The sequence below is a fragment of the Pseudomonas sp. FME51 genome (assembly GCF_014897305.1).
The window spans coordinates 1-54,410 of sequence record NZ_JABUYN010000014.1; the positions used below are offsets into that span (position 1 = coordinate 1).

A 54,410-nucleotide genomic window follows, 5' to 3' on the forward strand; every position below is an offset into this window, starting at 1 on the left:
CGCTGCCTTCGGCAGCTGGGACGCCGCTACGCGGCGCCCATGCACATCCACGTTAGGCTAAAAAGAGAACAAAAGTGGATATAAGCATTTACTTAATATTTCTTGTCACTACGGTGATGCTAATTTTAGTGCCCGGTCCGGCTGCAATCACAGTCGCAGCCCAGGGGGCTTCGCATAACTCTCAGCGAGCATTCTTTGGTGTGTTTGGTGTGGCAAGCGCCGATGTCTTATTTTTCGCTTTGTCGGCTACAGGTATCGCCTCGCTAATACTTGCTTCCAACCTAATGTTCTCAGTGATTAAATGGTTCGGTGTGGCCTACTTGCTCTATCTTGGCATCTCGGCCCTATTCAGCAAATCGGGAGTAATTAAGCTTTCGGCAGAAAGAAAAGAAAGCACTCGAAAAAAACTCTTCTCACAAGGATTAGTAGTCCAGCTAGCTAACCCGAAAGCGCTTATGTATTTTACAGCGCTACTTCCACAGTTCATTGATCCGTCGAAGCCTGTGCTGTTTCAAATGCTACTTATGGGCGCGTCTTGCTTATTAGCTGATATTGTTGTGTACAGCGTATTCAGTCGGTTAGGCGATCGCATAGCAAAGCAACAACTTCAATCGTGGGTCACAACACTTATCAATAAGGCAGCAGGTATCACGCTGATATCAACTGGCATCAAAATGGCTTCATTGGAATATGGAAAATAGCCTAACAAATAGCTCCACCGGACAAAATACTCGCTGCGCTCGCATTTTTCCTGTGAGCTAGGCGTTAGGCATACAGAAATAGGGGCTTTCATGAAAATAAAAATATTAAATATATTAATTATTTTTTTGATAATAAGTGGTTGTGGTTATCAAAGTTTTGATGAATGTGTGTTATCTGAAATGAAGGGCCAACAGGTATCGATGAAAAGTACTGCAGAGAAAGTATGCGAACGAAAATTTCCGTATGAAAAGGAGATTTATTCATTTCGCGATGGTGGGTTTAATTTGGTGTGGAGTAAAACATTATTTAACTCAATTGTAATAGAAGCAAAAGAAAATGAGACAGACTACAGGATTACCAAAGCAAAGATGAGGTTTTCGGAAAAATCTTGTGATGAATCAAGGGTGCAAGATTATAACAATATTTTAGTTTTTGAATTTGGTTCAAATGGAAGATCAGAAGCCTATACAGCAAAGGCTCGTCAATTTAAATGCATGCGAACTGATTCAGTTTACGGAGTTATTGATTAATTCCTAACAAACTGCAAAAAATATAGGCCCGGCAAAAAAACTGCCGCGATTGGAATCGCTGCGCTCGCCGTTTAGCAGGGAGTTAGAACCACAGAAATGACACCAACGAAATCCTGTCCCGTGGTTCTTCGCAATCGTGAAGAGATAGAAATTCTTGCATTTCAGCATCCGATTGCTGGCCTTCAATTAGTAAAAGGCACAATTGAGCCGGGCGAAAATCCAAGGGAAGCCGCAGTGCGCGAACTCGCGGAAGAAGCCGGCATCCTGGCAGTAGAAATTACATCTGATCTAGGTCTTTGGAAATCTGACTACCAAGACCAAATCTGGTCATTTCATCTATGCAAGGTTGCGCACGAAACTCCTGATAAATGGGTTTATCACACTGCCGATGATGGTGGACATGATTTCAATTTTTTCTGGAACCCTCTTGCCAAGCCAGTAAGCTCAGAGTGGCATGAGGTTTTTCAGGGGGCGTTGGCGTTCATTCGCACAGCCCTAACCATTCATTCCAGCTGACCCGCTAAAGCGGGCCGCTGAACTCAGCGTTAGGCTTTTCGTATGGAGCTAAACCAAATATCCGTTCCGTCACTTGAAGATAGCCCTGTTCAGGGGATATCAAGAGGGTTAGTGTACTACGTCCATACGGGACGAAATGCTTGGCATAGTACATGGGTAACGCAGTATTACCCCGGGTGTATGCATTCGACATTAGAGTCAGCAAAGAACTACGCAGAAAAGCGAAGAACAAGAGGTACTGTTTTCTATATCAGACAACTGCCTTGCCTGATATTCCGAAGCCGCAAACAGACTATTTTGGTGACAGAAATTAACAATAGAAATCCTCTGTCTGGGTATTCCGTAAATGCAACAACAGAAGAAGTTGCTTATGGATATAAAAAAATTGAGGGTGCCTTAAATAATTATTTAAAAGTAGGCTCCCCCTTAAATGGAGTGGCAATGTCATTCTTACCCAATAGTCGTTTCTGGAATGTGAGACCTAGCCCTAGAGACTCTATCATAATCTTGGGTTCAACTGATCCGTCTATTCCCATAGAGAAGGTGAGTTCAGATAATCTGCATGCTTACAAGTCGTTCTCACATGGGGGTAATTACTATTTAGGTTGGTCATCAATCGAATCAGAGATAAAAAGACTGGCCGTTTTACAGCTCTACCGAATGGCCAAGCCTAACAAATCAAGCAAGAAGGACGCGCAAAAAGTGCGCGCCTCTTCTTGAGGCGTTAGGTGATCCATGCTGACTCGTTATCCCGATCAGGCTCGTACGCGAAAAGGTTTCGCATTAGTCGGATTTATTTTCCTGTGTTTTGGTGTTGTCATGTGTTTTGTCGGATCAGTATTTGGAGCGATCATTGGATTGGTTATCGGTAATATTCTGGTAGTGCCATGCTTTACATTCAGCCATTTAGCATTCGTGAAATACAAAAAAGCGCTGTCTTGGCTAGGTACGTTCGGAAGCTTGTAGTGAAACCTAACAAGCGGCCACTCGCTGTGCTCGCTGGGACGCTGCTGACGCAGCGCTCCTTAACCTGAACGTTAGTCCCGGAAGGATGAGAGATGGCATTGAACGACGTTGATCGGAAGCGGGCCGAAAAGTTAGTAGGCGCCTTTATCGAGAAGCTCCGTCCGCCGCCACACATTCGGCCAGAGCTTGATCTCGGCTTTCGAGTTGAGGGCCAAAGCGTGGAGATCTTCGAGATCCGCCCGGTTTGGCAGGCTCCCGAGCAGAAGGTGGAACATGCGGTAGCCAAGGCCACCTTTGTCAAGACACAGCAGGTCTGGAAAGTGTATTGGCAGCGGGCGGATCTGAAGTGGCACTCATACCCACCTGCACCGGAAGTTGACTCGCTGGAAGAGTTCCTGTCGTTGGTGGAGAAGGATGAGCATGCCTGCTTCTTCGGCTAGAGCGCCGAAAGTGAATCCGAGCTTGAAGAACAACAAGATCAAGAGCCTAACCAGGGCATGGAGTGCGACGGCTGCTACGCAGCCGCGCCTCATGCCAAAACGTTAGCTGCTAGGAGATTCGCCGTTTGGATAAACGATCCTTAGTTCTTGTCACCATTACTACCTTTCTCGCATTCCTCGTTCTCCTTAGCGCGGGCATGAGTCTTTCAACACAAGATGACGTTCGTACTCTTGAGGGGCGTGTCGATGATGTTGAGTACAGCGTTGAACGTCTACGGAACGACTGAGGGCACATAAAATGAAAGACTTCGCACGGTTTTGGTGGCGAGCATCAACTTTTACGGTCGGGGTTGCACTGTCCCTGATCGCTCTATGTTATCTCGTCAGGTTCTATGACTACGGTCTTGATTTCGAAGACGAGTACGCTTGGCTGTTTGCAGTGTTCTTTCTCATTGGGTTCCCGACACTGCTTTACGGCATGAAGAAGCTCAGCGAGAAGTCGTAACAGAAAAGCGACGGATAGCTGACTAAGCGCAAAAAAACGCAAGAAGCAGCTAACAAGGCATTCAAGCTCGCTCGTTTCACTCGCTGGAACTGGCTTACCGCCAGCCCCTTAATTTCGCGTTATGTGCAAGGAGAATGATTTTGCAGTGGTATAAATACCTTCCAAAAATACATGCTGAATCAATGGTTGAAGATGGCTGCGTTAAATTGGGAATTCTTTCTGGCTACCAAGACGTAGAGGCGCACGGTGAAGCTGTGGGTGACCCAGATGAAAACACTAGAACAATCTATTCACATGACGAACATGTCAAGACAGACCCAAAGCAGCTAAACCCACTCGAAAGGCAGTTCTTCGATTTCGGTAATGCGGAAATAGAAAATTTTCATTTTTCTAATAATCGTATTGAAATAAAGAATCATGATGACGATTTGTTGGCATATTGCACATCAAGACCATTTAACATAAATGCGATGAGGAAAATGAGCGAGGAAAATATAAAGGCTGGGAATGATGCTTATGATGCGTGCGTTGAAATAACTGATCATATAGGCTTTATTCAAGCACTATGTGATTTCTTAGAGAATGAACATGGCATTAGATACAAAGGTCATGGGGATTGTTTTTATCGAGAACGTTTAATTCATTGGACCCAGGCTCATAATACAGCAGCGTGGAATATTAAGGATAAAAAGTACTCATATCAGAAGGAATGCCGAATTGTGTTCACTCCACCTTCGAGTTTTTCAGAAAAATCGTTGATAGTAAATGTTCCAGAAATTAAAAAATTCTGTCGTTTGTATGATTTAAGCGCATAACAAAGCAATGTTGCGGATTCGCTTCGCTCACCGCAAATTGCGGCGTTAGCGCGCATTCGGGATCTCGGGGGAAGACCATGCACGATGTTCTTGACGCCATCAGCGCTCGGATAAAGGCGCCATATTTTGGCTATGCTCTACTGGCGTTCATAGCGCTCAATTGGAGGGGCATATTTCTACTCACGGTGACGAATGGAAGTCCTCAAGAGCGCTTGGCTGCATTTGATGCACAAACCAGTGCTTATAGCCTGATTGTACTTCCGCTGCTCGTGGGCGGGCTTGTAACACTTGTATCCCCCTGGGTTCGGCTTGGATTCGGCTTTCTATCAAAGCGTCCATTCGAACACATCGACAACCTTCATCTCGACTCAGAGCATAAGAAGACGATACGGAAGACTCAGCTCGAACAATCCAGGTCTGCTTTTTTCGCAAGCAGGGAGTCTGAGTTGATTGAGCGAGCAAAAAGGGACGAGGAGGTTCTTGAAATTGAAGACGAGCAGCTTAAGGAAAAGCTAAAGAAAGAAATCGATGCGCTTCGTCGCGAAAGAGAAAAAATGTCGGTCGATCTAAGTGCACATGAGAATGATGTTCGCGTGTCGGCGCAAGAGCGGGAGATCTTGAAGGCTGCCGCGCAAGACAAGTCAGGTAGCATCATGAGGATGAGCTACATCGGCGGACGCACCATTCAAGCAGGTGGCCTGACCTTCGGAGAAGAAAGTAGTCGAGACTTCGCAAAGTACGACTCTGCTCTCAACGATCTAGTATCCAAAGGCTTTGTGTCAGAGGTTGGGCACAAAGGAGAGATGTTTGAGCTCACGCATGCCGGATGGCAACTCGCAGATGCGCTCTAACAGTTCATTCAAGCCGACGCCGCTTCGCGGCGCGGCTTAATTCAAGCGTTATATGCTAAGGAGAATTACATGAAGTTTCGTTTTGTCATTATGGTTTCATTCGTTGTTCTATCATTGTCTGGATGTGCAACATCTTCATATTCTGTAGGTGAGAGTTTTGCTAGTGAAAATGTGTCACAAATTATTAAGAATGAAACCACCAGTGAAGAGCTGGTTGTGCTTTTGGGAGAGCCCTACACTAAAACTGTTCTATCTGCTTCAGATGAAAAATGGATATATATGCACTCTGAAGGCACAGCAAAAGCACAAAGTTATATAGTATCAATGGATGTTAAAACGACTGGAACGCAAAAAATGCTAGACGTGCTGATTTCCGACGGGGTTGTTGTAAACTTTGCGTATACAGAAGGTCAGAATCCTTACAATATGCAGATTAATTAGAAAGCATATAACAAGACGCTTAAGTTTGTTCCGGCCTTCGGCCTCCACCGGACGCCCCTATCAGGGGGCCGCTTAGATTGGCGTTAGGATACCGAGTTACCCACAACGAGTAGACACCTTCTATAGTTAGGTAGCCCCTAGCAGGAGGTGTGTCATGACCAAGAAACGACAGGCATATACCGAGGAGTTTCGCAGGGCAGCGATACGTTGATCGGAGCAGCCAGGCAGAACCGCAGCATCCGTAGCCAAAGAACTGGGACTGCATCCTGGTCAGGCTACAACTGGCGACGGCAGTTCACCCGACTGTCCGAGAAGCAGTTCAACAGCGTCGATGGCGTCGATTACTCCAAGAAGGAATCCGCAGAGGTCCGACGTCTAAAGCGTGAATTGAACGACGCCTTGAAGGAAAACGAATTCCTAAAAAAGGCTGCGGTGAGTTCAACCGGTCAGTGCAACTATTTCGTTTAGTTTCTCAGCTGGTGATAAGTATCTCAACGTTTTCCGTGGGCGTTGATTCAATCGCAAGGCTATTTCATCCAGCTGCGCTTGTGTCCATCCTGATAAGTCTGTGCCCTTGGGGAAATACTGGCGCAGCAAACGGTTGGTATTCTCGTTGCTGCCTCTCTGCCAAGGGCTCTGGGGGTCACAGAAGTAGACCTGAACGTCAGTGGCTACAGTAAATTTTTTGTGGCCACCTAATTCGCCGCCTCGATCCCAGGTTAACGTCTTTTTCAGAGCTGCAGGCAGTTTGTTAACCTCTCTGCAGAGAGCGGACACAACGCTCTCTGTATCTTTTCCGTTGACCTGTACGAGCATTGTGAATCGCGACTGGCGCTCCACCAGCGTGGCAATATGCGAGTTCTTAGATCCCGAGATCAAGTCACCTTCCCAGTGGCCGGGTACTGCACGATCTTCTACTTCAGGCGGACGCTCCCGAATAGAGATGGCATCAACGATACTTGTCTTTCGCTCCGTCGCCTCTGTGGTCGAATGCTTTGACCTTCGCATCCCTCGTCGAGAACGCAGGTGCTTTACCAGCTCTTTTTTCAGCACACCTCTGGCCTGGACAAATAAGCTGCGGTAAATGGTTTCGTGGGATATCTGCATCGCTGAATCGTCCGGGAATTGGCGCTGAAGCCAACCTGATATTTGTTCAGGCGACCAGTCTAGCTGAAGCTTCTTCGCTACAACTTGCTGAAGCACTTGGTTTTCAGCCAGCAAACACTGTTTGGGCCGCTTCGCTTGATCCCATGCTCTTTTATCAGCGGTGTTTGCACGATATTTTGTGCGACCACCGTTACGACCAACCTCCCGGCTTACTGTCGAAACGGATCGGTCAATCAATTTGGCTATGTGCCGCAGCGAAAGCCCGGCAGACAATCCCCGCGAAATCTCTTCTCGCTCCGACAGAGAAAGAACGAGATCGGACCGCGTCCGATTTGGAGGCGAGATACCACCATGAATGGCTAACACGCCGCTGATGGAGCCTGCGTGTTTACCCAGCGCTCGGCCTATTTCACTCAGAGACTGTCCTTTTCGCCATCTAAGCCAGAGCTCTCGCTTTTGTGAAGCTGAGAACCCGCGCGCCTTCATCGTTGCCATGAGTGAATGCCCAGTTTTGTGATAAATGCAGTATGTTGCATTCACCAGTTGAACTCACCGCGGCGTACTTCGCGAAGCTCCAGGAGTGAAGTACGTGGTCATCGCAGAGTATCTGGGGCAGTACCCGGTTACGCTGATGTGCCGTGCACTGAACGTCTCCCGCTCTGGATTCTATAAGTGGCACAACCGTAAGCCCTCCGCTAGGCAGCTACGGCGCGAGCAGATCGAAGGCAAGGTGGTTGGGCTGTTTGCAGAGTACAAGGCCCGCTATGGCGCGCCCAGGCTGGCTTATGAGTTGAAAGATGCTGTTCGAAGAACTTTGTAGCCAACATCATGCGCTACCGCGGAATCCGGGCTCGAAACGGGAAGGGCTTTCACTACCGCCCGGCCAGTCCGACAATGATCAACGTGGAAGAGAACCGGCTGCGGCGTCGCTTTCACGCAGAAACCCCAAACCAGAAATGGGTAACGGACATCACCTACATCTGGGTCAAAGGCAGCTGGGCATACATGGCCACCGTCATGAACCTTTATTCTCGAGCCATCGTTGGCTGGAAGCTCGATACTTCAATGACCGAGAAGCTGGTATTGGATACGCTCACGATGGCCTTCTCACGCAGAGAAGTTAATCCTGGGCTGATCATCCACTCAGACCGCGGAGCTCGGTGAAGTATCTGGATCTGGTCAGATCAAGCGGCTGTCTACCCAGCATGAGCCGTCAGGGTAACTGCTGGGATAATGCGGTAGTGGAGTCCTTCTACAGCCGTCTCAAGGTAGAGCTGATCTACGCTGAGCAATATGGGTCGATGGAAGAAGTCCGATCCGGTATCTTCGAGTACATTGAGATCTTTTATAACCGCAAACGACGACACTCTGCTCTCGGCAATATCAGTCCAGCAGAGTTTGAGCGCAGATGCGCATAACAGTGTCTACTTTTTGTGGGCAGGACCAGAACACGAAAAATGCGAGCACACCATTTCGGTCGGCGCTGGCGAAGCATTTTACGAGTTACGGTTATTCAAGAAGAAGTGAAACGATGCCAGTCGACCGGAGGTGTTCTTTTTGTCGATGCAACAGAGCAGGTTACCGGTGCGCGGATCGAGATGCGTGCCAAGCCCAGTCAAATAAGTGCAAGAAACCTTCCCCATTTTTCAGGCCTTGGCGCCAGAGGGGGGGGTACCACCTTCCGGCCTCTAGAAAGGCTATCATCTGTCCCATTCAAGCTCGCAAGAGGGGAAGGGTATATGTCGCTAAGTCGTTGGTTTTTATTTGCTTTATTGGTGGCGGTGCTGGCGGGTTGTCAGTCGGCGTATTACGGCGCAATGGAGAAAGTGGGTGTTCACAAGCGCGACATCATGGTCAATCGCGTGAAGTCGGTCCAGGAGGCGCAGACTGATGCCAAGGAACAGTTCGAATCCGCCCTGGCGCAATTTCGATCCATTATCCAGATTAAAGACCAGGACTTGGCAGCACGCTACGACAGGTTGAACGACGAATACGAAGACAGCAAAGCTGCCGCTCAGTCAGTGACCAAGCGCATCGATGCGGTCGAAGACGTGTCCGAGGCCTTGTTCGATGAGTGGGAGGAAGAAATCGAGCTGTACAGCAATGCCAACCTCAAGCGCCAGAGTGCAGCGAAGTTAAGTCAGACTCGGCGGCAATATCAGGGGCTCATCAAGGCGATGCGTAGCGCAGAGAGCCGCATGGAGCCCGTATTACAGGCCTTCCAGGATCAGGTACTGTTTCTGAAGCATAATCTGAATGCGAGAGCCATTGACTCGTTACAAGGTGAGCTGGGGACGATAGAAACAGATGTCGCTCAGTTGATCAGGGAAATGGAAAAGTCCATTGCTGAATCAGAGGCCTTTATCAGGAGCCTCCAGGATTAAAAGCAGGATCACCTTTCATGCAGGCGCTGGAGCCAACCTCACTCCAGCGCCCTTGGGCTGGCCTTAAGGCCACACGCTAAACGTTAGCTCTGAGGTTTGATCAGGAACTTCTCCCCGGTAGCCTGTTTGCCGTACACCGAGAGCGCATCCAGCTGTAACGCACCGGCCAGGGATACTTCGTGGGTGTAGTGGCTGGCGAAGGTGGTCTTGATTTCGGCGGCTATGCGCTTGCGCATGGCGGCGGCGGTGTCCTTACCCAGTTTCCCCAACGCATTGAACAGCAGGAAGCCGTTTACGCCCCAGGCAAAACCAAAGGTGCGGTTGAGCGTGATGGGGCCACGGTCCAGGCCGCCATAGATATACACCTGCTTGTAGATATCAGATCCGTACACGCTGTATTCAGTCATGTTGCGCGAGACGGCGGCTTCCATGCAGGTGAGGATGTTGCTGGTCAAGCGTCCGCCACCGATAGGGTCGAAAGCGATGGTCGCGCCGGTGTCGATAAGTGCCTGGGTCAGGTCTGCCATAAAGCTGTCGCTGCTGGAGTTGACCACGTATTTGGCACCCAGGTCGCGCAACAATGCTTCCTGTTCCGGCTTGCGGACGATATTGACCAGGTCGATGCCGTCGGCGATGCAGATGCGGTTGAGCATTTGTCCGAGGTTGGAGGCGGCGGCCGCGTGGACGATGGCCTTGTGACCTTCGGCGCGCATGGTTTCTACCATAGCCAGTGCAGTAAGCGGATTAACAAAGCTGGAGGCGGCTTCGACTGCCGTGGTACCCGGCTCCAGTTCCAGACAGCTTTGAACATTGGCACACAGATATTTGCGGTAGCTACCACCGCCAATGAAGGCAACGGTTTTGCCCATCAGGCTTTGCGCAGCAGCTGATGAGCCAGCCGCGACGACTGTACCGGCGCCTTCGTTGCCTACGGGTATAGACTTGCCAACCCGTTTTTTAACGGCACCCATGAACTTGGCCGGGACCTCGGCACTGATGACCGGGCGATCGGCGCTACCGGATTGGCTGGCGGTTGTCATATCGGCCGCGCTGAACATCACTCCGAGGTCAGACGGGTTGATAGGGGCGGCCTCGATGCGGATGACCACTTGGTTCTCGCCCGGCTGCGGGATCTCAATCTCGCGCAGGGCCAGTTCCAGTTTGTTGTCTTCGCTAATGGTCGAAGTGAGTTCGATGTTGGTATCTGACACTTTGTTCTCCTGCAAAGGTTGAGTGGTCTGGTATTTCGCTAACCGGTGTTACCGCACAAGATGCGGAGCAAGCCCTTAGCGCTTGCGTGATCCGCCGCTCCGCGGCTACAAATCGGCACGTGTGCCGAGCGTTACAGCATTAAAGCAACATAGCAAGATTCGGGTCGGCAAGCTCGAATCGGCCTCTTAGTATTGTTTCTGTTCCGGTTAGATCCCCATCCATCAAGAACAGAGTCAGAGAGGTCAACTATATGAGTACCCTCGAAAATAAAGTCGCTATTGTTACTGGCGCCAGTGCAGGTTGGTCGTGAGTCGGCTACACGGCAGGTATGCCGGGAATGGCGGCATATGCAGCTAGCAAGGCAGGGCTGATTGGCCTGATCCAAGTGCTTGCATCTGAGTATGGTTCCCATAACATCCGGGTGACGCGCTTCTGCCAGGTGGAACTGATACAGCGGCGGCACAGGAATTTGCGGATACTCCTGAGGCGAAAGAGTTTGTATCCAATCTTCACGCGCTCAAGCGTATCGCGCAGCCTGAAGAAATTGCCCGATCAGCGCTTTACCTGGCTTCCGATGCTTCCAGTTTTACTACTGGGTCAGCGATGCTGGTAGATGGCGGCATATCCATACATCGTGTCTGAGAGGCGGTGCCATATGTCAGACTATGACCGAATCGCGAGCGCTATGACTTATCTTGTGAATAGGGCGTCTGATCAGCCCAATTTGGAGGAAATAGCCGCCCATGTGCATTTGAGTCCTTATCATTTTCAGCGGCTCTTTTGTCGTTGGGCAGGCACGACACCGAAGCGATTCTTGCAGGTCCTCACATTGGAGCGAGGTAAAGGATTGCTGGATAAGTCTTGTTCTCTGCTCGACGTCTCACATGAACTTGGGTTAAGCGGCAGCTCAAGGTTGCATGACCATTTTGTGCAGCTGGAAGCAGTCACGCCTGGGGAATACAAGAATCGAGGAAAGCAGCTAAAAATAGAGTACGGCGTACATTCCACCCCGCTGGGGGCCCTGTTTGTGGCAGTGACCCCGCGTGGTGTGTGTCGGGCGGGATTCATGGACTTCAACAGCAAGGACGAACTACTGGATGACCTTCGCATTGCTTGGCCATTCAGTTCAATCACGGAAAGCACCTCGTCTACGCGCCATGTTATCGACGCTATTTTTAGTGGCAATGCCGGCTCCAAGGAGGGTCCGCTTTCGCTCCATGTGGCAGGGACCAATTTTCAGATCGCCGTGTGGCGTGCGCTGCTGAAAATACCTCCGGGCACCGTGGCTAGCTATGGCCAAATAGCAGAGTCATTGGGCGCCTCCAATGCTGCAAGAGCCGTCGGTAATGCCATTGGTTCAAACCCGGTCGCTTTGCTGATTCCCTGTCACCGGGTTATACAGAAAAGTGGCGCGCTTGGTGGATATCGCTGGGGTCCCACAAAGAAACTGATGGTACAGACTTGGGAAAGAATGCAGGATGAGCCGCCTAACAATCCGTTTGAGCCGCCTCCGCGTCCCGACGGGCCTTAACTCAAGCGTTGAGGCCCGACTTACATGCTCCCTTTATCCACTGCACCTGAAGCGGTGTTGTCGATCAGCACGCCACTTGCTTGCGCGGTGTCTTCAAGCTGCACATCCAGCGCCCGCTGGCCAGAGTGACTTGTGGGGGTGAGCTTAGGCGAGCTGCGGTGGCCCACTCCCCGATGACAGCATGGACATGGTCACCATCACGACGCTGGGGTGCACTGCTACAACCCCAAGTACTCTGCTATCAAAAATGCTTCACCCTTGCCTTCATACTTACCGAAATAGCTGACCGGTTCGCGGGCATCGTCTTCGATATAACCCACCTCGCAATCAATGCCATATTGCTCGGCCAGCTTGTTGAACAGGTCCACTGGGAAATTAAGGTGAATGTTTTTCGTCACGGGCTGACTTATTCCCAGCTGCCAGTCTTCGCAATCGTCGCTCTCGCACTCGTTGATCAGCGTGACATTGTTGGCCGCATTGGCATCAACATATGCCTGCAAGGCCGCTTGCAGCTCCGGCAGGTTCTGCCTCAGTTTTTTCTCTCGCTTTTCTTCAAGGCGGTCGCAGGCGATCAGCAGGTATATAAGCATTTGAACTGTCCGGGTTGAAATTTGTGGCTACTTTACCATAGGGGCTTTGGTTTCCATGGCTGGCAAACCTTGGGTTCCTGAGGGACTTCTTTCCGGGAGGGGGTACCGTCAACTGGCTGGAGACTGCTTCATGCAAATCGTTGTGTTAACCCTGACATTTTCACTCCCAGGCTGTCGCTCGCTGAAGGAGAAGCGCCAGCGAATGGGTGGGATTCACGAGCGCTATGGGCGTAACCCTGCGGTGGCCGTTTGTGAAAGTGGTGATCGCGAACGACTGGATGCAAGTGAATGGACTTTCGTTGTGGTAGGCACCTCGTCACAGGAACTGGACTCGCTGTGTAGCGAGATCGAAGACCGGATTCAACGTACAGTCGAGGCCAGGGTGACGGATGTGGTTCGTGAACGGTTGTAGTGGTGCAGGTACTTGGCAGAGCAAGTATCTCAGCACTTGGCCAACACCGCCTTGAGCCGCTGAACCGACAGCCGTGCCTCCTCTGCAGTTGCAAAATTGGCGAACCCCATCAGCAAACCTCCCTGCGATGAGTTGCACATCTGCCAGTCGCTCAAGGCATGAACCGCGAGCCCGCTGGTTTGGGCCGCTTCCGCCAGGGCCCTGTCATTTTGCTCGGTGCGCAGATGCGCGAGGACATGGATGCCGCCCGCCTGTGGCTGGATATACAAGTGCTCTCCCATCTCCTGTTTCAACGCATCAACCAGATAGCCCCGCCGGATGGCGTATAAGGCTCTCATCTTGCGCAGGTGCCTGCCAAAGTGACCCTGTTCCATGAAGTCAGCCACCATGGCTTGGGGCAGGATGGAGCCTGAGCCGGAGCGGTGGTTCACCGCATCCCTGAACTGACCGATTTGAGAGACAGGGACCACCAGATAGGCCAGACGTAAACCGGGAAACAGCACTTTGCTGAAAGTGCCGGTGTAGAGCACTCGCCCATCGCGATCCAGGCTTTTCAGCGCGGGCAGGGGCCGGCCGTGGTAACGGAACTCGCTGTCGTAGTCGTCTTCGATAATCCAGGCCTGGCGATGGTTCGCCCACTCCAACAGCTCCAGCCGTCGCGGCAATGACAAGGCGACACCCAGCGGGCTTTGATGGGTCGGGGTGACGACGGCGAAACGCGCATGGGGTGCCCGGCGCTGACCAGCCGCCACGTTCAGACCTTCCTCATCGACCGGCACCGGCTCCAGGCGCATCCCCGTACGCTCCAGGAACTGCCGGGCGAGGATGTATCCCGGGTCCTCGTACCATCCCAGGTCACCCGTCTTCAATAGCGCATGACATACCAGTTCCAGCGCTCCCAGATAACCTGTCGTCACGAACACCTGCTCGGGCGAACAGGCAATCCCGCGTGAGATTCCCAGATAAGTCGCAATGGCACGCCGCAGAGGTTCATAGCCTGCTGGATCGGGGTAGGTCATGGCTGTGGTCTGCAGCGAGCGCATGGTGCGGCCAGCCAGGCGCGACCAGGTCTTTCGTGGGAATGCATCCAACGCCGGCAAGCCGAGCTGAAACGGCAGTACTTCACTGGATATTGCATGCAGTGCCGGTGATGCAGGAGCGGGAGGCTCTGACAGCTTGGCATGATCTGCGGCCAGGCTTTCCAAGCGGGGCGAGATGACGGTTCCCGCGGCACCACGCGTCACGAAATAACCTTCGTTTGCCAACATCTGATAGGCCATTTCGACCGTGCCACGCGCCAGCGTCAACTCACTGGCGAGGTTGCGCACGGACGGCACGCGGTCTCCAGGACGGAGTTTGCCCGCAGCAATCGCCTCCCGATAGCGCCGATACAACTGCAGATAGAGCGGTACGCCCTGTTCCTGGCTCGGTCTGAGGTGCTGCAAGTCCATATCGAATGCCCCATTAAATTAGTCAATTCTTGCACCTACCTGCTAGGTCATGATTTTCCTACAGTACTGTCCATGCAACAAGGATCTTCACCTGAGGAAAATCTACATGAGTACCCCAAAACGTTTGCCCTATCACACCCTCTCTCCCGAGGCCTATCGCGGGCTCGGTGCTACCAAAGCAGCGCTGGAGAAAAGCAGTCTCGGTATGGAGCTGATCCAGCTTGTATGGCTGCGAATGTCGCAGATCAATGGCTGCGCTTTCTGCCTGGAAATGCATGCGCAAGCACTGCGTGCCGACAACGTTCCAGATGCCAACCTCGACAGCTTGGCGGGATGGCGCGTGAGTGATCGTTTCAGCGAGCGTGAGCGTGCCGCACTGGCTTGGACAGAGGCACTGACGCACGTAGATCGCACGCACGCACCCGACGGGGATTTCGAGCCGCTCAAGGCGTATTTCAACGAGGTTGAAATTTCCGACCTGACCTTTGCCATTGCCTTGATGAGCGCATTCAATCGCCTGGCGATCGGGATGCGTCAGTAAGTATCAGTACACCCCCATAGCCGCCAGGTTCCTGGCGCGCGATTTGATTCAGGAGCATAACGCATGTCGCAACGTATTCTTGTCATAGGTGCCGGTTTTGCCGGTATGTGGAGCGCGCTGGGCGCCGCTCGTCTGCTCGATCAGGCGGGGCGCACCGACGTGGAGGTCGTACTGATTGCGCCAGAACCGGAGCTGCATGTCCGGCCCCGCTTGTATGAGCATAATCCCGAGGGAATGAAGGCATCATTGCAGGACATTTTCCAGGCGACCGGTGTTGCGTTCATTCAGGGGCTGGTCGAGCACATCGATGTGACGAACCAGCAGGTGAACATTGCCGGTACCGGCCTGGATACATCGCGTCGGTCCATCAGCTATGACCGCCTGGTACTCGCTGCGGGCAGCCGGTTGAATTGTCCGCCGATCCCGGGGCTGGCTGAGCATGCATTCAATGTTGACCAGATTGCTGACGCTGCGAAACTCGAGACACATATCCATGGTTTGGCCAGTCGGGCGGAAAGTGCAGGGCGCAATACCGTGGTCGTTGCCGGCGCCGGCTTCACTGGCATCGAGACCGCGGCCGAAATGCCAGCCCGCTTACGCCAAGTCCTCGGTCACGATGCAGCAGTGCGCGTGATCATGATTGAGCGCAATACCGACGTGGGCCCGGATCTGGGTGCCGGTCCGCGGCCAGTGATTACCCAAGCGCTGGCTGAGCTGGGAGTCACTTGGAAGCTCGGCTCCGGCGCTGCTGGCATCGATGCGAAAGGAGTCACGCTCGAGAATGGGGAATATATCGAGGCTGATACTGTTATCTGGACCGCTGGCGCGCGCGCCAGCAAGCTGACCGCGCAAATCCCGGCGCAGCGCGACAACTTCGGTCGGCTTCATGTTGATCGTAATCTGAAGGTCAACGGCCTCGATACGGTCTACGCCACGGGCGACTGCGCCTACGCGGCCACCGATGAAGATGGGAATTACGCAATGATGTCCTGTCAGCACGCCATGAATCTCGGGCGCTCCGCAGGCCATAATGTGGCTGCAGATCTGATCGGTGAGGAGCCGATCCCGTATAGCCAGCCGCAGTACGTGACGTGCCTGGACCTGGGCCCCTGGGGCGCCGTCTACACGGAAGGCTGGGATCGCCAGGTAAAGCTGGCTGGTGCAGAGGCCAAGGCGCTGAAGACGAAGATCAATACCGAGTGGATCTATCCCCCGAGTGGCGATCGCGCTGAAGTCTTTGCCCTGGCGGATCCCAGCCGCATCGTTGTTGCTTGAACGAACAGAGCGGTCTTACCCGATCGCTCTGCTCCTTTCACGAGGCCATGGCCGGAGGTGATATGAACATACTGCTGATTGACTGTAGTCCCAGGCCCAATTCGCATAGCCGGAAATTGTCGGCAGCCATCATTGCGCGGCTGCTCGCCGTGGATCCCGCTGCTCATGTCACTCGCCGTGATCTGGGGCGGGAGCCCATACTGCACGCGGAGACCAGCTACGCCACGGCGATCTCGTCACCTGGGGAGTTGGCAGCGGGGCAGTCGGATAGCGCCGTACGTCTGTCGGAGCAATTGATCCAGGAGGTGGAAGCTGCGGACGTGCTGGTGATTGGTACGCCGATGAACAACTTCACTGTGCCTTCGGTACTCAAGGCCTGGATCGATCAGGTTCTGCGGATGGGCCGCACGATTGGTGCCGCATCCACGGGAGAGAAAATTGGCCTGCTGCAAGACAAGCCAGTCTATATTGGGATTGCCTCCGGCGGTATATTCACAGGTGACCACGCAAAACAGCCCGATTTTCTCATCCCTTACCTGACTGCTGCATTTGGATGCGTGGGCGTAACTTCGTTGCAGTTCTTTCCTCTGCAAGCGACGGCATTTCTCGATGAGGAGCAGCTGAACGCAGATCGGGAAGCTCTGATCTCAACCATGGATACGACGAATATTGGCAGAGCAATACTTGGAGCGGCTCAATGAGCAGCAAGCGGCTCCTGCCGAATGGTGAGTGCGGTAGCCGGGCACTGCAATCGATACTCCTCATCCTGCTATCAAAATAGGACTGATTGATGCGTAACTACCTGATCCATATAAATAAAATTATTTTCATGATGCTGTTCATTGCCACTCACTCCGCTGCCGACGGTTTACCTGATGAGCTGCTGAACGCGCCCATACACCTTATCTCAGGAGAGACTGTCAGCTTGGCCGAATACAAAGGTGAAAAGCCTGTGTATTTGAAGTTTTGGGCAACCTGGTGCCAGCCATGCCGCCAGCAGATGCCGCACTTCGAGCATGTCCAGGAAAAATATGGCGACGAGATTGAAGTCATCGGCATAAACCTGGGCCTCAATGATGACCTGCGTGCGGTACAAGACACGATTGCAGAATTTGGATTAACGATGCCGATGGCCATTGATGAAGGTGGTGATCTGGCCCAGAAATTCCGCCTTATCGGTACGCCTTACCATCTTTTATTTGATAAGCAGATGAACCTGATTCATCTGGGGCATGAAGCCGATTCCTCACTGGATAATAAGATTGACCTGGTTTCCCGAAGCCTGTCGGAGAAAGACAAGATAATTGACTCGTCCGTGTTGAATGAGGACGAACCTGATATATCGATCGATACCAATGATGGTGATGTACATGCTCTGTTTTTCACTGCCACCTGGTGTGATTGGTATTTGAAAGAAACGCGGCCAGTGTCCGCTGAGCGCTGCGCTGCAGCGCAAAACACAATAAATTCTGTTTTCAAGGAAACCGCCGATATCTCCTGGCTTGGTGTGATAAATCGCTTGTGGACTGGCGATGAAGACATGGCGGAATACAGAAGAAAATATTCAATAGCGCATTCAATGCAGATAGACAAAAGCAATCGCTTGTTTCATAAATACGATATCCATGACCTCCCAACACTTTTAATCATTAAAAATGATGCGGTCGTGGCTCGGGTCACTGATTTTTCTGACGAAAACAAGATTGTCAGTGAACTGAAAAGCTATGAAAAATAAGGGTGGAGTTTCCCCACTCATTGCGCTACTACAAAGGACTTGAATACGTACCGTGAAGAAAATTTTACTTGTTCTGGCCTTTGCCTTTGGCCTGTTCCAGCTCCAGCAGGGTGGGCATCTCGATGCCTTTATCGATGGCGCCGGCTTTACTCAGTCTGGCTCCGCCAGCCACTCGCAGCTGTCGGCACAGGACCAGCAGCTGTACAACACGCTGGAGCGGATCAGTCGGAAGGGGCCATTTCCCTACCAGCGTGATGGCATCACCTTTGAAAATCGGGAGCGGCTGTTGCCGATCAAGCCGAGGGGGTACTACCGGGAATACACGGTGGACACGCCGGGCTTATCACACCGCGGCCCACGGCGAGTGGTGACAGGTGGCAATCCGCCTGTGGAGTTCTATTACACGGAGGATCATTACCGTTCCTTCACCCGCATCAAGGGGCATTGAGATGAGCACAGCAGCCAGCCAGCCAGCGGCCATCACCTGGCAGCCAAGGGGCCAGCTTGATCAACTGGCCATCGCGCTGGATGCAGGTAACAAGCTGAACAAGTCGACCCTGTTGCGGGCGCTCAGCGAGTCTTTCCGTTTTCCGGATTATTTCGGTGAGAACTGGGATGCAGCCTATGACCTGTTGCTTGATGAGGTGGATCAGTTAGTAGAGCCTGCACTCTGGCGTTTTTCAATTGATGGCGCGGCGGAGGTGGATAAGGCTGATCTGGCGGACTGGATTCAGTTGATGACGGACCTCTGTGCTTATGCTAAGTCCCGTGAGCATGGATTGCGGGTGGAGATATACAGTGATGCAGAGGTCGAATGACTCGACTCCGGAACGGACTCCGCTCCCTTTCGTCGGTTGAGGTGGCACGCAAGGCTAAAAGCTCTTGCCTGAACTCCTTTGGCCCCGTCGCATGAAGTGCGTAGCTTGGAAGCCGCCCGGTTAACCGGGCAGCTTCGATTGGGGGTTGCTTTAACTGACGCTGAAAGTGCTGAGAGCACTTATCGTTTTATTGGCGTACGTACTTGGGCGAGCGAGGCCCGTGCAGCACGCCATTAGGCATATCAGCTGACAGCAGTCTTGTACTGGTTATTCCAGCAATCTGGTAACTGCGGTCGGTAATGGAATTGGCTATCTGATCTACAAGAGCTTGCACCAGGATGCCCACTAGCCCACCGCCGGAATTGCTGCCTTGCTCGGTACTGGATGCAGTAGCTGCGCCTTTCCACAGCAATTGACCACTGCGCATATCTACCAGGGACGCTTCGGCAGTGACCCGAGTGTCACTCGCTATCAGTTGGTAGCTGGTACCGTACTGGTTGATGGTGATGTACAGCGCGGCATCAGCACCGAAGACAGTCTGTAGCTTGTCCAGCGTTAAGCCGTGAATGTCTTCCGGGTTGACCATGCCGTTTTCGCGGAAGGTTTCATCTACTACTGCCACTGGCAGTACGTAGTAACCCGACTCCGCCAACGGGTAGGTAACTTGGGACAGGAAGCTGTAGCTGGCTTTGGTATCCAGCGTTCGGTTGACTGGCGGTAGCACTAGAATCGAACGTGGATTGCTTTCGCGGAAGGCGGAATAATCGTAGGGTGTCGGTGTGGCGCACCCGGCGAGTAAGGTGGTCATGCAAACCATCAGGAGGGCGCTGATTCTCATCATCACGGCATATCCTTCTGCGCTTTGAGAATGTAGTCCATAAAGTGTGTGGACTCAGGGAACAGTGCTTTCTCGGCGGCAAACTGCACACGTGCATCTTGTTCGCGCCCAGTATTGAAATACAACATGCCAAGGTGGGCATGCAGGCCTGGAGGTACACTGACCCCGCCTGCCTGGGCTTTTTCCACGGCTGCTTCGAGTATCTCAACCTGCTCAGTTAAATTGGCAGTGTCTGCCTGGTAATGCTGATAGACAGACGGCTGATAGCTATCCCACTGATAAAGCTTCGGGGGTGTCTGGACACAGCCAGTGGCCAGTGTGACCAGCAATAGCAGGCCACCGGTTTTGATCATGGTGTTCACGTTGCTTCCTTGTGTTTAGGGGGCAGGGCGCCATGCGCCGCTTTCCATGCCAGTTACCAAGTTGTTGACGGCCTCTCTAATTGCCAGATCGAGCACCTTGCCATTGAGCGTGGCGTCATAGCCTGCAGTACCACCGAAGCCGATCACTTCCCGATTGGAGAGTTCATACTCACCGGCACCTTGTACAGAGAATGTCACTTCAGAGGTGTGCACATTCACCACGTTAAGCGCGACTTTGGCATAGGCGACCTGGGTCATGCCGCGGCCCAGAATGCCGAACAGTTGTTGATCACCAACTACCTTGCGGCCAAACTCGGTGACATCCCCGGTAATGACAAAAGAAGCGCCTTTCAGGGCCTGCTGTTGACCGCTGATCCCGGCTTCGGCACGTATTTCTTCCATATTGGTGCGATCCAGTACATTAAAACGATTGGTCTGCTGCAGGTGGGTAACTAGTGTGGTCTTTGCCTGATTGCCGAGGCGATCGACTCCATCGGAGAAAATTCCCCGCTGGTAGCTTGAGCGGTTATCAAACTTCCCCACCGCGATCTGGTTACGCTGTCCCTGATACTGGCTGCCATAGCTGGCTACCTTGGGTACTTCCAGTGTGCGCGAACTTTCCGTGGCACAACCTGCGAGCATAATTAATGTGCAAAAGGCAGCAATGGCGGCCATATTTTTATTCATTCGGGCGAGTCCCTTCAAGTAACGGAGTTGGCTGTGATGAGGCGGGCTGAAGATTAATTGATATTGATGTGGCATTACAACATGCAAAGCAAGAATCACCGGGGGCAGCCAGAACGGATCTTGTCCCGTGAGCAGACTGGTGCCACTGGGTGACGAGGGGCCGCGAAACAGATACCCCCCTTCTCCTGACCTGGGAGAGGGGGGAAGTCATCAAACCTCTACTACTGTGGCCTCGGGTGCGTGCTTCTTGACGGACTCGATGCCATTGTCGCGGGAGGCAACGGCTTCATAAAGCTGGCTGGTACCAATGACCTGATGGTTTGCCGCTTTCAGATTGAACATGAACTTGCCTGAGTTGGACTGCTTGCGCTCGTAGCGACTGTCATCCGAAGCATTGCTTTTGATCGATTCGACTCCGTTCATGCAGCTGGCTTTGGTTTTGTACCCTTCACTGGCAAGGATGCTCTGCCCATTGGACGCATTGAGTCGGAAGCGGTATTCCCCAGCCTTGTCCTGATAGACCTCAAATTTACCTGCCATATTGCTCTCCTGGAATAATGAGCCGCAGCATATGCCGGCTCGCTGTGCTCAATCATTAAAGCTCAGGATTTGCCGCTGCGCTAATCCGAGGAGAAAAAGGCATTGGCATCGTCGTTATACCCCTCGCTCGTTATTCCATATCAACACATGCAGCTGCGGTAGTATCCGGGGCCGATACCAGCGGTCGGCGGTTACCCGCTCCACCAGCCAGCGTAACTGGGTGTTCAGCGCTTCCACGTCGGTCTCGCGTTCCGGCTGCTCGGGAGTAGCCGGTGCGGTGTTGCAGGGTTGCAGGTACAGCGGCAGTTGTGGGTAGTCGGCGGACAGCGCTTTTGCCCATTGGTAATCCGCCTCGTCGGCTATCACCAGTTTGAGACTGGCCTTGGTATCGGACCCGGCAGCAGTCAGGCAGGCCTCGAAACGCTCCCGGCGAAAGGGCATGTCCGAGGAGGGTGGCTTGGGGCTGAGGGTGAGGTGGTCGAGCTTATTGAACCAGGTTTGGGCCTTGCTGCCTTGAGTTTCCATGGCGAAGCTGTGGCCTTGCTGGTGACCGAGCTGTAGCAGTTCGTCGAGCGGCTGCAGCGCCGGGTTGCCGCCAGAGAGTGTTACCAATATGGGCTCGCCGCCACTCAGCCGGTTCACCTCGGACAGGATTGCTTCGGCGCTCATGCTCTGCCAATCCTTCTTGAAACGTGGCTCCACCGCATAGAGGGTGTCGCACCAGCTGCAGCGAAAATCGCAGCCGCCGGTGCGCACAAAAACGGTGGGCAAGCCGATCAGCGCTCCCTCACCCTGAATTGTGGGGCCGAAGATTTCACTGATGGCAATCATGGTCGGTATTCCGCCCAGGTCTTGGGCGTTTCCGATACCGCTATTGCACTCACTTCAGGCCAGCGAACCTGGGCCCATTCGTACAAGTGTCTGGCCAGACGCTCGGCGGTGGTGCATTCGTCCCCCAGCACTTCGTTCAGATGGCGGTGATCCAGCTCGGCGTCGATGTAGTCCTTGAACGCCTTGAGTTCCAGGTAGTCGCGGACGAAGCCGTATTGGTCAAGGCTTTCGCTCTTCAGCTCAAGCACCACCACATAGTTGTGGCCATGCAGACGGGCGCAGGGGTGTCCCTCGGGCATCTGCTTGAGTTGATGGGAGGCGGAGAAGTGAAACTCTTTCTTTATGGTGTACATGGCTTCACCCTCGAGACTGCTTCCTGCCAGTATTGCTGGTCTTGATAAGGTGTGGGATCGGTCACGTCGGCCAGCACCATGGCTTCGATGCGCTCCACGCAGGTACCGCAGCGGCCGCAGTGCAGATCGCCGCCTTCGTAGCAGGACCATGTATCGGAGATGGGCACCGAAAAGCGCGCCGCGTCACGGGCGATCGCGGTCTTATCCGCGTCGACGTAGGGGGCGAGTAGTGCGACGTCAGCCACACCCTCCAGTGCTTTGCTCTGCATCTCGCCAAACAGGCGGATGAAGTCGGGGCGGCAGTCGGGATAGATGAAGTGATCGCCGCCGTGTACCGCCAGGGCCACGGTGTCGAGACCGCGGGCAGCGGCCACACCGAAGGCGATGGTGAGCATGATGGCGTTGCGGTTGGGCACCACCGTCACTTTCATGTTCTCTTCGGTGTAGTGACCGTGTGGCACAGCGATGTCGTCGGTCAGGGCCGAGCCCGACAGTTGGCGGCCGATATGGCCGATATCCATTACCACATGGGGCACCGCGAGTCGCTCGGCGGCGAGGCGGGCGGCATCGATTTCTTTGCGGTGGCGCTGACCGTAGTCGAAGGTCAACAGGGTGCCGAGGGACTGCTCCGCCGCCAGCCGGTAGGCGAGCGTCACGGAGTCGAATCCGCCGGAGCAGATCAATAATGCGTTCATAGGTTTCCTTGTTTTTTCCGGGTAGGCTGCGACCGGGTGAAGCGGAGAGCATTGTAACGGCCGGAACCATCTTGTCCAAGGTAATGGAGAGAAAACGCACTTCGTCGCTGTTTCCGTTCACGTGGCAGAGTCAACCATCAGGCCGCTGCCTGAAAAGGGTACACTGCGGTGCAATACCCATCGGCAATGCAAGCGATACTGATGATGAGCACTTGTACCTCCGTCCTGACCACCCTGGCAGGCCGTAACATTCTCTTTGTGATGGCGGACAAGGCCGAGTACGGCCCGCACCTCCAGCAACGCTTTACTCCGCTGATGACCGGCATAGGTCCGGTCGAGGCGGCGGTACAGCTCACAGCGGCGCTGGCTGCTCTGGCCCTGCGGGGGAGTCTGCCTGATCTGGTGGTGTCGTTGGGCTCGGCTGGAAGCCGGGTGCTGGAACAGACCGAGGTCTATCAGGCGACGTCGGTTGCCTACCGCGACATGGACGCCAGCGCGCTGGGCTTTGATAAGGGAGTCACGCCTTTTCTCGCGCTGTCGGCGACTGTGCCGTTGCCGCTGCGGATTCCTGGTCTACCGGAAGCGACGCTCTCCACCGGCGCCAACATTGTGTCGGGCCCAGCTTATGACGCCATCTCTGCCCAGATGGTGGACATGGAGAGCTACGCTTGCCTGCGCGCCTGCATGCATTTTGATGTGCCGCTTATCGCGTTGCGCGGTATTTCGGATGGCAAGGCGGAACTGCATCACGTCGATGACTGGACGGAGTATCTTCATGTCATCGATGAGAAGCTGGCTGCGGCTGTCGATCTGATGGCCGCGGGCTTACCAGTGGTGAGTTCAACTCATATTGCTCGGCCAGCCTGTTGAACAGGTCCACTGGCAAACCTTGGGCTCCTGTGGGGCCTCTTACCGGGAGGGAGTACCGCCACCCTGCGGTGCTCGCTTGCTCATACGCTTGACGACATCGGTGCCCCCGCCAACGCCCGATACACATTTACCATCGCCAACACCATGGCTGTCTGACTCTGCACCAGATTGTCACGCATGGCGGTCAGTTCCTGCTCCGCTGCCAGCAGTTCGAAGTAGCCGATAAAGCCCTGGTCGTAACGGTCCCGCGCCTGCTCCACGGCCTGGGTGGCGGCGTCGGTGGCGCTTTGCAGCAAGGCCGTGCGTTCGTGCGATTGCTGGTAGCGCAGCAGCCAGGTTTCTGTTTCCTCCAGTGCCAGCAGCACTGTCTGCCGGTAGTCGGCGAGCAGTTCTGCATAGCGGGCGTCGGCGGCGTCTACGCGTGATTGAACCATGGCGCGGTCGAGGAAGGACCAGTCGATACCCAGGGCGACACGGCCGGTCTGTGCGCCGGCGGTAAAGAGATCCGAGCCGGTACCGGCCAGCGAGCCGAGCAGGGCACCGAGGGTGAAGCGCGGGAACAGGTCGGCGGTGGCGATGCCAATACGCGCGCTGGCTGCTGCCATCCGCCGTTCAGCGGCCTGGATATCGGGGCGTCGGCGCAGTACGTCGCCAGGGCTGCCGGCGGCGATGGATGGGCGGTTGTCCGGGAGATCCGCAGCTACTTCAAGCAGGGATACCAGGGCGGTGGGCGTCTGGCCGGTCAGTACCGCGATGCGGTGCATGGCGGCACCGATATCGGCTTTGAGTTGGGGAATCTCTGCCCGGGTGGCATCCAGTTGGGCGCGGGCCCGTACCTGATCGAACAGGGTGCCGCGGCCGGCTTCCAGTCGTGCACTGACGATATCCAGCGATGCCTGCTGCAGGCTGACGTTCTCCTCAGCTACCCGCAGTTGCTGTTGCAGGCCGCGCAGCTGGAAGTAACTGCTGGCCATCTGGCCAGCGAGCGCTACCTGCAGAGTCTGTTGGTCTGCACCGGCGGCCTGCAGTTCTGCTGCGCTGGCCTCGGTAGCGCGGCGCAGTCGGCCGAATAGGTCCAGCTCCCAGCTGAGCGCGACACCGGCCTGATATGACTCCACACGCTCCTGATCCGGCCGGGTGCGCTCCACTTCCGCGAGGCGTTGGCCGGCCACGCCAGCACCGGCGGTTACGCTGGGTAATTGGTCGCGGCGCGAGCCGCGCAACAGGGCTTCTGCTTCCTGATAGCGGGCCAGTGCCGCTTGCAGGCTCAGGTTGGAGCTCATGGTCTGTTCGATCAGCCTGGCCAGGATGGGGTCGTCGAAGCCTTGCCAGAACAGCCGGTCGTTGTTGGTGGAGCTGATCGTTGGTGCGCTCTGATCATTGGAAAACTGCTCCAGTTGCACTGGCCCCGGTGATTGATAATCCGGGCCGACCGCGCAGGCGCTGGCCAGCGCGGCCATGGCGAAGATACCTGCCAGCTTATTCATACGACTCTCCTCCCAATGCTGCTTCTGACTCTTTTTTCGGCTCTCCGACAGGCGTATCTCCCTTAGCAAAACGCTTGGCCAGGGTCCGCAGGGCGACGTAGAACACCGGTGTCAGCAGCAGGCCGAACAGGGTCACGCCGATCATTCCGGTGAACACCGTAATGCCCATGGCGTTACGCACCTCGGCACCGGCGCCGGTGGCCAGTACCAACGGCACGACGCCAGCGATAAAGGCGACCGAGGTCATGATGATCGGGCGTAGGCGCAGACGGCTGGCTTCCAGCGCGGCGCTGATGGTGTCGCGGCCCTGCAGTTCCAGCTCCCGGGCAAACTCGACGATCAGGATGGCGTTCTTGCACGCCAGGCCCATCAGCACTACCAGGCCGACCTGCACAAAAATGTTGTTGTCGCCGCCGACCAGCCACACGCCAAACAGCGCAGCGAGCAGACACATCGGTACGATCAGGATCACCGCCAGTGGCATTACCCAGCTTTCATACAGCGCGGCGAGCACCAGGAACACCAACAGCAGAGCCACCGGGAAGACCACCATGGCGGCATTGCCCTGGGTAACCTGCTGGAAGCTCAGGTCGGTCCATTCCAGTGACATGCCTGCTGGCAATACCTCTTCCGCAACGCCCATGACGGCGGCAAGCGTCTGCGCCGAAGACAGCAGGCCGGGGTCGGACTGGCCAATCAGGTCCGCCGCCGGGTAGCCGTTGTAGCGGATCACCGGGTCCGGCCCGAAGCTTTCGCGCAGGGTGACCATGGTATTGAGCGGCACCATCTGGTTATTGGCGTTGCGCGTATACAGGTGGTCGATGTCGCTGGGGTTATCACGGAACTGCGCATCCGCCTGGGCCATGACCCGGTAGGTGCGACCGAACAGGTTGAAGTCGTTGATGTACTGAGAGCCGAAGTACAGCTGCAGGCTACCGAACAGGTCATCCAGCCGCACCCCCTGGGCCTTGGCCTGGATACGATCCACATCTGCATCCAACTGGGGAACGTTGGCCTGGTAGGAGCTGAACGGGTAGAACATGCCCGGTGTTTCACTCAGCGCCAGCGCCAGATCATTGGTGGCGGTTTGCAGTTCGCCATAACCGGCGCCGCGTCGATCCTGTACGTAGAGCGAATACCCCGAGCCTGCGCCCAGCCCGAACACCGGTGGCGGCATGAAGGTAATGGCGAAGCCTTCGTTGACGTCGGCCAGTTTGGCGTTGATCTCATCAGATATTTCCTGGGCGGTGCGGTCGCGGTCGGCGAAGTCATCGAACACCATGAACACCGTACCGACGTTCGGCGTGTTGGTGCCTTGCAGCGCGTTGAAGCCGACAAAGGCCAGGGCATCGGCGACGCCTTCAGTTTCCAGCGCCAGCTCACTGACCCGCCGCGCAACGGCTTCGGTACGATCCAGCGAGGCGCCTTCAGGCAGACGAATACTGCCGATCAGGTAGGTTTTGTCCTGGGTGGGGATAAAACCGCCGGGCACCTGGGTAAACATGAATGCGGTGCCGCCCAGCAGCAACAGATACACCCCGAACACCCAGCCACGACGACTCAGGCTGTGACCGACCAGTGATTCATAGCGCTGCGCGTTGCGCAGAAAAAAACGGTTGAAGGGGCGGAAGATCCAGCCAAACAGGCGATCAATGACCCGCGCCGGCAGATCCGGCGCTGCCCCGTGGGGTTTCAACAGAGCTGCTGCCAGAGCGGGCGACAGGGTCAGGGAGTTGATCGCTGAGATCACCGTGGCAATTGCGATGGTCATGGCGAACTGGCGGTAGAACTGGCCGGTGATGCCGTCCAGAAAGGCCATGGGCACGAATACCGCGCAGAGCACGAGACTGATGGCGACGATGGGCCCGCTCACTTCGCGCATCGCCTGATGCGCCGCGGCCAATGGTGCCAGACCTTCTTCGATATTACGTTCGACGTTTTCCACCACCACGATGGCGTCGTCCACCACGATGCCAATCGCCAGCACCATGGCGAACAGGGTCAGGGTATTGATGGAAAAGCCCATCAGCAGCAGGACGGAGAAGGTACCAACGATGGACACCGGCACGGCTAGCAGGGGGATCAGCGAGGCGCGCCAAGTCTGCAGAAACAGGATCACCACCAGCACCACCAGCGCGACGGCCTCCAGCAGAGTCATGATCACGGCCTTGATGGAGGTGCTGACGAACACGGTCGGGTCGTAGGCAATCTCCCAGCTCAGGCCCTCGGGAAAGTCTTCGGCCAGCTCGGCCATTTTGGCCCGTATCGCCGCAGAGACTTCCAGCGAGTTGGAACCGGGTGCCTGAAAGATCGGTAGGGCAACGGCCTGGCGGTTATTCAGCAGCGCCCGCAACGCATCCTGCGAGGCAGCCAGCTCAACCCGTGCCACGTCTCTCAGCAAAGTCACCTCACCTTGCTCACCGGTTTTCAGTACGATGTTCTCGAACTCTTCGACCGACTCCAGACGGCCCTTGGCGTTGATGGAGATCAGCAGGTCGGAGCCATTCGGCATGGGCGGTGCGCCGATCTGGCCGGCCGATACCTGAATATTCTGTTCACGGACCGCAGCGCTGATATCGCCCGCAGTGACGCCCAACGCGGCGGCTCGCTGCGGGTCGATCCACAGGCGCATGGCGTAGTCACCGGAGCCAAACAGACCGGCCTGGCCGACGCCGGGGATACGCGCCAGTTCGTCGCGGATATGCAGGACCGCGTAGTTGCGGATGTAGGTGGCGTCCAGGCTGTCGTCCGGCGAGGTGAGGTGCACCGCCATCATCAGGGTGGGCGACTGCTTCTGGGTGGTCACACCGAGCTGGCGCACGTCTTCGGGCAGGCGCGGCAGCGCCTGGGAGACGCGGTTCTGTACCTGCACCTGGGCCTGATCCGGGTCGGTGCCCAGGGCGAAGGTCACGGTCAGCGCCAGACTGCCGTCACTGCCGGCCACCGATTTCATGTAGATCATGTCCTCGACGCCGTTGATGGCTTCTTCCAATGGCGTGGCCACGGTCTCGGAAATGGTCTTGGGGTTGGCGCCCGGGTAGCTGGCGCTGACCAGTACGCTGGGCGGCACCACCTCCGGATACTCGCTGACCGGCAGCAGCGGAATGCTGATCAGCCCGACCACGAAGATGATGATCGACAGCACCGAAGCGAAGATCGGTCTGTCCACAAAGAAACGCGAAAAATTCACGGCAACAGCCTCCCGGAACGCATCCGGGAGACGCGCCCGTATCAGTTAATTGAAAAATGCAGGCGGGGTCGGGGCGTTACGGCACCGTGGCCACTACCATGGGCGCCGGATCGGGGCGCATCGCTACCCGCTGGGGCAGCACTTCCATGCCGGGGAAGGCGATCTTCTGCAGGCCGTTGACCACCACCCGCTCGCCTTCGCTCAGACCGGCGGTAATGACCAGCAGCTTGCCCACCCGGCGGCCGGTTTCCACGGTGCGCCGCTCTACCTTGTTGTCGTCACCCAGTACATACAGGTAGCGGCGATCCTGGTCGGTCAGCACCGCCTTCTGATCCACCAGCAGGGCAGCGGAGGCGTTGGCCACCGGCATTTCCACCCGGGCAAACTGACCGGGACGCAGCTTGCCGTCGGGGTTGGCTACCTGGGCGCGGTACTGCAGGGTGCCGGTGCGTGCGTTGTACTGGTTGTCGACGAAGTCCAGTTGGCCACGGTAGGGGAAGTCCTGCTGGCCCGACAGCCCGATACGTACCGGTACAGCCTGACCGTGGGGATTGTCCTGCGCGGTCTGCTGATCACTTTCGAAATACACATACAGCGGATCAACTGAGACGAGAGTTGCCAGCAGGGTGGCATCGATGGTCGCCAGGTTGCCACGGGTTACCTCGGCGCGGCCGATACGGCCACTGACCGGCGCTTTGATCTGGGTGTATTCCAGATCCAGTTGGGCGCTTTGCAGTGCCGCAGCTGCGGAATTCACTGCGGCCTGGGCCATGGTCTTCGCCGCATTGCGCTGTTCGAACTCTTCGCGGGAGATCGCCCGGCGCTCCCATAACTGTTCGGAGCGGGCCGCCTCGCTGCTGGCCAGCGTCAACTGGCTGCGCATGCGTGCCAGTTCGGCCTCGGCCAGTTGCACGTGGGCTTTATAAGGGCGTGGGTCGATGACGAACAGCACGTCGCCTTCGCTGACCAGTTCGCCTTCTTCGAAGTTGACCTGATCAATGTACCCGCTGACCCGCGGGCGCAGTTCCACGGTTTGGGGTGCTTCGACCCGGCCGCTGAATGCACCCCAGATGGTCACCGGCTCGGCGTTGACCTCGGCCACCTCAACTTCGGGTGGTGGTGGCGTAGCATTATCCTGGGCCTGACCCCGAGCATCGCAGCCGGCCAGGACGAGCAACAGCAGGCCGCCGAGCAGAGCCACTTTGGCTTGATTGAAGGGGATTGCATGCATGGTCTGTTCTCGCTTCCCGTCAGGGATCACTGGTTCAAGTCGTTGGCGCGGGGCGCCTTGGTGGAACGAACATTAAAGCCAGTGTTGTTGTAACGGGTAGCGCGTTACTGTCGCATGATTGCCTGATCCTATTTATAGCGGTTTCGCAATCTTGCGTTTTCCAGCTCTCGAAGCCTGTCAAAACGTGATTGTTTCATCTTTGCAGGGCTTTATACATGATGGCTTGAGCGATCCTGCTGGATTGTTGCCTATTCCTGCAGATCGTCGGCTCGGGGCTTGGGCCTTGTCTGATCCTGTATATACTGCCTTCACTCCCTGGAGGTCTTCCATGCTCAATATTGTCCACTCGCCCCCTGAACTTGCCTCGATACAGCCACCCGCCGAACCCATGTGCCGGCAATTGGCTGATCTGGTCTCATCCAGAATCACCACCGAGGGCATTCACAAAACCATCATTCCCGGTCTGGAGCTGTTTCGCATCGATGCCCCCTCCGGTTGTGTGTCTACCGTGTATGAGCCCTCGTTGTGTGTCATTGCCCAAGGCCGCAAGACGGTGGAGCTGGGCGACCGGGAAATCGTCTATGGCGCGCTCAGCTATATGGTGTCCAGTGTCGACCTGCCGGTGAGGGGGAGAGTGATCGACGCCTCGCCAGAGCAGCCCTACCTGGCGGTAAAGATCAGTATCGATCCGGCAGAGGTAGCTGATCTGGTGTTGCAATTGGGAGATGCCGCGGCGGCCAGAGAGCCAACTGACTGCCCTTATTCAGCCTGCGGCCTGTGCATCGCCCAAGTTGATCTGGGCATCCTCGACGCCATGACCCGGCTGGTGCAGCTACTCGATTCGCCAACCGATGCGAAGGTGCTGGCACCCTTGATTCAACGCGAAATCATCTACCGCGCGCTGGTCGGGGAGATGGGCCCGCGTATGCGCGAATTTGTTTCTGCCGATAGCCAGTCACATCGAATTTCCCGGGTAATTTCCGTGCTCAAGAGCCGTTTTGCCGAGCCGCTGCGGGTGCGCGAGCTGGCGGAAGACGTGAATATGAGTGAGTCAGCGTTGTATCACAGCTTCAAGCAGGTCACGTGCATGTCGCCGGTACAGTTTCAGAAGAAGCTGCGCTTGCACGAGGCGCGGAGGTTGATGCTCAGCGAAGGCCTCGAAGCCGCGACGGCCAGCTATCGGGTCGGCTACGAAAGCCCCTCGCACTTCAGCCGCGAATACAGCCGCATGTTCGGGGCGCCGCCGCGCGCAGACGTCACCAAGCTGCGCCGTGAAACGCGTATAGGGATGCCTGCCTGATCAACGATCAGGCATTCCTGATACCGCCTTTTCTCGCTTTACGCTACGGCGTTACAGTACGACCGCAGCCACACTGTTACTGTCGTAAACCAGTTCCACGTCTACGTCGCCTGCATCCACGCTATCAAACGCCCCGGTCACCGCCTGACCGGAGAGCAGGGTAATCTGCGTGCCGGTCGCAGGGGTGTTTGCGAAGTCCAACTGCAGCGAACCTCCATCGATATAGACGATGCCGCTGGCTTTCACCGGAATGTCATTGCCATCCGTGCTCAGCGACAGGATGCCGGCGTCCATGGTCAGGTTCCCCTCGATCGTCAGCGTACCTTCCACGTCTACTCGCAGGGTACCGTCTTCCACATACAGATCCCCTTCGCCGAAGGCGCTGGTGGAACCGGCTTCCAGGGTGCCGCCTTGCACCAGTGTGCCGCCGGTATAGGTATTCTCACCGGTCAGCACCAGGTGCCCGCTGCCGGCCTTGGTCAGGCGACCTTCGCCGAAAATGTCGTTGCGCCACTGGTCCCGCCGGTTGAAACCATCCTGGCTCGCATCCATGTCGGCCGTGACGTCGCCAATGAAAGCGCCGTAGCCATCCGCTGCGGTGACCAGATCAAGGCGCCCCCAGCCATTGGTGTCGTCCAGTATCGGGTAGCCCGAATCGATCGCGGTGGTGTACAGCACTGCGCGGCGCTGTTCGGCGGTCAGATAGGGCAGGCGGGTGGCCAGCAGCGCTTCGGCACCTTCGGGTACCACAGGGGCCTGACCTGCTTTGGTCTCGTCATGGGGCAAGCCGTAGGTCATGCGGAAGCGGTACAGCTCCTTGTTCAGCTCGTTGTCGTCATACTTGCTGGTATTGAAGACCTCAGTGCGAATGAAGGCACCATCGGTCAAGCCTGCCTCGTTATTCACCGGACGATGGGCGTATTCGTACAGATCCATCTCTTCGGCTGCTGCCATATCACCGAAATACTGCTGCGCGGCCTGGTAGGCGGCTGTGGCGTCGTCGAGAAGGTGCGGCTGGTTGAGCGCATGGGCGGTGACGATCATCGAATGGATACGGCCGCCGATGACATCAACCGGGGAGTGCATGCCGGCAATGATTCGGCTCTCACCCAACAGGGAGGCGCGGGTGAGCATTTCCGAGTAGCGCTGGGGCAGGGCGTAGGCGTAGGCCATGGAAGCGAGGTAGCCGGCATTGGTATGTCCGCTGGGATAGCCGCCATCCTTGCGGCGGTTCTCGGTCTCGATCGTATACAGGCCTTTATCGTAATCGCCTGCGCTGTGCTGACGGCGGGCGCACATCAGGCCGGGGACGACGCTGACGCTGGTGATGTAGGTGTCGATGACGCGGCTGGTTGTTGCTCCGCTGGAATCCATGCACTGGTAGTTCTTGTCGGTGCCGAGATACTCGATCTCGCCGAGGTCGTTCATGCGCCAGGGGCGCGGGGTCGAGAAGATGTATTTAGACGCGTTGGTCGAGGCTGGCGCGCGCTGGCGGAAGGCGTCGACCAGGCGCACCACGGCGCCCAGTTCCGGGGCGTTCTGATTTCCGGCCCAGATGATTCCGTCGTTCACGCCGGATTGAAAGTGCTCGTCCTGCAGAACCTGGCTGACGCTGGGTACCGGAATATCGGTATAGGCGCCGGAGGCTGCTACGTAAGCTTCGGTCAGCGGCCCGAGGCCATCGATGACGCTGTAGTTCTTTGACCGTACGTCATCGAGAAAGGCCAGGATCGCTTCATCATCGGAGCGGGCCCTGGTGACGTCGATCACATATTGAATGTTGGCTTCCCAGGCTGCGGCATCGACGATGGGGTCAGCCAGATAATGGTCTGGACCGTCACCGGATGCGCCTTGCTGGTAATGATCCGAGGTGCCCTGCCATATGGAATTGATACCGTCCAGGAGGTGGGCCATGGGGTTGTCAGCCAATACCCAGCGGGCGGTGCCATCTGCGTTATTGTCCGCAAAGCGGATGGCGGGTAATGGATAGCTGACTTCGGGCAGAGCGACGGTCTGCTCGTTGTCCAGACCGGCAGGCTTGGCAGGTTTTTCAATTGTGACGGGTGAGTGGTCGCTGCTCGAACTGCTGTTTTTACAGGCGGACAGGGAAATGGCGACCGCGATCGCCAAAGCCAGGCGTGCCGGCAGGGCGCCACGCAGGGAGTGGTAGTGCATGAGTGTCTCGCTTTCAGGGCTGGATCAAATGGGTAAGTGACGTGACCGCCTGCTGGAGCGCAGCGATGTGTCTAGCACGGGACTATAGGAAGGTTGTGTTACGTGGCTATTGCAGTTTCAAGGCAGGAGTCAGGGGGATGTAGTCGGGCCATGTTCAGTGCATGGCCCGTTTAGCCGGGAATACCCTCTGCTGAGAGATCCCGGCCGGCAAAAGTGGAACGAGCTTACTCATCCAATAGCATGCGGAACCCGCCATAGATCAGGCGCTTACCATCAAAAGGCATGGGGTTGGCGTCTGGCTGCAAGCGGGGATCCTGCATGACCTTCGCCATGCCGGCATCCCGCACTTCACGGGAGGGCCATTCGATCCAGGCAAAGACCACGGTTTCCTCGGGCTGGCGCTTCACGGCCATGGAAAAGGACGTGGTCTCGCCCTCGGGGACATCGTCACCCCAGCATTCGGTTACCCGCAGTGCGCCATGTTCCTTGAAGACCTCCGCAGCCAGGCGGGCGTGGTGGATATAGGCGTCCTGATTGGCGGTGGGCACCGCTGCGACAAATCCGTCGATATAGTTCATGTTTATCTCCTGTTCCGGTATTCGGGACTGTTCAGTCTTTCGGTGGTAGTTCACGGGTGGGCCGCACTTCGATGCTGCCGAGGCGCGCCGGCGGTATGCGGCTGGCAAGCTGGATCGCTTCGTTCAGGTCATTGGCTTCGAGCAGGTAGAAGCCGGCCAGCTGCTCCTTGGTTTCAGCAAAGGGGCCATCGGTAATCAGCGTCTCCCCGTTGCGCACCCGAACCGTGGTGGCTGTCGTCACCGGTTGCAGTGGCTGACCGGTGACGTACTTGCCCGCAGCGGTCAGCCGCTCGACGCCAGCGATGCATTGCTGATTGAGGTCATGCCACTCCTGCTCGGTCATGGCTTCGATAAGACTCTCCTGGTAGTACACCAGTGCGACATATTTCATGGTGCGTTGACCTCCTCTGGTGGGTAGTTACCTTGAGTCGTGCGGACGAAGAGCAGATCGACAGCCATGTCGATTTTCTGATGAATTTTTTATGATTGGCTGGCGAGTTGCTCTTCCAGTAAGCGCAGCTGTCGCGCTAGAAAGCGTTGTTCCGGCTCCTGAGTCACCAATGTCAGCGCCCGCTGGTAAGCCAATCGGGCCGCTTCGAGGTCGCCTGTGCGGCGCAGCAGGTCGGCGCGCGCCGCATGAAACAGATGGTAATTGAGCACTTCTTTGGTGGAGCTGAGTTGGCCCAGCAGACGCAGCCCCTCCTGTGGCGAGTCGTGCATGGCCACCGCCACTGCGCGGTTGAGAGCTATCACGGCGGAAGGCTGTTGCCGGTGCAGGGCATCGTAAAGCAGAACGATCCGCTTCCAGTTGGTGTCGTTGGCACGCTTGGCGGTGGCATGCTCCGCTGCGATAGAAGCCTGCAGCGTATAGGGGGCGACAGGCGTGAGTTGCAGCGCCCGGGCCAGCCAGTCGAGGCCGAGACGGATATCGGCCTGATGCCAGAGGCTGCGGTCCTGTTGTTCCAGTGTCACCAGTTCACCATCCTGATCCTGGCGGGCATCGCGGCGCGAGTGCTGCAGGTACATCAGGGCGGCGAGCCCGAACACCTCTCCGTGGGGTAGCAGTCGGGCGAGTGATTCGGCCAGCCGGATGGCTTCGTCCACGAGGCTGACATCAAGAATATGTAGCCCTTCGCTACGCGAATACCCCTCATTGAACACCAGGTAGATCACCTTGAGCACGTCGGGCAGCCGTTGCGGCAGTTCATGATTGTCCGGCACCTTGTAAGGGATGCCAGCGTCGCGGATCTTGCGTTTGGCGCGGACGATGCGCTGCGCCACAGTGGCGGGCCGCTGCAGCAGCGCTCGAGCAACCTGCTCGGTAGTGAGGCCGCACATTTCCCGCAGGGTCAGCGCCACTCGGGCTTCCACGGCCAGCGCCGGGTGACAGCAGGTGAACAGCAATCGCAGCAGATCGTCATTGATGGGCGTTTCGTCGGCTTCCACCGTGAGTGGGTCGTCAGGCTCCACCAGATGGGCATGGCGGCGCGCGGTCTGGTTGCGGCGGATCTGGTCTATGCCACGCCGGTGGCCGGTGCTGATTAGCCACGCGGCCGGGTTGTCGGGGATGCCTTCCTGGGGCCATTGCCGTAGGGCAGCGATGAAGGCTTCCTGCAGACACTCCTCGGCCAGATTGAAGTCGTTAAGCAGTCTGATCAGCGTCGCCAGGACCCGACGAGAGTGGTCGCGGTAGATCTGCTCGATAAGTGGCGGGGAAGTGGGAATGACGCTCATGGTGGCAGCTCGGGGTCTCTGGCATCAGATGTATGGAATATCGTCCTATTCGAGAAAGTCGGTCGTCAGCCGCATCAACGCCTGTAGTCGTACCCTTGCTGTTTCTATCCCTGCGACAACTGACCACGCCCTCCAGCCTCCATGTTCCCCGTTGAATTGATATCCATCAAGGGGGCGCGTACCTGCTGAATGTAGCCTGAGCATGAAGCTTGGGAAAGATCAATGCCGACGATAGTTGGATGTTTTTCGCTCTCTCCCGAGCATGTTTCGACTCTGCAGTGGCAGGGTTTCACCTGATCCGGGATCAAATCCATGAGAGCTATTCTTCTCTATTTCTTTACCTTCTGCGCGCTTGTCGGATTGGGTGTGCCGGCATTGGCCGACCACCCCAGTGGCACCGACAACGTGAAATATGTGCCCGATGTGGTCATTACCCTGCGCACCGATATTGCCGATGGCAAGCTGGTCTACATCAGTGAGGCCGGGCCCACCAAGGGTCAGGTGAACCCTGATATCCGGGTGGCAGAAGACACTGTAGTGCAGATCAACATCGTCAACGGCGACGGCGCTCTGCATGATTTTGCCATCCCTGATTTCAATGTGAAATCCGACCAGATCGGCGGCAAGGGTTCGGCGACCGCCGTGGTCTTCCGGGCGAACAAGAGCGGGATTTTCGAGTATCTGTGTTCGCTGCCGGGACACAAGGCGGCGGGTATGTTCGGCAAGATGATCGTGGGTGACGCTCAGGAAACGGCGGCCAGTCAGTTCCCGGATCTGTCGAAAAACCCCAGCGAGGTGGGTGAGCCAGTGGGCAAGCGTGGGCCCAAGGAGCTGACTGTCGATCTGGAAGCCACCGAGGTAGAAGGTCGCCTGAGCGATGGCGCCAGCTACAAGTTCTGGACCTTCAACAATACCGTTCCCGGCCCGATGTTGCGGGTGCGGGTGGGCGATACCGTCAATATCAACCTGAAGAACGCTCCCGATAGCGCGCATATCCATTCGGTCGACTTCCATGCTGTGACAGGCCCCGGCGGCGGCGCCGCAGTGACCCAGGTTGCGCCTGGCCACTCCAAGAGCTTCTCGTTCAAGGCGCTGGCCCCCGGCCTGTATGTCTACCACTGCGCAACACCCATGGTGGCTCAGCACATCACCAACGGTATGTACGGCATGATCCTGGTGGAGCCTGAAGGTGGCCTGTCCAAGGTGGATCGCGAGTACTACGTGATGCAGGGCGAGCTGTATACCGCGCAGCGCCATGGCTCGGCCGGTCTGCAGGAGTTCTCCCTGGACAAGTTGCTCGACGAGCGTCCTGAGCACATGATGTTCAACGGCTCTATGGATGCCCTGTCTGCCACTCACAAGATGGAATCCAACGTTGACGAAACCGTGCGCATTTTCTTCGGTGTCGGCGGCCCCAACCTGGTGTCCAGCTTCCATGTCATCGGCGAGATCTTTGACCGGGTGTACGACCAGGCATCCCTGACCAGCCCGCCGCTGACCGACGTGCAGACCACTCTGGTTCCCCCGGGCGGTGCCACTATGGTGGAGTTCAAGACCGAGTATCCCGGCAAGTACATCCTGGTGGATCACGCGTTGTCCCGCGCCGAGAAAGGGCTGGCCGGTATCCTGACCGTCAATGGCGAGGCAAATGATGAGATTTTCAAGACTCAGGAGAAGATAGACCCGAACAGCGGTCACTGATCGGCCTGCTGTGACCAGCGCCCCGGAGGCAGCAATGCTCCGGGGCGTTTTTTTGAGAAAAATCAGGGGCAGAATTTGCTGTAAACTCGCCTGCTTGATTTAATCTCTACTGCGCCCACGGAGCCGTCACCATGACTTATATCGAAGAATCGCTGTCTTCAGGCGAGAAAATCGAAGCGCTTTTTCCGCTGCACTGGTTCGCTCGAGTGCCTATGTATCTCTGGTTGGTGCTGGCTATTCCTACGCTGGGCCTCACGCTGATTCTCGCGCTCTATGAATACCTCAAGCTGAAGCACCTGGAGCAGGGCGTGACCAATAAGCGCGTCATTCTCAAGCGCGGCATCATCAGCCGCAACACGGAAGAAATGAAGCTGCAGTCAATCGAGACGGTCGAGATTGAGCAGGGTATCGGCGGACGGCTGTTCGGCTACGGTACCGTCAAGATCACCGGCCGAGGTATCAGCGATGTGACCTTCAAGGGGATTGATGATCCCATGCAGGTCAAGCGCGATATCGAAAGTGTCAGCAATCCGCTGGGGTGACTGTGCTCAGGTATCTGAACGGCTACGGTCCTGAGATCAAGCAGCAGGTGCAGCAGCTGATCGACAATGATCAGCTGCGTGCCTGGTTGCAGCGCCGCTACCCGCCGGACAGCGGGCACTCGATCCAGACTGATGCCGCGCTCTACGACTATACCCAGCGCCTTAAACAGCAGCACATGCGCAGCAGTGGGCCGATAAGCAAGGTGTTCTTTGATACGCGCATGCATGTGATCGACAACGCGCTCGGTCAGCATCAGTTCGTCAGCCGCGTGCAGGGCAATAAACTCAAGCGCAAGAACGAAATCAAAGTTTCAGCCTTGCTGAAAACCTTGCCGGAGGCGCTGCTGCGAATGGTCGTAGTGCATGAGCTTGCGCACCTGCGTGAGAAGGAGCATAACAAGGCCTTCTACCAGCTCTGTCAGCATATGCAGGCGGACTACCATCAGTTGGAACTGGATCTGCGGTTGTTTCTTACTTTTCGAGAAATAAATGGGGCAAGTGAGAAGAGCGCCCCTCTTTAGCCGCCTTGAAGGTTCTGGGTTTACAGCTTTAATCAAGGAGTTACCCTGGATGTATGTTCCTAATCACTTTAAGGAAAAAGATACAGAACAGCTCCAGCAATATATTCGCGATTACGGTTTTGGGTTGCTGATCGTTGCCGATGGTGAGGGGATTGAAGCTAATCATGTCCCGTTCCATCTGGTTTCTGGGGATGACGGCTCTCTGGGATATCTTCAGTGCCATCTGGCGCGAAGTAATCCCGTCTGGAAGCGGCTGCAGGAGGGGGCTCGGGTTCTTGTGGTCTTTCAGGGGCCAGATGCATACGTGTCACCAGCATGGTATCCAACCAAGGCAGAAACCGGCCGGGTTGTGCCAACCTGGAATTATCTGGCTATCCATGCCGAGGGCAATGCTCAGCTTGTCCAGGATCCGGCTTGGCTGAAGCAGCACCTGCGGCAGTTAACAGACCAGCATGAGTCTGAAAGGGAAGATCCCTGGTCCGTGGATGATGCGCCATCGGAATTCACTGACCGTTTGGTGCAGGCTATTGTTGGTATAGAGATCAAGATTGAAGCGCTGACAGGCAAGTTGAAGGCGAGCCAGAACCAGCCGGAGCAGAACAGGGTTGGGGTAAGGGCTGGACTTGAAAATGATGCAAAAGGCGCCTGCCAGGCCATGGCAAAACTTATCAGGTAACCCAGGATTGGCTCGCGTGACTGAGGTTTTGGGTCAGAAGAGCACGCAAGCAAACCGTGATGAAAATGAGTGTTCGGGAAATCGGAGGTGTGATGACCAAAAAGCCGTCTGAAGCCGAACAGCGGGCCATTCTCGCGCGGCTTGATAAATTCAGCCGTTTTACCGATAGCAGTATCGGCCTGCCTTTCACTCGCTTCAAGATCGGGGTCGAACCCATCATTGGCCTGTTGCCGGGTATCGGTGATCTGGTCGGGCTGGCGATGTCTGGTTATGTATTGCTGGAGGCGCAGCGAGCGGGGGCGAGCAAGGAGGTGAAGCGGCGCATGCTGCGTAATATCGGGATCGACTTTGTCGGTGGTCTGATCCCGGTTGTTGGGGATGCCTTCGATGCTGTCTACAAAGCCAACAGCCGTAATACGCGCTTGTTGAGAAATCACCTGAACCAGCAGCTCGCGATAGAACCGCCCCCAGCATCCTTCCCATGGAAAATACTGATCGGTCTGTCGGTGCTGTTTGCCGCGATCATTGGCGGGCTGGCATTGCTTTTGTGACGTGCGACCGGCCTGGGTGGGTTGGTACCAGCTTGAGGGCTGGGGTCTTGAGGGCTGGGGTGATGGCGGCTGGGGTTCTTTATCAGCTGTCCATCGCCTGTTGTTTCAACTGTTCCTGCACGATTTGCTCCAGCCTGCCGCTCAATCGCTTGCGCAACTCTGCTTCGATCACCGGCAGCATCTCGTCAATCACATCCTGCATGACCAGTTGCGCTTCGGCCTGCAGGCGGGCCTCCATGCGTACTTCCCGTGCGCCGATATGAGGGCTTGCGAGTGATTGCGGAACGGCCTGCTGTAACAGTCGCTCAAGCTGCACCCGTTCACCTGCCAACCGCGCCAGCGATTCGTAGGGTAGAAAGGGGTTGGATGTCTTATCACTGCTGGCAGCTGGGGGCGGGGTCGGTTTATCGCCGCCGGAACTGATGATGTCCTGCAAAAGGGGAATGTCGAACTGGGTGTCTGGTTGTTGACCGGTCGCTGGGGATGGTTCATCCAGCAAGGTGCGGATGGATTCCAGATCCTTCAGCAAGCGAGATGGGTCCGTTTGTTCGCGCTGCGTCATACATCATCCTGCTATATCCGTATCTGATGAGTTTCCAGAGGATAGCCTCGTTTGCGATAAAAACGAAATCGTTCACGCGCCGGAGCCAGGATTGCATCGTGTTCGACCAGTATTTCCGCCAGACGGTTGAAGCGGCTGAAGAAGTCGGGCGTGTCATTGCTGAGGTTGATCAGAAAGTCATTATGCGGATCAGGAGTATCTCCGCATCCGCAGACGATGACTTCGTTCGGCTGATCGTTGTGCTGCGCATGGGGGAGAAAGCTGTCGGGCCGGAATGACCACAGCAGCTCATCCATCGCGGCGACCGCGGCCTCGTCAGCACAGTGCAGATACACCCGCCGGTTCTGCTCCCAGGCCTTGCGCGCCAGCCGACAGGCGAACTGCAGTCTGGCTTCGGGACTGGGGCTGGAGAGTACGTAAAAGTCGATTCTGGTCATGGGCTGTCGTTAATGACTGAAAGTAGGTGGCGCTCGCGTGATGAAAATATTGACTGTGCCTTCGTAGGGTCACCGGGGCTGGCAATGCCGGCCCCGGCTCGGATAGCTTGGCACAGTCAATATGACGGCTGACTCAGCCGGCCTTATTCAGCAGGTACTGAGTCAACAATGGCACCGGACGACCGGTAGCACCCTTATCTTTTCCACCACTGATCCATGCCGTACCCGCGATATCCAGGTGCGCCCAGGGGTAAGCCTTGGTGAAGCGTGACAGGAAGCAGGCAGCGGTGATGGTGCCGGCCTTGGGGCCGCCGATGTTGGCGATGTCGGCGAAGGGGCTGTCCAGCTGTTCCTGGTACTCATCGAACAGCGGCAGTTGCCAGCCGCGGTCATCGGCCTGCTTGCCGGCATTGAGCAGCAGCTCGACCAGTGCGTCATTGTTGCCCATGACACCCGTGGTGTGGCTGCCCAGAGCGACGATGCAGGCGCCGGTGAGGGTGGCGATATCAACCACGCTGGCGGGGTTGAAGCGCTCTGCGTAAGTCAGTGCATCACAGAGTACCAAGCGGCCTTCGGCGTCGGTGTTGAGGATTTCGATGGTCTGACCGGACATGCTGGTGACGATATCACCCGGCTTGGTGGCGGTGCCGCTGGGCATGTTCTCTGCGGCAGCGATCAGAATGGTCAGGTTGATCGGCAGCTGCAGGCTGACCACGGCCTTGAATACGCCCAGTACGGTGGCTGCGCCGCACATGTCGTACTTCATTTCGTCCATGCCGGAACCGGGCTTGAGGCTGATACCACCGGTGTCGAAGGTGATGCCTTTACCGACCAGTACATGGGGCTTGGTTTTGGCATCGGCTCCCTGGTAGCTGAGGCGGATCAATTTGGCGGGCTCGGCGCTGCCTGCGCTGACCGACAATAGCGAACCCATGCCCAGTGCCTTCATGTCTTTCTCTTCCAGCACTTCCACTTCCGTGCCCTTGAACTGCTTGGCCAGAGCCTTGGCTTCTTTGGCCAGGTAAGTTGGGGTGCAGACGTTGCCCGGCAGGTTGCCAAGGTCGCGGGTCAGGTCAGTACCATCGCTGATGGCCTGGCCGTGGGCGATGGCCTGTTTCAGAGCAGCGGCATCGGCCTTGTCGGCGGACCAGAGGGCGCATTTCTTCAGACGCGGCTTGTCGGCTTTTTTGCTCTTGAACTGATCGAACTGATACAGGCTCTCGCGGATGGTTTCTACCGCCAGGCGTGTGCGGGCGTACAGGTCCCGGTCCTTTACGGACAGTTCGCTGAAGGTCAGCACCGCATCGGTGGCGCCGCCATCTTTCAGTGTGGCGACAGTCTTCTGCAGTAGTTTGCGATAATCACGATCGCCTAGTTCCGGCTTCTTGCCGCTGCCGATCAATAATACGCGCTCGGCACTGATGCCGGGCAGGGCGAACAGCATCAGGGCTTGGCCTGGCTTGCCGGTGATGTCGCCGCGTTTGACGGCTGCGCTGATCTGGCCACCGCAGATGCCATCGAGATGGGCAGCGGTGCCGGTAAGGGTGCGTGATTCATTGATGCTGACGACCAGGCAACCGGTTTTAATGGTTTCCGCTGCGCCGTGTTTGACGTTGAACTCCATGGTGCTCCCCAAGACAAATCATGTGGTTTGACCGATAATGCAGCTCATTATGACCGGCACTTGTGCCGAAGCAGGCCGGACAACTGCAGACGGTGATGCTGTAGCTGCATTCTGGCCTATTCCCGAGAGCCCTTAAAGCCCGGATTCAAGGAAACCAATTGTGATCGTATTCCGATACCTCAGCCGCGAGGTGCTGACGACCCTTGCGGCCGTCAGCGGTGTATTGCTGCTGATTATCATGAGTGGCCGCTTCATCAAGTACCTGGCCCAGGCCGCCGCTGGGCAGCTTGACCCCGGCGTGCTGTTCATGATCATGGGTTATCGCCTGCCGGGCTTTGTCGTGCTGATTCTGCCGCTGGGCATGTTTCTGGGCATCCTGCTGGCTTACGGGCGGATGTATCTGGACAGCGAAATGGCGGTCCTGTCGGCCACCGGCGTCAGCGACCGGAAGATCCTCGGCTACACGCAGGGCCCGGCGCTGCTGGTGGCGCTGCTGGTCGCCTGGTTGAGCCTGTGGGTGGCGCCGGCCGGCGTGCTCAAGACCCAGCAGCTGTTCAATGAGCAGGACGCCATGACTGAGTTCGACACCCTCGCAGCCGGGCGCTTCCAGTCGCTGGGCAGCGGTCAGCGGGTTACCTACGCCGGTGGACTGTCCGATGACCGCACCGAGCTGGAAGCCATTTTCATCGCCGAACGCACTGGCTCAGGTGAGGATGCCAGCGTCGGCGTGCTGGTGGCCGAGAGCGGACGGCAGCAGATGAATGCGGATGGCAGCCGCTATCTGGTGCTGCAGAACGGCTTCCGCTATGACGGGCGCCCGGGGGCAGCTGATTTCAGGACCATTGAATATGATGCCTACGGGGTACTGCTGCCCAAGCCGGAGGTGGTGACCGAAGTGACCGACCGTGAGGCGATGCCATCCACACAACTGCTCGGTAGCACGGATCTGCGGAATCGGGCCGAGTTGCAGTGGCGCCTGGCAATTCCCTTGCTGGTACCAATAGTCGCGTTTTTTGCGGTGCCGCTGGCGCGCGTCAATCCACGTCAGGGCCGCTTCCTTAAGTTGTTACCGGCCATCATTCTGTATATGGCCTATCTCGGTCTGCTGGTCAGCGCCCGCGGCTGGATGGAGGCAGGTAAAACCCCGGCAGCATTGGGTTTGTGGTGGGTGCATGGGCTGTTTCTGATTGTCGGTGTGACGCTCAATTTCCGTGCTCTGACCGCGCCCAGTGCGCCAGCGGGAGGTCGTCATGCGGCTGCTTGATCGCCATATTGGCAAGACTGTCTTTATCAGCGTACTGACGGTGGCGCTGATCATCGTTGCGCTGGATCTGCTGTTCGCCTATATCGGTGAGCTGGAGGATCTGGAGGGCGGCTACGGTGCAGTCGAGGCGCTGACCTATATCTTCCTGACTCTGCCGCGTCGGTTGTATGACCTGCTGCCGATGGCAGCGCTGGTCGGCTGTCTGATCGGCCTGGGCACTCTGGCGAGCAACTCTGAACTGACGATCATGCGCGCCTCGGGTATGTCCATCGCGCGGATCATGGGCGCGGTGTTGAAACCGCTGCTGGTGCTGATGGTTGCCGGTGTGCTGCTGGGGGAATATGTTGCGCCCTACAGCGAAAACATGGCGGAAAGCCGCCGGGCGCTGGCGATCGGCAGCGGCGAGGCGGTCAAGTCCAAGGGGTTGTGGCATCGCGAAGGTGATGACTTTATCCACATTAATGCGGTGCAGCCAAATGGTGTGCTGCATGGCATTACCCGCTATCGCTTCGATGACCAGCGCGAACTACTGGAAACCAGCTTCGCCCAGCGTGCCAGTGTTCAGGATGAGCATTGGTTGCTGGAAGGGGTCGCCACCACTTTATTCGAGGTCGATGGCACCAGTCGGGTGGAGCAACATGAGCAGCAGCGCTGGGATGTGGGGCTATCCCCACGACTGCTGCGAGTGGTCCTGCTCGATCCGGATGTGCTGCCGCTGACCGGTATCTGGCATTACCAGAACTACCTTGCCGAGCAGGGCTTGAATAACAGTCAGTACTGGCTGGCATTCTGGAAGAAACTGCTACAGCCGCTGACCACGGCGGCGCTGGTATTCGTTGCCATCTCCTTCATCTTCGGCCCTCTGCGCTCGGTCACCCTTGGGCAGCGGGTGTTCACCGGGGTGCTGGTCGGCTTCAGTTTCCGCATCCTGCAGGACCTGCTGGGGCCATCCAGTTTGGTGTTCGGCTTTTCGCCGTTGATTGCGGTGCTGTTGCCTATCTTGATATTGGTGGTGATGGGCGGTTGGTTGATGCGCAGGGCAGGGTGATGTGCCTGCGCACATCACTACTTCGGCAGCACCACTGTCCGGGTTCCAGAGGCGATGTCCTGCCAGGTGCGCGATTGCTTGTCCCACAATGCCCACCAGATGCCCAGGCCGCCGCAGAGCCATGAGATCAGGGCAATGGTGACGCGGTTGATGGACTGTTTCCAGGTGATGGATCTACCGTCGGGCTGTTGCACCCGAACACGCCAGGCTTGCATGCCCAGGGTCTGGCCCTTGAGCGTCCAGAACAGGCCGAAGAAACCATAGAGACTGATAATCATCAGTATGCTCAGCATCGGATCACGATCCAGTGCGCCGGCATCGGACATGGCGCTGAGCGCTTCGCTACCGTGGATCAAGCGCAGAACGCCCTGCTGATAGATCAGAGTCAGCACCATGAGCAACGCCAGGCACAGGGTGAAGTCATACAGCGTACTGGCCAGGCGGCGAGCGAGGCCAGGGGCGGGGAAGTCCCCGGTGGGTTGCAGTTGCTTGACCGCCATGCGGCCTCCATCTGAGTAGGGTAAGCGGGTTGCCTAGCGACGAGTCAAAGGCTGGCGATCAAAGCTGACGCCGGCCAATCCCTGTTTCAGCAAGGCGCGGATATTGGCGTGCTCGATGCCGTGCGGACTGGCCAGCACGGACTGATAATGCTCGGCGAAGCACTGCAGCGCTTGCGCATCAGTCAGCCCTTGGTCCAGCGCCATGGCCAGGGCTTTACAGGAGCCCTGATTCTGCTCCGCACTATTGCGGACTGGCCCGTTGCTGAACGCGCTGGGCTGGTAATGATAATGCTGCTCGATGAACGCAAGAGTATCGGCAAAGCGCTGCTCGGGTGACCCCAGGCTGACCTTGAATTGCTCGGCAGTCATGGGCGTTCGGCGCTCAGGGTAATGGACACGGACTCGGCAAACCGCAGGGCGTGGGGTTTGTCCACTTCGACCTCGGCATAGCGCACCTGCTCGTGCTGCATGATGATATCCAGCAGCTCCTGGGTCAGGCGCTCCAGCAGGGCAAAGCGGTTGTTTTCCACGTGGCTGATCAGCGCTTTGGTAATGGTGCGGTAATTCAGCGCGTGGTCGATCTCGTTCTCGGTTACCGCAGTGTCGGCCGGGTAGAGAATACGGGCATTGATCAGCACGTCCTGCCGGTTGTTGATTTCCTCTTCCTTGATACCGATGAAGGTCCGCAGGCGCAGATTCTTGACTCGGATGCGCGCCATGCCGGGCTCAAGACGCTCCATCTCAGTTGCTCCGGCCGATCAGCTGCAGGAATTCCTGGCGGGTATTGACCGACTCGCGGAAGCTGCCGAGCATGACCGAGGTGAGCATGGACGAGTTCTGCTTCTCGACGCCGCGCATCATCATGCACATATGTTTTGCTTCGATGACCACCGCCACGCCCTGGGCATCGGTAACCGACTGCACGGCTTCGGCGATCTGCCGAGTCAGGCTTTCCTGAATCTGCAGGCGGCGGGCGAACATATCGACGATGCGCGCGATCTTGGACAGGCCCACCACCTTGCCGTTGGGCATATAGGCCACGTGGGCCTTGCCAATAAAAGGCAGCATGTGATGCTCGCACAGGGAGTACAGCTCGATGTTCTTGACGATGACCATCTCGTCGCTGGAGGACTCGAACAGTGCGCCATTGACGATCTCTTCAAGTGATTGATCGTAGCCACGGCAGAGAAACTGCATGGCCTTGGCTGCCCGCAGCGGAGTGCCCTTGAGACCTTCGCGCTCCGGGTTCTCACCCAGGTTGGTCAGGATGTCGTGGTAGTTGCTGGTCAGTTTTTCGAGGCTCATCGGAATTCTCTCATGGATTCACTTCAGGTTTCTGCCGCCATTCAGGTCGAGGCAGGTACCGGTTACGTAGGGGTTGTCCAGCAGATAACGGATGGACTGGTAGACCACATCCGGCCCGGGCTCGATGCCCAGTGCCGATTTGGCCAGCGCCTTGCTGCGATAGTCAGGCGAATCGCCTTCATTGAACATGATCAGCGCCGGTGCGATGGCGTTGACCTTGATGCGCGGCGCAAACCGTGCCGCGAAGGAGCGGCTGAGGCTCTCCAGTCCGGCCTTGGTGGCGCTGTAGGCAATATGCTTGGCACTGCCACGCTGGGCTACATGGTCGCTGATATGAATGATATCACCGGTCACATCAGGATCGAACAGCTCGGCGCAGGCCAGGTTGAGCAGATAAGGCGCCTGCATGTGCACCATGAACATCTGCTGAAACGCATCGGCAGCGTTGTCATCATTCATCCACTCCGAGGCGTTGTGGATCAGGGCGCGCAGGCGGATCTGCCGGCTGGTCAGTGTATCGATCAGCTGTTGTATGCCATCCTCGGTGGAGAAGTCGGCCAACAGCACCTCGATATTTCCCAGCGGCTTGTCCTGCCATTCTGGGCGAGGCTGGCGACAAGTGATGATCACCCGAAAGCCGTCAGCCGCCAGACGCTGGGCGCAATACAAGCCCACACGCTGTGCTGCTCCGGTAATCAGAATGGTCTGCTGATCGTTCATTGGGCCGGGGTCTGGTTAGTTCTGGAAAGCGGCCATCTTAGCATGTCTGCCCGCCGCGGGCGCTGACTCGGGAGTCTTCCACGGCAGCGGCGTGCTGATTCGGGCATAATATGCGCCCGGTCAATTTCCAAAGGGGGCAGCAATGCATCTGGCAATACTCAGTGGTTCGGTTTTCGGTACCGCCGATTTTCTCGCGGATGAGGCAGCTGAACGCTGTACCGCAGCAGGCTTGCAGGTCAGCCGGATCAACCCACCCACGGTCGATGCTCTGCTGGATGCTGGCGCGGATGCGATTCTGGTGTGTTGTTCGACCACCGGCATGGGCGAGCTGCCCGACACCATAGTGCCCTTCTATAGCGAGATGCAGACGCGCTTTCCGCTGCTGACCGACATTCCTTTCGGGGTGATCGGGCTGGGTGATTCATCCTACGCCGATACCTTTTGTCAGGGCGGTGAGCAGATTCGCGAACTGCTGCTGGAGCTGCAGGCGCGCGAAGCCTTGCCTATGTTGCAGCTTGATGCCAGCGAGACGGTGACCCCCGAGACGGATGCCGAGCCCTGGCTGGATGAGCTGATCGTGCTGCTGAAAAGCGTCTGAGGTATTTCTTCAGAGCAGGCTATCGGTTCCGGTCGCCAGGCGGGTCAGTGCTGCCTCGTCCAGAATGGTGATCTGGCTGTAGTGGATGCTGATCCAGCCGGCCTGCTCGAGTTTCTTCAGCAGTTTGTTGATGCTCTGGCGCGAGCTGTTGAGCATCAGCCCCAGCATTTCCTGCGATAGCTGGATCGACAGCCGTTCGTTAGCCAGGGCCACGTCGCCATAATACTGCGCATGCATCAGCAGCCGCTTGGCCAGCCGGGCAGGCAGCGGCAGCAGAGCGCTGTCTTCCATCATGTTGAAGGACAGTCGCAAGCGGCGACACAGCAACCGCATGAAATGTGGATACAGTTCGGGACGGTGTTCAAGCAGTTGCTGGAAACCCTTGCGTGGAATCATCAGCACTTCGGTAACGCCCATGGCGTGAGCATCATGGGTGCGAGGCAACCCATCAAACAATGATATTTCGCCGAACCAGTTGCCGGGACTCAATACCGTCAGCAACGCTTCGCGGCCATCGGCGCCGGTATTGCTGATACGCATGGCGCCTGTGCTGACACCATACAGGCCATCCGGCAGATCGCCACGGGCATGCAACCGTTGGCCATCCTGCAGCCGGCGCACCCGCGCCATCGACACCATCTCACTGATGCAGTCCGCCGGCAGATCGCGAAACCAGCGGTTACGCTGCAGCAGCGCGGCATGTTGGTCGCTGCCATGCTGCGACACTGTAAGCTGGTTGACAGTGCTGTCTGCTGTCACGTTCTAGACTCTCCTCAAATGCCCGGTCAGGATATATTGCCTCTGAATATGCGCAGTATGCCGCAGTTGGCCGGAAAGTCCTGCCTCCGGCACGTCCCTACATACAAGAGGATCACCTCCATGAATGCAATTCAGTCATTGCCCGCAACCGATGTCCAGGCGCTGGTGAGCACCGAGGAATGGCAGACCCGCGTGGATCTCGCCGCCTGTTACCGCCTGATCGCCATGCACGGTTGGGATGACGTGGTCTTTACTCATGTGTCGGCCAAGATTCCGGGCACCGAACATTTCCTGATCAACCCCTACGGGTTGATGTTCGAGGAAATGACCGCCTCCAATCTGGTCAAGATCGACCTGCATGGCAACAAGGTTATGGAGTCGCCCTACGAAATCAACCCGGCGGGTTTCACTATTCACAGCGCGGTGCATGAAGTGCGGCATGACGCCGGTTGCGTCTTGCACACCCATACGCCGGCCGGCGTCGGCGTGTCCTGTCAGAAGGATGGTATTTTGCCGATTTCTCAGCAGGCGCTGTTCGTCATGTTCAGTCTGGCCTACCACGACTATGAAGGGGTGGCGCTGAACGAAGAGGAAAAGGTGCGGTTGCAGGCGGATCTGGGCAATGCCAACAACCTGGTGTTGCGCAATCACGGGTTGCTGACCTGCGGCAAGACGGTCTCCGATGCCTTCCTGACCATGTACACCTTACAGCGCTGCTGTGAAATTCAGGTCGCGGCCCAGGCGGGCGGCGGTGAGCTGCTGACCATTCCGCAAAGCATTCTCGATGGCGCCAAGGAAAGCATGCGCAAGGTGACGCGCGGTGCCGGTAGCGGTATCGCCTGGCCGGCACTGCTGCGCAAGCTGCAGCGGGTCAACCCGGGATTCGATGTCTGATATGGATCGGCTCGCGGGCATCGCCCTGAGCGACTGGCAGGCCCGGGCGCGGGAATTTGATTTCCGCGGTCACCCGATGCGTTATTGGGAGGCCGGGCAGGGCGAGCCGCTGTTGCTGATTCACGGCTTTCCTTCGGGGTCCTGGGATTGGCACTACCTGTGGCAGCCGCTGGCCGAGCGCTACCGGGTAATCGCCTGCGACATGCTGGGTTTCGGCTTTTCCGCCAAGCCGCGAGGGCATGGCTACAGTCTGTTGGAGCAGGCGGATATCCAGTTGGATCTGTTACGGCTGCTGGGTGTATCGAACTATCACATTCTGGCCCATGACTATGGCGACAGCGTCGCTCAGGAGCTGTTGGCGCGGGATCTGGAAGGTGAGCGGCGGATCGGCAGCCTGTGTTTTCTCAACGGCGGCCTGTTCCCGGAAACGCACCGGCCGGTGCTGCTGCAGAAGCTGCTGATGAGTCCGATCGGCTTTCTGATTGGTCGGCGCTTCAGTAGGGCGCGGTTGGCTGAAAGCTTCGGTAAGGTATTTGGACCGCAGACGCAGCCTGACGAAGCTGAACTGGATGCTTTCTGGAGCATGATCGAGACCAACAACGGCCCGGCGGTGATGCACAAGTTGATTCACTACATGGCTGAGCGGCGTGTGCACCGTGAGCGCTGGGTCGGCGCCATGCAGCGCACCCCAGTGCCGATGCGGGTGATTGATGGCGCAGTCGATCCGATCTCGGGCGCCCATATGGTGGCGCGTTACCGGGAGCTGATCGCCGAGCCCGATACGGTATTATTGGAAGGTATCGGGCATTACCCGCAGATCGAAGCGCCAGAGCAGGTATTGGCTGGCTATCTGATGTTTCGGGACAAGCTTGAAAAGGGCAGCTGAGCTGCCCTTTTTCATTTCTGTTCTTCGCGCAGGAACACCAGTTTGTCGGGGCTGGAGCTGGCCTTGTCGTAGTAGTATCCCTCGAGATTGAAGTCCTTCAGTCCTTCGGGGTCCTTGAGTTTTTCCTTGATCACGTAGCGGGCCATTAGGCCGCGGGCTTTCTTGGCGTAGAAGCTGATGATCTTGTACTGGCCGTTCTTCTGATCCTTGAACACCGTCTCGATCAGCCGACCTTTCAACGCCTTGGGTTTGACCGCGCCGAAGTATTCCTGGGAGGCGAGGTTGAGTAGCACGTCATCGCCTTGGTCCTGCAGGTCCTGGTTCAGCCAGTCGGTAATGTCGTTGCCCCAGAAGGCGTACAGGTCCTTGCCGCGCGGGTTGGCCAGCTTGGTGCCCATCTCCAGGCGATAGGGCTGCATGAGGTCCAGGGGGCGCAGAATGCCGTACAGGCCTGACAGCATGCGCAGATGCTGCTGAGCGAAGTCGAAGTCATCCTCGCTGAAATCAACCGCGTTCATGCCGGTGTAGACGTCACCTTTGAACGCCAGCAGCGCCTGTTTGCTGTTCTCGATGGTGAAGGTGTCACTGTAACTACCGTAGCGGGCGACGTTCAGCGCAGCCAGCTTGTCCGACAGGGACATCAGTTTGGCGATGTCCTGGGGGGACTTTTCCTGGAGCACGTCGATCAGCTCCCGGCTGTGATTCAGATAGCGCGGCAGGGTGTGGTGCTCGGTGGCCGGGGCTGTCTCGTAATCCAGGGTCTTGGCGGGGGAAATCACCATCAGCATGACAAAGGCTCCTTCGTTTCGTTGCCCGATATTATGCCGGATGTGACGCGGGAAGGCTTCCAATGGTGGTGATTGAGGGAGTTAATGGGGTGGTTTGAGAGTGACGCGACTCTCCCCAGCCCTCTCCCGCGAGGGGAGAGGGCGTCGGGCGTGGCGAGCGCTGCTGCTAGAGATGGGTTTCGGCGTATTCCGCCAGCACAGAGCGCGGTACGCCCTGCAGGTGGATATGTACGCCATGGGGGAAGTCCTTGAAGCACTCCGTCAGGTAGGTCAGCCCCGAGCTGGTGGCGTTCAGGTAGGGCGTGTCGATCTGTGCCAGGTTGCCCAGACAGACCACTTTCGAGCCGGTGCCGGCGCGGGTGATGATGGTCTTGATCTGGTGCGGGGTGAGGTTCTGGCTCTCGTCGATCAGGATGAAGCTGTGCTGGAAACTGCGTCCGCGGATGTAGTTGAGGGATTTGAATTGCAGTGGCACCCGGTCGAGGATGTACTCGACGCTACCGTGGGTGCATTCGTCATCCATGTGCAGAGCTTCGAGGTTGTCGGTGATTGCACCCAGCCAGGGCTCCATTTTCTCCTTCTCGGTACCCGGTAGAAAGCCGATGTCTTCATCCAGCCCCTGGGTGCTGCGGGTGGCGATGATGCGTCGGTAGGTCTTGCTGACCATGGTCTGCTCAATTGCTGCGGCCAGCGCGAGGATGGTCTTGCCCGAGCCGGCGGCCCCGGTGAGGTTGACCAGGTGAATGTTCGGGTCCAGCAGAGCGTGCAGGGCCAGCGCCTGGAAGGTGTCCCGTGGGCGCAGTCCCCAGGCTTCCTGATGCATCAGCGGTTCCTGGTGCATATCGAGCAGTTGGAGGTGGCTCCCGTCAACCGCCTTGATCTGGCCGATGAAGCCTTGCTCGTCGATGATGAAGTCGTTGATATGCAAGCCCGGCAGTGGCTCGATGAGCTGGACATCATGCGCTGTCTGACCGGTGAGCTGGTGGGTCTCGACCTTGTTTGCGCGGTCCCAGAATGAGCCTTCTATCTCGTGATAACCGCGGGCCAGAAGGTTGATGTCATCCAGCAGCTGGTCGGAATGATAGTCCTCCGCGTCGATACCGCAGGCCCGGGCCTTGAGCCGCATGTTGATGTCTTTCGATACCAGGGCGATGCGGTTATCGGGGTGGCGCATCTGCAATTGGCACAGCTGGTTGATGATCTTATTGTCGTTGAGGTCGTTGGGCAGACAGTGGGCGGGAAGAGGGGCCTTGTCCATCAGGATGGCGAGGGTGCCCTGGGCGCCGAGCTTGCCCCGCTGGATGGGTACGCCCGACTCCACCAGCCCGGGAGGCGCATCGGCCAGTGTCTGGTCGATCAGCCGGATGGCCTGGCGACAGTCGGCTGCGGTGCTGGTCTTGCCGGATTTGAGCTTGTCGAGTTCTTCAAGGACGGTCATCGGGATGATGACGTGGTGTTCTTCGAAATTGAGCAGTGCGTTGGGGTCGTGGATGAGAACGTTGGTATCAAGTACGTAGAAGGTGTGTCGGGTCGCTCCGCACGCTTCCATGGGCTATTACCTCGCAATGGTCGCAATCACGAGACTGGATCAGGCGCCGGTCCGCACCTGGCAGTCCGCAGGCCGACTCGCGTTACCCGGCGGTATCAATGGATTACCGCTGGGTTTCGGTCGGTTGATTGAGGTATAGCCTAAAACAAATGACAGTCACAAGCGTTGTGCGCATAAATGTGGGCGATAGCGGTTAATAGACAAATGGTGGTTCACCCGGGCCGGATGAGCGCGATATAGTCATTGGCCCGGTCATCGAAAAATCTTCCATAAAACTCAGCGACGGTCCCGTCGTCCATCTTTTCTGTTACCCGCACGCTTGCGATTGGCCGCTGCAGCGGCAGCCTGCTCCGCCTCGTTGGCGTCGCTGGCGGCTTTTTCCTCTGCTGTGCGTTGAAGCTTGGGTACCGGTTTGAGGTAGATCTCTTCCGGCGGAATGCATTCCAGCTTGTCGCCCAGCAGTTCCTCGATGGGCGGTAACTGGAAGGCGTCATCCTCGCCGGCAAAACTGATCGAGGTGCCCTTGGCGCCGGCACGACCGGTTCTACCTATACGGTGTACATAGTCTTCCGGATCGTCCGGCAGGGTGTAGTTGATGACGTGGCTGATGCCATCGATATGGATACCGCGGCCGGCTACATCGGTAGCGACCAGTACCCGCAACTTGCCTTCGCGAAAATTATCCAGGGTACGTACCCGTTTGTTCTGCGGCACATCGCCGGACAACTGGGCGGCATTGACGCCGTCGCGTACCAGACGTTCCTGGATGCGGCGCACCTCGTCCTTGCGGTTGGCGAATACCATGACCCGCTCCAGCTCCAGCTGGGTGACCAGGTTGTACAGCAGCTTGTACTTGTCACTGCCGCTGACGGCGTAGACTTTCTGGGTGATGTTTTCCGAGGCGGGGCGTTCCGGTTCGATCTCGACGATGGCCGGCTCGACTGTCCATTGCTGCGACAGGTTCATTACATCATCACTGAAGGTGGCGGAGAACAGCAGCGTCTGGCGGTCGCCCTTGCGCGGGGTCTGGCGGATGATCTGCCGTACCTGGGGAATGAAGCCCATGTCCAGCATGCGGTCGGCTTCATCGAGGATCAGCACTTCAACCAGATCCAGGTGCACTTCACCGCGGTTGCAGAAGTCCAGCAGACGACCGGGGGTCGCTACCAGGATGTCGCAATAATTCTTTTCCAGCTGTTTGAGCTGCTTGTCGTAGTCCATGCCGCCGACAAAGCCCATGACGTTCAGCCCACAATATTTGGTCAGGCCTTCGGCATCGCTGGCAATCTGCATGACCAGCTCGCGGGTCGGGGCGATGATGAGTGCGCGCGGCTCACCCATGAAGCGTTCATCCGGCGCCGGGGTTTCCAGCAGCTGGGTGATGGTCGAGATGAGGAAGGCAGCGGTCTTGCCGGTACCGGTCTGGGCGCGGCCAATGGCATCGTGGCCGAGCAGAGTATTGCCCAGCACTTCCGCCTGAATCGGCGTGCAGTAGCTGAAGCCCTGATCCTGGATGGCGCGCATCAAACTGTCGGGCAGGGGGAAGTCATGGAAGCGTGTCTTGCCTTCTGCCGGCTCGACCGCGAAATCAGCGATGGACCACGGCTTGGCTGGCGGCGCGGGCCGCGGTTGAGCCTGGCGGGTGCGCTTGGGGCGTGCTTCCCTTTTTTCCTCTCGTGCTGGTGCTTCCGGCACCGGTGCAGCGGTGCTCGGGGTGACCGGAGCAGCCACTGGCTCGATGTGCGTCTCGTGATGCGGCGCGGGCGTCTTGCCGGGCTTGAATAGCTTCTTC

The 54,410-nt window shown here is 57.1% G+C and carries 64 protein-coding genes and 1 pseudogene (1 of these 65 running past the window's edge); 35 read left to right on the plus strand and 30 right to left on the minus strand.

The annotated features are described in order from the left end of the window. Positions 1–74: 74 nt before the first annotated feature. The 9 genes from INT39_RS19035 (at position 75) to INT39_RS19075 (ending at position 5,766) form a co-directional block, all read left to right on the plus strand. On the plus strand, positions 75–701 hold the full coding sequence (locus INT39_RS19035; protein WP_193075569.1) for a LysE family translocator: 627 nt from the start codon (positions 75–77) through the stop codon (positions 699–701). A 90-nt stretch (positions 702–791) separates the two neighbouring features. Beyond that, a complete protein-coding gene (locus INT39_RS19040; RefSeq protein ID WP_193075570.1) occupies positions 792–1,232 on the plus strand; it encodes a hypothetical protein in 441 nt (146 codons plus the stop codon). A 96-nt stretch (positions 1,233–1,328) separates the two neighbouring features. Continuing rightward, on the plus strand, positions 1,329–1,748 hold the full coding sequence (locus INT39_RS19045) for an NUDIX hydrolase (protein WP_193075571.1): 420 nt from the start codon (positions 1,329–1,331) through the stop codon (positions 1,746–1,748). A gap of 300 nt (positions 1,749–2,048) precedes the next feature. Next, positions 2,049–2,468, plus strand: a complete 420-nt coding sequence (locus INT39_RS19050) for a hypothetical protein (RefSeq protein WP_193075572.1) — start codon at positions 2,049–2,051, stop codon at positions 2,466–2,468. 338 nt (positions 2,469–2,806) lie between these two features. Then, entirely contained in the window at positions 2,807–3,154 is a 348-nt protein-coding gene (locus INT39_RS19055) for a DUF3024 domain-containing protein (protein WP_193075573.1), read from the plus strand. A 298-nt stretch (positions 3,155–3,452) separates the two neighbouring features. Beyond that, positions 3,453–3,659 carry a hypothetical protein gene (locus INT39_RS19060; protein ID WP_193075574.1) on the plus strand — a complete coding sequence of 69 codons (207 nt, stop codon included), beginning with the start codon at positions 3,453–3,455 and terminating at the stop codon, positions 3,657–3,659. 140 nt (positions 3,660–3,799) lie between these two features. Beyond that, positions 3,800–4,474: a hypothetical protein gene (locus INT39_RS19065; RefSeq protein WP_193075575.1), complete on the plus strand. Its 675-nt coding sequence runs from the start codon at positions 3,800–3,802 to the stop codon at positions 4,472–4,474. A gap of 77 nt (positions 4,475–4,551) precedes the next feature. Further along, positions 4,552–5,325, plus strand: coding sequence for a hypothetical protein (locus tag INT39_RS19070; RefSeq protein ID WP_193075576.1), 774 nt, complete (start codon positions 4,552–4,554; stop codon positions 5,323–5,325). 69 nt (positions 5,326–5,394) lie between these two features. Beyond that, the gene (locus tag INT39_RS19075; protein WP_193075577.1) at positions 5,395–5,766 is read left to right on the plus strand and encodes a hypothetical protein; all 372 of its coding nucleotides are present in this window, start codon (positions 5,395–5,397) and stop codon (positions 5,764–5,766) included. 438 nt (positions 5,767–6,204) lie between these two features. Here the strand turns inward: INT39_RS19075 and INT39_RS19080 are convergent, their stop codons facing one another. Next, positions 6,205–7,368 carry an IS30 family transposase gene (locus INT39_RS19080; RefSeq protein WP_413468948.1) on the minus strand — a complete coding sequence of 388 codons (1,164 nt, stop codon included), beginning with the start codon at positions 7,366–7,368 and terminating at the stop codon, positions 6,205–6,207. Between the two features lie 94 nt (positions 7,369–7,462). Here INT39_RS19080 and INT39_RS19085 point away from each other — a divergent pair, with 94 nt between their 5' ends. From INT39_RS19085 to INT39_RS19100, 4 genes are all read left to right on the plus strand, one after another. Then, positions 7,463–7,693 carry a hypothetical protein gene (locus tag INT39_RS19085; protein ID WP_193075578.1) on the plus strand — a complete coding sequence of 77 codons (231 nt, stop codon included), beginning with the start codon at positions 7,463–7,465 and terminating at the stop codon, positions 7,691–7,693. Between the two features lie 74 nt (positions 7,694–7,767). Beyond that, positions 7,768–8,037, plus strand: a complete 270-nt coding sequence (locus INT39_RS19090) for a DDE-type integrase/transposase/recombinase (RefSeq protein ID WP_193075579.1) — start codon at positions 7,768–7,770, stop codon at positions 8,035–8,037. Then, positions 8,034–8,291, plus strand: a complete 258-nt coding sequence (locus INT39_RS19095) for an IS3 family transposase (protein ID WP_193075580.1) — start codon at positions 8,034–8,036, stop codon at positions 8,289–8,291. Before INT39_RS19090 ends, INT39_RS19095 begins: the two co-directional genes overlap by 4 nt. Positions 8,292–8,612: 321 nt before the next feature. After that, positions 8,613–9,257, plus strand: coding sequence for a DUF2959 domain-containing protein (locus INT39_RS19100; protein WP_193075581.1), 645 nt, complete (start codon positions 8,613–8,615; stop codon positions 9,255–9,257). Between the two features lie 83 nt (positions 9,258–9,340). Here INT39_RS19100 and INT39_RS19105 read toward each other — a convergent pair whose 3' ends face one another. Continuing rightward, positions 9,341–10,468 (minus strand): zinc-binding dehydrogenase, encoded by a 1,128-nt coding sequence (locus INT39_RS19105; RefSeq protein ID WP_193075582.1) that lies wholly within the window; start codon positions 10,466–10,468, stop codon positions 9,341–9,343. 338 nt (positions 10,469–10,806) lie between these two features. On the opposite strand from INT39_RS19105, the pseudogene INT39_RS23050 reads away from it, so the two are divergent. The 3 genes and pseudogenes from INT39_RS23050 to INT39_RS19115 all read left to right on the plus strand — a co-directional run. Then, positions 10,807–10,851, plus strand: a pseudogene (locus INT39_RS23050) (hypothetical protein); the annotation flags it as partial. A 50-nt stretch (positions 10,852–10,901) separates the two neighbouring features. After that, positions 10,902–11,111 (plus strand): SDR family oxidoreductase, encoded by a 210-nt coding sequence (locus INT39_RS19110; RefSeq protein WP_413468949.1) that lies wholly within the window; start codon positions 10,902–10,904, stop codon positions 11,109–11,111. 13 nt (positions 11,112–11,124) lie between these two features. Continuing rightward, positions 11,125–12,000 (plus strand): bifunctional helix-turn-helix domain-containing protein/methylated-DNA--[protein]-cysteine S-methyltransferase, encoded by an 876-nt coding sequence (locus INT39_RS19115; protein ID WP_193075583.1) that lies wholly within the window; start codon positions 11,125–11,127, stop codon positions 11,998–12,000. Between the two features lie 218 nt (positions 12,001–12,218). On the opposite strand, the gene INT39_RS19120 is transcribed toward INT39_RS19115, so the two are convergent. Beyond that, positions 12,219–12,590 carry a hypothetical protein gene (locus tag INT39_RS19120; RefSeq protein ID WP_193075584.1) on the minus strand — a complete coding sequence of 124 codons (372 nt, stop codon included), beginning with the start codon at positions 12,588–12,590 and terminating at the stop codon, positions 12,219–12,221. Between the two features lie 130 nt (positions 12,591–12,720). On the opposite strand from INT39_RS19120, the gene INT39_RS19125 reads away from it, so the two are divergent. Beyond that, a complete protein-coding gene (locus INT39_RS19125) occupies positions 12,721–13,002 on the plus strand; it encodes a DUF503 domain-containing protein (protein ID WP_193075585.1) in 282 nt (93 codons plus the stop codon). A gap of 29 nt (positions 13,003–13,031) precedes the next feature. On the opposite strand, the gene INT39_RS19130 is transcribed toward INT39_RS19125, so the two are convergent. Continuing rightward, positions 13,032–14,453 carry a PLP-dependent aminotransferase family protein gene (locus INT39_RS19130; RefSeq protein WP_193075586.1) on the minus strand — a complete coding sequence of 474 codons (1,422 nt, stop codon included), beginning with the start codon at positions 14,451–14,453 and terminating at the stop codon, positions 13,032–13,034. Positions 14,454–14,559: 106 nt separating this feature from the next. Between INT39_RS19130 and INT39_RS19135 the strand changes: the two genes are divergently transcribed. The 6 genes from INT39_RS19135 to INT39_RS19160 all read left to right on the plus strand — a co-directional run bounded on the left by INT39_RS19135 (position 14,560) and on the right by INT39_RS19160 (position 18,822). Beyond that, positions 14,560–14,994, plus strand: a complete 435-nt coding sequence (locus INT39_RS19135; RefSeq protein ID WP_193075587.1) for a carboxymuconolactone decarboxylase family protein — start codon at positions 14,560–14,562, stop codon at positions 14,992–14,994. A 63-nt stretch (positions 14,995–15,057) separates the two neighbouring features. Continuing rightward, the gene (locus tag INT39_RS19140; protein ID WP_193075588.1) at positions 15,058–16,269 is read left to right on the plus strand and encodes an NAD(P)/FAD-dependent oxidoreductase; all 1,212 of its coding nucleotides are present in this window, start codon (positions 15,058–15,060) and stop codon (positions 16,267–16,269) included. 62 nt (positions 16,270–16,331) lie between these two features. Beyond that, complete coding sequence (locus tag INT39_RS19145; RefSeq protein ID WP_193075589.1) at positions 16,332–16,970, plus strand: FMN-dependent NADH-azoreductase; 639 nt, start codon at positions 16,332–16,334, stop codon at positions 16,968–16,970. Between the two features lie 89 nt (positions 16,971–17,059). Continuing rightward, positions 17,060–18,004 carry a redoxin domain-containing protein gene (locus INT39_RS19150; RefSeq protein ID WP_193075590.1) on the plus strand — a complete coding sequence of 315 codons (945 nt, stop codon included), beginning with the start codon at positions 17,060–17,062 and terminating at the stop codon, positions 18,002–18,004. A gap of 52 nt (positions 18,005–18,056) precedes the next feature. After that, a complete protein-coding gene (locus INT39_RS22865) occupies positions 18,057–18,452 on the plus strand; it encodes a ribonuclease domain-containing protein (RefSeq protein WP_319021392.1) in 396 nt (131 codons plus the stop codon). A gap of 1 nt (position 18,453) precedes the next feature. Beyond that, the gene (locus tag INT39_RS19160; RefSeq protein WP_193075591.1) at positions 18,454–18,822 is read left to right on the plus strand and encodes a barstar family protein; all 369 of its coding nucleotides are present in this window, start codon (positions 18,454–18,456) and stop codon (positions 18,820–18,822) included. A gap of 187 nt (positions 18,823–19,009) precedes the next feature. On the opposite strand, the gene INT39_RS19165 is transcribed toward INT39_RS19160, so the two are convergent. The 7 genes from INT39_RS19165 to queC all read right to left on the minus strand — a co-directional run bounded on the left by INT39_RS19165 (position 19,010) and on the right by queC (position 23,128). Then, positions 19,010–19,663 carry a DUF799 domain-containing protein gene (locus INT39_RS19165; protein ID WP_193075592.1) on the minus strand — a complete coding sequence of 218 codons (654 nt, stop codon included), beginning with the start codon at positions 19,661–19,663 and terminating at the stop codon, positions 19,010–19,012. Further along, the gene (locus INT39_RS19170; RefSeq protein WP_193075677.1) at positions 19,663–20,013 is read right to left on the minus strand and encodes a DUF4810 domain-containing protein; all 351 of its coding nucleotides are present in this window, start codon (positions 20,011–20,013) and stop codon (positions 19,663–19,665) included. The genes INT39_RS19165 and INT39_RS19170 overlap by 1 nt, the downstream gene beginning before the upstream one ends. A gap of 24 nt (positions 20,014–20,037) precedes the next feature. Beyond that, complete coding sequence (locus INT39_RS19175; RefSeq protein WP_193075593.1) at positions 20,038–20,709, minus strand: CsgG/HfaB family protein; 672 nt, start codon at positions 20,707–20,709, stop codon at positions 20,038–20,040. A gap of 210 nt (positions 20,710–20,919) precedes the next feature. Beyond that, positions 20,920–21,249 carry a YegP family protein gene (locus INT39_RS19180; protein WP_193075594.1) on the minus strand — a complete coding sequence of 110 codons (330 nt, stop codon included), beginning with the start codon at positions 21,247–21,249 and terminating at the stop codon, positions 20,920–20,922. Between the two features lie 114 nt (positions 21,250–21,363). After that, positions 21,364–22,080 (minus strand): 7-carboxy-7-deazaguanine synthase QueE, encoded by a 717-nt coding sequence (gene queE, locus INT39_RS19185; protein WP_193075595.1) that lies wholly within the window; start codon positions 22,078–22,080, stop codon positions 21,364–21,366. After that, complete coding sequence (gene queD / locus INT39_RS19190; protein WP_193075596.1) at positions 22,077–22,433, minus strand: 6-carboxytetrahydropterin synthase QueD; 357 nt, start codon at positions 22,431–22,433, stop codon at positions 22,077–22,079. The genes queE and queD overlap by 4 nt, the downstream gene beginning before the upstream one ends. Continuing rightward, complete coding sequence (gene queC / locus INT39_RS19195) at positions 22,421–23,128, minus strand: 7-cyano-7-deazaguanine synthase QueC (protein ID WP_193075597.1); 708 nt, start codon at positions 23,126–23,128, stop codon at positions 22,421–22,423. The genes queD and queC overlap by 13 nt, the downstream gene beginning before the upstream one ends. Positions 23,129–23,329: 201 nt before the next feature. Between queC and INT39_RS19200 the strand changes: the two genes are divergently transcribed. Then, positions 23,330–23,998 carry a 5'-methylthioadenosine/S-adenosylhomocysteine nucleosidase gene (locus tag INT39_RS19200; RefSeq protein ID WP_226944903.1) on the plus strand — a complete coding sequence of 223 codons (669 nt, stop codon included), beginning with the start codon at positions 23,330–23,332 and terminating at the stop codon, positions 23,996–23,998. Positions 23,999–24,078: 80 nt separating this feature from the next. Here the strand turns inward: INT39_RS19200 and INT39_RS19205 are convergent, their stop codons facing one another. From INT39_RS19205 to INT39_RS19215, 3 genes are all read right to left on the minus strand, one after another. Continuing rightward, positions 24,079–25,485: an efflux transporter outer membrane subunit gene (locus INT39_RS19205; protein WP_193075598.1), complete on the minus strand. Its 1,407-nt coding sequence runs from the start codon at positions 25,483–25,485 to the stop codon at positions 24,079–24,081. After that, complete coding sequence (locus tag INT39_RS19210) at positions 25,478–28,675, minus strand: efflux RND transporter permease subunit (protein ID WP_193075599.1); 3,198 nt, start codon at positions 28,673–28,675, stop codon at positions 25,478–25,480. Before INT39_RS19210 ends, INT39_RS19205 begins: the two co-directional genes overlap by 8 nt. 76 nt (positions 28,676–28,751) lie before the next feature. Next, on the minus strand, positions 28,752–29,906 hold the full coding sequence (locus tag INT39_RS19215) for an efflux RND transporter periplasmic adaptor subunit (RefSeq protein ID WP_193075600.1): 1,155 nt from the start codon (positions 29,904–29,906) through the stop codon (positions 28,752–28,754). Between the two features lie 328 nt (positions 29,907–30,234). Here INT39_RS19215 and INT39_RS19220 point away from each other — a divergent pair, with 328 nt between their 5' ends. Beyond that, on the plus strand, positions 30,235–31,206 hold the full coding sequence (locus INT39_RS19220; RefSeq protein WP_193075601.1) for an AraC family transcriptional regulator: 972 nt from the start codon (positions 30,235–30,237) through the stop codon (positions 31,204–31,206). Positions 31,207–31,257: 51 nt separating this feature from the next. Here INT39_RS19220 and INT39_RS19225 read toward each other — a convergent pair whose 3' ends face one another. The 4 genes from INT39_RS19225 to INT39_RS19240 all read right to left on the minus strand — a co-directional run bounded on the left by INT39_RS19225 (position 31,258) and on the right by INT39_RS19240 (position 35,693). Continuing rightward, complete coding sequence (locus tag INT39_RS19225; protein WP_193075602.1) at positions 31,258–33,381, minus strand: phosphatase PAP2 family protein; 2,124 nt, start codon at positions 33,379–33,381, stop codon at positions 31,258–31,260. Between the two features lie 224 nt (positions 33,382–33,605). After that, a complete protein-coding gene (locus INT39_RS19230; protein ID WP_193075603.1) occupies positions 33,606–33,959 on the minus strand; it encodes a DUF1428 domain-containing protein in 354 nt (117 codons plus the stop codon). A gap of 31 nt (positions 33,960–33,990) precedes the next feature. Further along, entirely contained in the window at positions 33,991–34,350 is a 360-nt protein-coding gene (locus INT39_RS19235; protein ID WP_193075604.1) for a YciI family protein, read from the minus strand. Positions 34,351–34,439: 89 nt separating this feature from the next. Beyond that, a complete protein-coding gene (locus INT39_RS19240; protein WP_193075605.1) occupies positions 34,440–35,693 on the minus strand; it encodes an RNA polymerase sigma factor in 1,254 nt (417 codons plus the stop codon). Between the two features lie 312 nt (positions 35,694–36,005). Between INT39_RS19240 and nirK the strand changes: the two genes are divergently transcribed. The 5 genes from nirK to INT39_RS19265 all read left to right on the plus strand — a co-directional run bounded on the left by nirK (position 36,006) and on the right by INT39_RS19265 (position 39,684). Further along, the gene (gene nirK / locus INT39_RS19245) at positions 36,006–37,394 is read left to right on the plus strand and encodes a copper-containing nitrite reductase (RefSeq protein WP_193075606.1); all 1,389 of its coding nucleotides are present in this window, start codon (positions 36,006–36,008) and stop codon (positions 37,392–37,394) included. A 131-nt stretch (positions 37,395–37,525) separates the two neighbouring features. Next, on the plus strand, positions 37,526–37,936 hold the full coding sequence (locus tag INT39_RS19250; RefSeq protein ID WP_193075607.1) for a PH domain-containing protein: 411 nt from the start codon (positions 37,526–37,528) through the stop codon (positions 37,934–37,936). After that, positions 37,933–38,457 carry a M48 family metallopeptidase gene (locus tag INT39_RS19255; protein ID WP_193075608.1) on the plus strand — a complete coding sequence of 175 codons (525 nt, stop codon included), beginning with the start codon at positions 37,933–37,935 and terminating at the stop codon, positions 38,455–38,457. The genes INT39_RS19250 and INT39_RS19255 overlap by 4 nt, the downstream gene beginning before the upstream one ends. 49 nt (positions 38,458–38,506) lie before the next feature. Beyond that, a complete protein-coding gene (locus tag INT39_RS19260) occupies positions 38,507–39,133 on the plus strand; it encodes an FMN-binding negative transcriptional regulator (protein WP_193075609.1) in 627 nt (208 codons plus the stop codon). 92 nt (positions 39,134–39,225) lie between these two features. After that, positions 39,226–39,684, plus strand: a complete 459-nt coding sequence (locus tag INT39_RS19265; RefSeq protein WP_193075610.1) for a DUF4112 domain-containing protein — start codon at positions 39,226–39,228, stop codon at positions 39,682–39,684. Positions 39,685–39,766: 82 nt separating this feature from the next. Here INT39_RS19265 and INT39_RS19270 read toward each other — a convergent pair whose 3' ends face one another. From INT39_RS19270 to INT39_RS19280, 3 genes are all read right to left on the minus strand, one after another. Continuing rightward, positions 39,767–40,246 (minus strand): hypothetical protein, encoded by a 480-nt coding sequence (locus INT39_RS19270; protein WP_193075611.1) that lies wholly within the window; start codon positions 40,244–40,246, stop codon positions 39,767–39,769. A gap of 11 nt (positions 40,247–40,257) precedes the next feature. Then, positions 40,258–40,683 carry a DNA polymerase III subunit chi gene (locus INT39_RS19275; RefSeq protein WP_193075612.1) on the minus strand — a complete coding sequence of 142 codons (426 nt, stop codon included), beginning with the start codon at positions 40,681–40,683 and terminating at the stop codon, positions 40,258–40,260. Between the two features lie 133 nt (positions 40,684–40,816). Continuing rightward, positions 40,817–42,307, minus strand: coding sequence for a leucyl aminopeptidase (locus INT39_RS19280; protein ID WP_193075613.1), 1,491 nt, complete (start codon positions 42,305–42,307; stop codon positions 40,817–40,819). A 160-nt stretch (positions 42,308–42,467) separates the two neighbouring features. Here INT39_RS19280 and lptF point away from each other — a divergent pair, with 160 nt between their 5' ends. Together lptF and lptG are read left to right on the plus strand one after the other, a co-directional pair. Further along, positions 42,468–43,571 (plus strand): LPS export ABC transporter permease LptF, encoded by a 1,104-nt coding sequence (gene lptF, locus INT39_RS19285; protein ID WP_193075614.1) that lies wholly within the window; start codon positions 42,468–42,470, stop codon positions 43,569–43,571. After that, the gene (gene lptG, locus INT39_RS19290) at positions 43,558–44,619 is read left to right on the plus strand and encodes an LPS export ABC transporter permease LptG (protein WP_193075615.1); all 1,062 of its coding nucleotides are present in this window, start codon (positions 43,558–43,560) and stop codon (positions 44,617–44,619) included. Before lptF ends, lptG begins: the two co-directional genes overlap by 14 nt. A gap of 17 nt (positions 44,620–44,636) precedes the next feature. Here lptG and INT39_RS19295 read toward each other — a convergent pair whose 3' ends face one another. Genes INT39_RS19295 through folM form a run of 5 tightly spaced genes read right to left on the minus strand, consistent with a single transcriptional unit; the run spans position 44,637 to position 47,144 of the window. After that, positions 44,637–45,119 (minus strand): RDD family protein, encoded by a 483-nt coding sequence (locus INT39_RS19295; protein ID WP_193075616.1) that lies wholly within the window; start codon positions 45,117–45,119, stop codon positions 44,637–44,639. Between the two features lie 33 nt (positions 45,120–45,152). Next, positions 45,153–45,488: a HopJ type III effector protein gene (locus INT39_RS19300; RefSeq protein WP_193075617.1), complete on the minus strand. Its 336-nt coding sequence runs from the start codon at positions 45,486–45,488 to the stop codon at positions 45,153–45,155. Beyond that, the gene (gene folX / locus INT39_RS19305; protein ID WP_193075618.1) at positions 45,485–45,859 is read right to left on the minus strand and encodes a dihydroneopterin triphosphate 2'-epimerase; all 375 of its coding nucleotides are present in this window, start codon (positions 45,857–45,859) and stop codon (positions 45,485–45,487) included. Before folX ends, INT39_RS19300 begins: the two co-directional genes overlap by 4 nt. Before the next feature lies 1 nt (position 45,860). Continuing rightward, the gene (gene folE / locus INT39_RS19310; protein WP_090271673.1) at positions 45,861–46,424 is read right to left on the minus strand and encodes a GTP cyclohydrolase I FolE; all 564 of its coding nucleotides are present in this window, start codon (positions 46,422–46,424) and stop codon (positions 45,861–45,863) included. 18 nt (positions 46,425–46,442) lie between these two features. Next, positions 46,443–47,144 (minus strand): dihydromonapterin reductase, encoded by a 702-nt coding sequence (gene folM, locus INT39_RS19315; protein WP_193075619.1) that lies wholly within the window; start codon positions 47,142–47,144, stop codon positions 46,443–46,445. 142 nt (positions 47,145–47,286) lie between these two features. On the opposite strand from folM, the gene INT39_RS19320 reads away from it, so the two are divergent. Continuing rightward, on the plus strand, positions 47,287–47,742 hold the full coding sequence (locus tag INT39_RS19320; RefSeq protein ID WP_193075620.1) for a flavodoxin domain-containing protein: 456 nt from the start codon (positions 47,287–47,289) through the stop codon (positions 47,740–47,742). A 9-nt stretch (positions 47,743–47,751) separates the two neighbouring features. Here INT39_RS19320 and INT39_RS19325 read toward each other — a convergent pair whose 3' ends face one another. Then, entirely contained in the window at positions 47,752–48,501 is a 750-nt protein-coding gene (locus tag INT39_RS19325; RefSeq protein WP_193075621.1) for a Crp/Fnr family transcriptional regulator, read from the minus strand. Positions 48,502–48,621: 120 nt separating this feature from the next. On the opposite strand from INT39_RS19325, the gene INT39_RS19330 reads away from it, so the two are divergent. Then, positions 48,622–49,395, plus strand: a complete 774-nt coding sequence (locus INT39_RS19330; protein WP_193075622.1) for a class II aldolase/adducin family protein — start codon at positions 48,622–48,624, stop codon at positions 49,393–49,395. Position 49,396: 1 nt separating this feature from the next. After that, entirely contained in the window at positions 49,397–50,281 is an 885-nt protein-coding gene (locus INT39_RS19335; RefSeq protein ID WP_193075679.1) for an alpha/beta fold hydrolase, read from the plus strand. An 11-nt stretch (positions 50,282–50,292) separates the two neighbouring features. On the opposite strand, the gene yaaA is transcribed toward INT39_RS19335, so the two are convergent. The 3 genes from yaaA to rhlB form a co-directional block, all read right to left on the minus strand. After that, positions 50,293–51,069, minus strand: a complete 777-nt coding sequence (gene yaaA / locus INT39_RS19340) for a peroxide stress protein YaaA (RefSeq protein ID WP_193075623.1) — start codon at positions 51,067–51,069, stop codon at positions 50,293–50,295. 166 nt (positions 51,070–51,235) lie between these two features. Continuing rightward, on the minus strand, positions 51,236–52,618 hold the full coding sequence (locus INT39_RS19345; protein WP_193075624.1) for a PhoH family protein: 1,383 nt from the start codon (positions 52,616–52,618) through the stop codon (positions 51,236–51,238). Between the two features lie 276 nt (positions 52,619–52,894). Beyond that, positions 52,895–54,410, minus strand: the 3' portion of a protein-coding gene (gene rhlB, locus INT39_RS19350; RefSeq protein ID WP_193075625.1) for an ATP-dependent RNA helicase RhlB. Its footprint extends 14 nt past the window's final position; the window shows 1,516 of its 1,530 coding nt (coding positions 15–1,530); the start codon falls outside the window, past its right edge — the gene reads right to left on this strand; it ends in the stop codon at positions 52,895–52,897.

What these genes read in the sequence shown, in the direction of transcription:
- INT39_RS19260 (WP_193075609.1), top strand. Translation starts at nt 38,507, where the DNA reads ATGTATGTTCCTAATCACTTTAAGGAAAAAGATACAGAACAGCTCCAG.
- INT39_RS19080 (WP_413468948.1), bottom strand. Translation starts at nt 7,368, where the DNA reads ATGGCAACGATGAAGGCGCGCGGGTTCTCAGCTTCACAAAAGCGAGAG.
- INT39_RS19130 (WP_193075586.1), bottom strand. Translation starts at nt 14,453, where the DNA reads ATGGACTTGCAGCACCTCAGACCGAGCCAGGAACAGGGCGTACCGCTC.
- INT39_RS19075 (WP_193075577.1), top strand. Translation starts at nt 5,395, where the DNA reads ATGAAGTTTCGTTTTGTCATTATGGTTTCATTCGTTGTTCTATCATTG.
- INT39_RS19055 (WP_193075573.1), top strand. Translation starts at nt 2,807, where the DNA reads ATGGCATTGAACGACGTTGATCGGAAGCGGGCCGAAAAGTTAGTAGGC.
- INT39_RS19175 (WP_193075593.1), bottom strand. Translation starts at nt 20,709, where the DNA reads ATGAATAAAAATATGGCCGCCATTGCTGCCTTTTGCACATTAATTATG.
- INT39_RS19100 (WP_193075581.1), top strand. Translation starts at nt 8,613, where the DNA reads ATGTCGCTAAGTCGTTGGTTTTTATTTGCTTTATTGGTGGCGGTGCTG.
- INT39_RS19115 (WP_193075583.1), top strand. Translation starts at nt 11,125, where the DNA reads ATGTCAGACTATGACCGAATCGCGAGCGCTATGACTTATCTTGTGAAT.
- INT39_RS19345 (WP_193075624.1), bottom strand. Translation starts at nt 52,618, where the DNA reads ATGGAAGCGTGCGGAGCGACCCGACACACCTTCTACGTACTTGATACC.
- INT39_RS19200 (WP_226944903.1), top strand. Translation starts at nt 23,330, where the DNA reads ATGATGAGCACTTGTACCTCCGTCCTGACCACCCTGGCAGGCCGTAAC.
- INT39_RS19240 (WP_193075605.1), bottom strand. Translation starts at nt 35,693, where the DNA reads ATGAGCGTCATTCCCACTTCCCCGCCACTTATCGAGCAGATCTACCGC.
- INT39_RS19205 (WP_193075598.1), bottom strand. Translation starts at nt 25,485, where the DNA reads ATGAATAAGCTGGCAGGTATCTTCGCCATGGCCGCGCTGGCCAGCGCC.
- queD (WP_193075596.1), bottom strand. Translation starts at nt 22,433, where the DNA reads ATGTACACCATAAAGAAAGAGTTTCACTTCTCCGCCTCCCATCAACTC.
- INT39_RS19335 (WP_193075679.1), top strand. Translation starts at nt 49,397, where the DNA reads ATGGATCGGCTCGCGGGCATCGCCCTGAGCGACTGGCAGGCCCGGGCG.
- INT39_RS19170 (WP_193075677.1), bottom strand. Translation starts at nt 20,013, where the DNA reads ATGATCAAAACCGGTGGCCTGCTATTGCTGGTCACACTGGCCACTGGC.
- INT39_RS19125 (WP_193075585.1), top strand. Translation starts at nt 12,721, where the DNA reads ATGCAAATCGTTGTGTTAACCCTGACATTTTCACTCCCAGGCTGTCGC.
- queC (WP_193075597.1), bottom strand. Translation starts at nt 23,128, where the DNA reads ATGAACGCATTATTGATCTGCTCCGGCGGATTCGACTCCGTGACGCTC.
- INT39_RS19295 (WP_193075616.1), bottom strand. Translation starts at nt 45,119, where the DNA reads ATGGCGGTCAAGCAACTGCAACCCACCGGGGACTTCCCCGCCCCTGGC.
- INT39_RS19150 (WP_193075590.1), top strand. Translation starts at nt 17,060, where the DNA reads ATGCGTAACTACCTGATCCATATAAATAAAATTATTTTCATGATGCTG.
- INT39_RS19165 (WP_193075592.1), bottom strand. Translation starts at nt 19,663, where the DNA reads ATGATGAGAATCAGCGCCCTCCTGATGGTTTGCATGACCACCTTACTC.
- INT39_RS19040 (WP_193075570.1), top strand. Translation starts at nt 792, where the DNA reads ATGAAAATAAAAATATTAAATATATTAATTATTTTTTTGATAATAAGT.
- INT39_RS19275 (WP_193075612.1), bottom strand. Translation starts at nt 40,683, where the DNA reads ATGACCAGAATCGACTTTTACGTACTCTCCAGCCCCAGTCCCGAAGCC.
- INT39_RS19320 (WP_193075620.1), top strand. Translation starts at nt 47,287, where the DNA reads ATGCATCTGGCAATACTCAGTGGTTCGGTTTTCGGTACCGCCGATTTT.
- INT39_RS19120 (WP_193075584.1), bottom strand. Translation starts at nt 12,590, where the DNA reads ATGCTTATATACCTGCTGATCGCCTGCGACCGCCTTGAAGAAAAGCGA.
- INT39_RS19180 (WP_193075594.1), bottom strand. Translation starts at nt 21,249, where the DNA reads ATGGCAGGTAAATTTGAGGTCTATCAGGACAAGGCTGGGGAATACCGC.
- INT39_RS19225 (WP_193075602.1), bottom strand. Translation starts at nt 33,381, where the DNA reads ATGCACTACCACTCCCTGCGTGGCGCCCTGCCGGCACGCCTGGCTTTG.
- nirK (WP_193075606.1), top strand. Translation starts at nt 36,006, where the DNA reads ATGAGAGCTATTCTTCTCTATTTCTTTACCTTCTGCGCGCTTGTCGGA.
- folE (WP_090271673.1), bottom strand. Translation starts at nt 46,424, where the DNA reads ATGAGCCTCGAAAAACTGACCAGCAACTACCACGACATCCTGACCAAC.
- INT39_RS19220 (WP_193075601.1), top strand. Translation starts at nt 30,235, where the DNA reads ATGCTCAATATTGTCCACTCGCCCCCTGAACTTGCCTCGATACAGCCA.
- INT39_RS19090 (WP_193075579.1), top strand. Translation starts at nt 7,768, where the DNA reads ATGATCAACGTGGAAGAGAACCGGCTGCGGCGTCGCTTTCACGCAGAA.
- folM (WP_193075619.1), bottom strand. Translation starts at nt 47,144, where the DNA reads ATGAACGATCAGCAGACCATTCTGATTACCGGAGCAGCACAGCGTGTG.
- INT39_RS19060 (WP_193075574.1), top strand. Translation starts at nt 3,453, where the DNA reads ATGAAAGACTTCGCACGGTTTTGGTGGCGAGCATCAACTTTTACGGTC.
- INT39_RS19270 (WP_193075611.1), bottom strand. Translation starts at nt 40,246, where the DNA reads ATGACGCAGCGCGAACAAACGGACCCATCTCGCTTGCTGAAGGATCTG.
- INT39_RS19215 (WP_193075600.1), bottom strand. Translation starts at nt 29,906, where the DNA reads ATGCATGCAATCCCCTTCAATCAAGCCAAAGTGGCTCTGCTCGGCGGC.
- INT39_RS19160 (WP_193075591.1), top strand. Translation starts at nt 18,454, where the DNA reads ATGAGCACAGCAGCCAGCCAGCCAGCGGCCATCACCTGGCAGCCAAGG.
- INT39_RS19235 (WP_193075604.1), bottom strand. Translation starts at nt 34,350, where the DNA reads ATGAAATATGTCGCACTGGTGTACTACCAGGAGAGTCTTATCGAAGCC.
- INT39_RS19300 (WP_193075617.1), bottom strand. Translation starts at nt 45,488, where the DNA reads ATGACTGCCGAGCAATTCAAGGTCAGCCTGGGGTCACCCGAGCAGCGC.
- INT39_RS19135 (WP_193075587.1), top strand. Translation starts at nt 14,560, where the DNA reads ATGAGTACCCCAAAACGTTTGCCCTATCACACCCTCTCTCCCGAGGCC.
- INT39_RS19070 (WP_193075576.1), top strand. Translation starts at nt 4,552, where the DNA reads ATGCACGATGTTCTTGACGCCATCAGCGCTCGGATAAAGGCGCCATAT.
- INT39_RS19280 (WP_193075613.1), bottom strand. Translation starts at nt 42,307, where the DNA reads ATGGAGTTCAACGTCAAACACGGCGCAGCGGAAACCATTAAAACCGGT.
- INT39_RS19145 (WP_193075589.1), top strand. Translation starts at nt 16,332, where the DNA reads ATGAACATACTGCTGATTGACTGTAGTCCCAGGCCCAATTCGCATAGC.
- INT39_RS19265 (WP_193075610.1), top strand. Translation starts at nt 39,226, where the DNA reads ATGACCAAAAAGCCGTCTGAAGCCGAACAGCGGGCCATTCTCGCGCGG.
- INT39_RS19140 (WP_193075588.1), top strand. Translation starts at nt 15,058, where the DNA reads ATGTCGCAACGTATTCTTGTCATAGGTGCCGGTTTTGCCGGTATGTGG.
- INT39_RS19250 (WP_193075607.1), top strand. Translation starts at nt 37,526, where the DNA reads ATGACTTATATCGAAGAATCGCTGTCTTCAGGCGAGAAAATCGAAGCG.
- INT39_RS19045 (WP_193075571.1), top strand. Translation starts at nt 1,329, where the DNA reads ATGACACCAACGAAATCCTGTCCCGTGGTTCTTCGCAATCGTGAAGAG.
- INT39_RS19230 (WP_193075603.1), bottom strand. Translation starts at nt 33,959, where the DNA reads ATGAACTATATCGACGGATTTGTCGCAGCGGTGCCCACCGCCAATCAG.
- INT39_RS19330 (WP_193075622.1), top strand. Translation starts at nt 48,622, where the DNA reads ATGAATGCAATTCAGTCATTGCCCGCAACCGATGTCCAGGCGCTGGTG.
- queE (WP_193075595.1), bottom strand. Translation starts at nt 22,080, where the DNA reads ATGATTGCCATCAGTGAAATCTTCGGCCCCACAATTCAGGGTGAGGGA.
- lptG (WP_193075615.1), top strand. Translation starts at nt 43,558, where the DNA reads ATGCGGCTGCTTGATCGCCATATTGGCAAGACTGTCTTTATCAGCGTA.
- yaaA (WP_193075623.1), bottom strand. Translation starts at nt 51,069, where the DNA reads ATGCTGATGGTGATTTCCCCCGCCAAGACCCTGGATTACGAGACAGCC.
- folX (WP_193075618.1), bottom strand. Translation starts at nt 45,859, where the DNA reads ATGGAGCGTCTTGAGCCCGGCATGGCGCGCATCCGAGTCAAGAATCTG.